Raw genomic sequence first — 57,403 nt, 5'->3', positions numbered from 1 at the left:
CCGCCCGCGCGCGCCCTACACCGCCGGCCTCCTCGCCTCCCTGCCCCGGCACGCGTCCCCGGGCAGCCGCCTGCCCGTCCTGCGCGGTACCCCACCGGCCCCGGGAACACTCCCTCCGGGCTGCGCGTTCGCCCCGCGCTGCCCGCTCGCGGCGGACGTCTGCCACCGGTCGGAACCGGAGCCGCGGCAGGCGGACGGGCGGCTGGTGGCCTGCCACCGCTGGACGGAACTCCCCCACCCGGCGACCGACCTGTTCCAGGAGACGGAGGAACGGCACTCCCGATGAGCGATGTTCTGCTGGACGTCCGCGGCCTCGTCGTCCGTTACGGCAAGGCAACCGCCGTCGACGGCGTCTCCTTCACCCTGGCCGCCGGCGAGGTCCTCGCCCTGAACGGCCCCTCCGGCTGCGGCAAGTCCTCCACGGCCCTGGCGGTGCTCCAGTTGCGCCGCCCGGACCGCGGCGAGGTCCGCTTCGAGGGCCGGCGACTGACGGGACTCACGGAACGCGAACTGCGCCGGGTCCGCCCTCGTCTGCAGCCCGTCTTCCAGGACCCGTACGGGTCCCTGAGCCCTCGCCACCGCGTCCGCGACGCTGTGGCGGAACCGCTGAAGGCACAGGGCCGCTGGGACCCCTCCGAGGGCCCCGCCCGCGTCGCCGAGCTCCTCGACCGGGTGGGTCTGGACCCGTCATACGGCGAACGGCACCCGCACGAACTGTCCGGAGGCCAGTGCCAACGGGCCGGAATCGCGCGGGCACTGGCCTCCGGCCCGCGCCTGCTGGTCCTTGACGAGCCTGTGTCGTCCCTCGATCCGTCGATCCGGGCCGGCGTGCTGAACCTGCTCGCCGACCTCCGGGACGACCTCGGCCTCGGATACCTGTTCATCTGCCACGACCGGGCGGTCGTGCGGCACTTCGCGGACCGCGTGATCGAGATGCGTGACGGGCGCGTCACCTCCGAGTGGAGTCCTCGACCACCTGACGCGGCCCTCCGGTGAGCTGCTCCGAGTCCGGACCGAACTCGCACCGCACATGAAAATCATTGTCGTATACTGTGGGTGTCTGCCCAGGTGCGGTCGAGACGTTTCCCCGACCCGCCGGCCGGCGCGTTCCGCGCCGGACACCACCTGACCCGACCGAGAGGAACGACCCATGGCCGTCCCCAAGCGCAAGATGTCGCGCAGCAACACCCGTCACCGCCGGGCCCAGTGGAAGGCGGCGACACCGAATCTGGTGCCGGTCACGGTGGATGGTGTGACCCATCGGGTTCCGCAGCACCTCGTGCCCGCCTACCGGCGCGGTCTGCTGCGTCCGGAGGACTGACGCCGATGTCCTCGCAGCGCCTGCCCGTCACCGTGCTGTCGGGCTTCCTCGGCGCCGGCAAGACGACGCTCCTCAACCACGTCCTCACCAACCGCGAGGGCCTGCGCGTGGCGGTGATCGTCAACGACATGAGCGAGGTCAACATCGACGCCGCCCTCGTGCGCGGGGGCGATGCGGCGCTCTCCCGGACCGAGGAGCGGCTGGTGGAGATGACCAACGGCTGCATCTGCTGCACCCTGCGGGACGACCTCCTGGAGGAGGTCGACCGCCTCGCCCGGGACGGCCGCTTCGACTACCTGCTCATCGAGTCGAGCGGTATCTCCGAGCCGATGCCCGTGGCCGCCACCTTCGCCTTCGCCCGCGACGACGGAGCCGTGCTGGGGGACGTGGCCCGGCTGGACACCATGGTCACCGTCGTGGACGCCGCCAACTTCCTCGCCGAGCTGGACACCGGCGACGATCTCGCCGAACGGGGCCTGGCTCCCTACGAGGACGACGAGCGCACCGTGAGCGACCTGCTGGTCGACCAGGTGGAGTTCGCCGACGTACTCGTGCTCAACAAGCTGGATCTGGTCGCCGACGACGACGCCGACCGGCTGCGCGGGGTGCTCGCGCGGTTGAACCCGACGGCCCGTCTGATTCCCGCGGAGCACGGCCGGGTCGGTGTCCGCGACATCCTGGAGACCGGACGCTTCGACCTGGAGCGTGCACAGCAGGCACCGGGCTGGGTCCGGGAGCTCAACGGCGACCACGTTCCGGAGACCGAGGAGTACGGCATCTCCTCCTTCGTCTTCCGTTCCCGTGCACCCTTCCATCCCGAACGTCTGTGGGCCTTCGTCACCGAGGAACTCGACAGCGGAGCGCACGGCCAAGTACTGCGTTCCAAGGGGTTCTTCACTCTCGCCGGCCGTGAGGGCGTGACCGGCCTGTGGTCGCAGGCCGGGGCCGTGGCCCGCTTCGAACCGTCCGGCACCCGGGACTCCGACGTGCTCCACGCACAGGAGCTGGTGTTCATCGGCGTCGGCCTGCGGGAGCCGAGCCTGCGCGCCGCCCTCGCCGCATGCCTGATGGCCGAGGACGAGCCGAGTCCGGCGAACGATCCCTTCCCCGTATGGGACACCGGGCAGGCCTGCGATCTCGAACACGACCACGGGAGTCCGACGGCGGTCGTCTGACCGGATCACGAGGGCGTCCGGACGCGACGGGAGGCACGCTCATGTACGGAACGGCCCGCAGCGAGTGGCGCACGACCCCGCGGCGAGCCGCGGTCCTCGAGGCCCTGCACGCCTGTGACGGTTTCGTTTCGGCGCAATCCCTGCATACCGCTCTGGTCACGGACGGCGTGGCGGTGGGGCTGTCCACCGTCTACCGCACGCTGCGGTTACTGGAGGCTGCCGGACACGTCGACGTCGTACGCGACAGTGACGGTGACGGTGAACGCTTTTACCGGCCAAGACCGGACGACGGCCACCGTCACTACCTCGTTTGCCGGGAGTGCGGGCTCAGCCTGGCGGTGGAATCCGAAGAGGTCGAACGGTGGGTGGCGAGGATCGCGCGCGACATCGGGTTCCACTCGGTGGATCACACCGTCGAACTCACAGGCATGTGCGACGGCTGCCGGCCCGGACCGGTCGACCGCCGACCACATCCCGCCGGCCGTGCCCGGGTCGTGTGACGGGCCAGGTACACGAGTGGCCCGGTGAGCCGTTCGGCCGCCGGTGCCCCCATCCCTCTCCGTGGGTCCCGGCCGGTTCTCACTCCTGCTCGGCGCGCCGGCCTCCGCGGCCATCGGGCGCGGCTCGGCCCGGCTGCCGCCACGCAGCCGCGGCTTGCCGGTAAGGAGAGCGGCCGCCACGGGACGAGCCCGTCGGCTCCGGAGCCGACATCAGCGAAGCGCTACAGCATCGAGGGCGCCTCATGAGGGGGCGGGTGGGGAGGACACCGCTCCACCCCTACCTGACGGCCCATCGGAAAGTCGGCAGAAGGTCAGCATGGGTTCGGCCGAAGCTGCCCTCAGATGCCCGTACCGGAGCAGCGATCTTGAGCATCTCGGTTCAAGACCGACGTTTCCGCAGGGTCAGCGCACCCTTCCTCGCGGCTTCAAGGGCGCGTTCGGCAGCTCCGGCGCGGGCAGTGGAGCCCCGTCGTATCCGTGCACCTCACCGAAACGGGTTCCCTTCATCCAGTCCTCGCGAGCCCGGACGATGTCGTCGTGCGTGCGGCCGATGAAGTTCCACCACATGACGATCTCCTCCTCGAACGGCGGCCCGCCCAGCAGCACCAGGCGCGCCGCCTCGGCCCCGCGGTTCGTGAGGGTGAGGGTGGTGCGGCCGGGGGCCGTGTAGCCCAGTTCGGCCGGCCGTACGGCGGTGTCCCCGACGAGGACGTCGCCGCTGTCGACGAGGACGCCGTGCTCGAAGTCCGGGTCGAGGCCGAGGGTCGTCCCGGCGCCCGGGGCCAGGGTCAGTTCGGCGCCCAGCAGGGGCGTGAAGGTGCGCACGGGGGACGTGTCACCGGCGAGTGAGCCGAGGAAGACGCGTGCCTCGCCTCCCTGCAGCGGGACCGGGTCGGGTACGTAGTGCTGGAAGTCCCGTTCGGTTTCGCGGTGTTCCCCGGGCAGCGCCACCCACAGCTGGACACCGTGCAGGATCGTGGTGTCGGGCGTCGAGACCTCCGAGTGGCTGATGCCGTGGCCGCCGGTCATGAGGTTCAGCTCACCGGGCCGGACGTAGGCGTGGCTGCCCAGGCTGTCCCGGTGCTCGATCTCTCCGCTGAACAGCCAGCTCACCGTCTGCAGACCGGTGTGCGGATGGGGGGCGACGTCCATGCCGCCGGTGCCGGTGACGTCGTCGGGTCCGTAGTGGTCGGCGAAGCACCAGGCGCCGATGAGCGTCCGGGCCCGCTGCGGCAGGGTGCGCCGCACCCTCATCGCGCGCGGGCCACCGAGTGGCACGTCACGCGCGGTGAGCACCTCGACGTCCGCCGGGCGCGCCGCCTCCGCCTCGCCGCCGCACCTCAGCTCCGCGGGCCGTGTCTCCGTGTTGCTCATTCCGGCTGCCTCCCCACCCATAAAGTTCCGATTTCAACATTCATGGTCGATGATAGGCCGCCGAACGGGAGAGCGCGCGACGAAGCGGCCCACGTCCGGTCGGTGGCTCACCGGTCCGTCACACGCCCAGCGTCACCGGCCGCCGCAGGAGATAGCCGGCCGCGGTCACCACCAGGGCTGCCATGAACGCGATGAACACCAGCCCCGCGCCTTCCAGGCCCATCGGCTCCGTCAGCAGGCCCACGCCGATGACCGGCACCGAGATCCCCGCGTACGCCACCACGAACAGCGACGAGATCACCGCAGCGCGCCGGTCCGCCGGGGACGCCCCGCCCACCGCGGACAGCGCTCCGCGGAACGCCAGGCCCTGGCCGAACCCCCCGACGATCGCGCTCAGCACCACCAGGGCCAGCAGGTTCCAGTGCAGGGCGCCGGCGAGCAGCGCCAGCCCGGCGAGAAGGCCGACGCACCCCAGCGGCAGCGAGCGCCGCACACCGGCCCGGCCGACGGCCAGCTGCCCGCCGGTCGAGGCGAAGAACGCCAGCGCCACGACGACTCCGCTCACCGCGTGGTCGGTCACGTCCAGGGACTGCGCGAGAAAGGCCGGGCTGATGGAGGTGAACAGGCCGAGCAGGGCGAAACCCACGAACGACGCGGTCGCCGCCGGCCCGAACACCGGCCGCACCCGCGGAGGCACCCCGGGCCGCTGCGGCCGTACGGTGCTCAGCGGCCGCCGCTCCCCCACCGTCTCCGGGAGCCACAGCACGACGGCGACCGAACAGGCGACCAGGGCCAGGTGCACGGCGAAGGGCAGGTACAGGGGCCGGGCGGCGTACTGCGCGAGCACTCCGGCGAGGAGCGGACCGCAGCCGAGACCGCCCATGTTGACGGCCGTGGCGACGAACGTGGCCCGGGACGTTCCGCCGGGCGGTGCCGACTCCAGGACGTACGCCGTGGCGGCCCCGGTGAACAGACCCGCCGACAGTCCCGACAGCAGCCGTCCGGCATACAGCCAGCCCGGTCCGGTGGCGGACAGGAAGCACACTCCGCTCGCGGCCGCGCAGCCCAGGCCCCACAGCAGCACCGGGCGCCTGCCCACGGCGTCCGAGGCGTTGCCCGCGAGGAGCAGCACGCCGATGACCGCGAAGGCGTACACGGCGTAGACGACGGTGACCGTCAGCTCGGAGAAGTGGAACTTCTCCTGGTACAGCGGGTAGAGCGGGGTCGGCAGTGTGGTGCCGGCCATGCAGACCGCGAACACCGCGCCGCCGAGCACGCTCACCCGCCACCCACGGAGATCACCGGCCATGCCGAGACGCTAACCCTTCCCCGGGCCGCGCTCCCCTCCGGCACGCCACCGGCGCACCCGGCATCCCGACCCGCAGGCTCGGCAAGGAGCCGGCGTCTTCGGCGCCGTGTCCGCCGTCGGTGCGGTGGCCGCCCCGCTGGTCCGCGGTGTTCGGGTGAACACGTCCTGGGCAGGTTGGCGCTGGTGCCTCCTCATCGGCGTGCCGTTCGCGCCGTCCGCCGTCGCGCTGCTGCAGCGCACTCCGGGCGGCGCCATCGGCCCGCGCGGGACACCGGCAAGGCGGCGGTCGGCGGCTGGGCCGGCCCGCGCCGGTCCGCCCCGGGCACGCGCCGGCCCGGGGCGACCGCCCACCGGACCGCCCGGCAGGCCCGGGCCCGGCTCGGTCACTGCCCGCCCAGGCCGGTCGTGGCCACCGACTTCACGATGTGCCGCTGGAAGAGGACGAACACCAGGACCAGGGGCAGCGCGGCCAGGACGGAGGACGCCATCGTCTGGGCGTAGTTGACGCCGTAGGCGTCCTTCACCGCGGTGATGCCGACCGGCAGGGTCATCAGGGCGGGATCGGACGTCGACACGAACGGCCACAGGAAGTTGTTCCACGCCCCGATGAACACGAAGATCGACACCGCGGCGAGCATCGGGCGGGACAGCGGCAGCATCACCGACCAGAAGACCCGGGCGTGGCCGGCGCCGTCGATGCGGGCCGCTTCCTCCAACTCGCGCGGGATGGTGTCGAAGTGCTTCTTCAGGATGAACACCATCACCGGCGCGACCGTCTGCGGCAGGATCACCGCCGCGTAGGTGTCCACGAGGTCCAGGGTGAGCATCTGCTGGAACCACGGCACGATCAGCATCTGCGGCGGAACCAGGATCGACGCCACGACGACGGTGAACAGCCACCGGCGTCCGCGGAAGAGCGTGCGGGAGAAGGCGTACCCGGCCAGCGCGGACACGGCCACGGTGATGACGGTGACGGCCGCGGCGATGACGAAGCTGTTCAGCATCCACAGCGGCAGGTCGCCGCGCTCGATCACGGTGCGGAACGCGTCCAGGGTGAAGCCGCCCCGCGGCAGGATCCAGTGCACCGGATCGCTGGCGTCCTGGTCAGACTTGAACGCGGTGAGCACCGCCCACGCCATCGGCAGCAGCCAGATCAGCGCCATCACCGCGAGGGCCGCCAGGGCCAGGGTGCGGGAGAGCCGGCCCGGGCCCAGGGTGAGGTTGGGCCCTCGCGGTGGGACCGGGCGCGTCCGGTGGGCCCGGCGGGCGGCGGGGAGCGGGGAGACGGTGCGGCGGGCGGGCCGTGCCCGGACGTGGGTGGAGGTCATGTCACTTCTCCCTGCGGCGAAGGGCGACGAACTGCACGGCGGAGGCGAGGACGACGAGGGCGAAGAACACATAGCTGATGGCGGAGGCGTAGCCGAGGCGGTAGCCGGTGAAGCCCATGTCGTAGAGGTATTCGACGACGGGGCGGGTGGAGCCGTTGGGCCCGCCCTTGGTGAGCAGGTACACCTGGTCGAAGACCTTCAGCGAGGCCAGTACCTGGAGCACCGTGATCACACCGGTGACGCGCCGCAGTTGGGGCAGCGTGACATGCCACAGCCGCCGCCAGGCGCCCGCCCCGTCCAGGGCCGCCGCCTCGTAGAGGTGGTCGGGCACGGCCTGCAGTGCCGCCAGGAACAGCAGGAAGTTGAAGCCGACGGTCCACCACAGGGTGGCGATCACGATCGCGTACAGGGCGATGGACTCGTCGCTCAGCCAGGCGTAGCCGTCCAGCCCGGCCGCCTGGAGCAGGTGGTTGTAGAGGCCGAGGTCGGGCTGGTACAGCCAGAGCCACAGCAGGCCGATCACCCCGACCGGAAGCAGGTACGGGGCGAAGAACGCGAGGCGCCAGACCCACTGGCCGGGCAGCCCGGTGTACACCAGCAGCGCCATGACGAGGGCGACCGCCACCAGGGGCACGGTGGACACGACGGTGAACCACACGGTGTGCCAGATCGTGCGCCACATCTCGGCGTCGCCGAGGGCCTCGGTGTAGTTGTCCAGCCCGATGAAGGACGGGTCGTGGGCGGAGAGGGAGGTGTCGGTGAGGCTCATCCAGACGCCCTGCGCCAGTGGCCAGAGCATGAAGAGGGCGAACAGGACGAGGAACGGCAGGGCGAAGAGCAGCCCCGGCGGGACGGCACGGCGCAGGGCCGCGCCGCGTCCGGTGGCGGCCGGGCCGGCGGGCGGCCGGCCGCGGGTAGCGAGGGGTGTGGTCATCTGCTGCCTCCTTTTCGCGGCGGCTCAGGCCGGACTGGGCTGGGACAGGGCGGTGTTGATCCGTCGGACCATGGCGCGGGCGGCCCGGTCGGGCGCCAGGCCGTCGAGCAGGGACTGCTGCAGCACCTGTGACATGGAGTTCTGGAAGTCGGACCCGGCTCCGGCGAACCAGACCGCCGGGTCGAGCACCACGTGGTCCGCGGCCCGGGCGTACCGGGTCTGCGGCTCCAGCCGCGCATAGGCCCGGGTACGGGTCACGGGCCGGTACGCCGGGATGTGGCCGGCCCTGGCCCACACCTGGCCGGCCTTGAGGATCGCGGCCACCGCCCGGTGGGTGCGCCTGCGGTGTGCCTCGTCGGGATCGGGGCGGCGCGGCAGCACGAAGGAGTGGGCGTCGGCGTAGACCGCCGGGGTGCCGAAGACGGTGGGGAAGGGCGCCGCCCCGGTCCTCGGGTCGGCCGCGCGGAAGGTGCCGAGCTCCCACTCGCCGGAGAGGATCATCCCGGTCTGCCGGTTGGTGAAGGCGGCGATGGCCGCGGGGTAGTCCAGGCGGCGGGGGTTGGTCCGTCCGTCGACCAGCTTCCGCATGAAGGCGATGACCTCGGTCATGGCGTCGAGGTCCGCCGTGACCGTGCCGCCGACGGGCAGGTCGAAGTCGTTCCCGGTCTGGCGGTAGAGCCCGTAGAACAACCGCCAGCCCTGTGCCGTGTCGTTGACGTAGCCGAAGGCGATCCCCTGCCGGCCGGAGGCGGCGGCCAGTTCCCGCCCGGCCTCGAGGAACCGCCCGGGTGAGGAGAAGGCGTCCTGGTCGAGGTCCCCGTCACCGGTGAGCAGCCCGGCCTTGCGGGCGGTGCCGGGGTGGAAGAACACGATGAACGGATGGGTGTCCAGCGGCACGGCGTAGGTACGGTCCCGGTACCGGGTGCGGCTCCACACCGCTTCGGCGAAGTCCTCCTCGCGGACGCCGAATTCGGCCAGCAGGCCGGTGTCCCAGGGGTCGAGCAGCCCCAGGGGGGCGTACCCCGCCAGGCGCGACATGTGGGAGACGGCGACGTCCGGTCCGCGCCCGCCGGCCGAGGCCATGGCGAGCTTGGTGTAGTACGGCGTGCCCCATTCCAGCACGGTCCGCTCGACGCGGGTGCCGGCCATGTCGGGCCGTGCGATGTCGAGGAGTTCGTCGAGGAGGGCACCGTCGGCACCGCTGAACAGGTCCCACATGCGCACGGTGCGCGGGTCCGGCGAGGCTGCCGCCGCACCGCAGCCGGCGAGGGCTCCGCCGCCGAGGAGTACGGCGGCCGAGCCCAGCGAGGCCCGGAGCAGCCCGCGCCGGGACGGTGCGGTGCGGGGGCCGTCCGGGCCGGCGGAGGCGGCCGGTGGGCAGGGCAGGTAGACCATGGCACTACCTTTCTCTACATCGATGTACATCGGCTGCGGACGCGGCGGACGGGATGCCGTCGGGGTCGGGGTCGCGGGCTCGGTCGTCCGCCGGGACCGGGCGGGGTGCCGTCAGCCGGCGGATTCGCAGGCCGCGGTGCGCTGCTGGACGCGGCGCAGTACGGCGGTGTCGAACTTCTCGCCGCGGTCGAAGCCGTAGAGGCCGTTGCGTTCCTGGAAGACGTCGGTGAGCTGCGTGTAGCAGTAGCCGAACATGTCCGGGTCGTCGAGCAGGACGTCGACCAGGCCGGTGAAGCGCGCCAGGAACTCCTCTGCGGTGCGCGGCCGTTCGCCGTATCCCCAGGACGTGCCGGTCTCGTCGCCCGCGGCGGTGGCGGCCACCGCCGCGTCCCACCAGATGCCGCCGAACTCGCTGCAGAAGTACGGCTGTCCGCGGTAGGGCACCGACCAGGTGCGGCCGTCGGGGCCGGTGTTGACGTAGGGGCGGTCCTCGGCGAGTCCCGCCATGGTCCTCGCGAATGCCTGCGGGTCCTGCTCGTAGCAGTGCGAGTCGTAGACGTCGGTCTCGGCGACGCGGTGGGAGTAGCCGGAGGCGTCGATGACGGGGCGGCTCGGGTCGGCCTGCTTGGTGGCGAGGAACATCGCCCGGGTGACGTCGTCGAGCCGGGTGATCCGGTCGTGCAGGTTCTGGTAGGTCTCGTTCAGCGGGCACCAGCCGATGATCGACGGGTGCGAATGGTCGCGTTCCAGGGCCTCCAGCCACTGGGCGACATAACCGGCGTCGGGGCGCTGGTTGTCGTCGCGGACGCCGGTCTCGCAGCCCCAGTCGCCGAACTCGCCCCATACGAGATAGCCGAGCCGGTCGGCGTGGTACAGGTAGCGCTCCTCGAACACCTTCTGGTGCAGCCGGGCGCCGTTGAAGCCGGCGCGCAGGCCGAGTTCGATGTCGCGCACGAGGTCGGCGTCGGTGGGGGCGGTCATCAGGCCGTCCGGGTAGTAGCCCTGGTCCAGCACCAGCCGCTGGAACACCGGCTCCCCGTTGAGCAGTACGCGCTTGCCGTGGACGGCGACCGACCGCAGGCCCGCGTACGACGTCGCCTCGTCCACGACCCGGCTCTCCGCGTCGAGGAGCTGGAGCCGCAGGTCGTACAGGTGCGGGTCGGCCGGTGACCAGGGGCGCACCCGGTCCTCCGGCACGGTCAGCACCAGTCTGGGACACAGGTCGAGGTCGGCGCGTGCGGAGGCGGTGACCACGTCGCCGTGCCCGTCCGAGAGCACCGCCCGCACGCGGTGCCCCGGCAGGTTGCCGGTGAGGGGGAGGTCGACGTGGAAGGTGGCCGAGCCCAGGTCGGGGGTGATGCGCGGGCGCTTGAGGCGGGCCGTGGCGGGCACCGGCTCCAGCCACACGGTCTGCCAGATGCCGGTGGTCCGGGTGTAGTGGCAGTGGGTGTTGGCGTACCAGGTGGCCTGCTTCCCGCGCGCCTGCGGGCCGTGCCGGGTGTCGCGGGCGCGGACCACGATCACGGCCTCGTCGCCGGGCGCGGCCACACCGCGCAGGTCCGCGGTGAAGGGGGTGAAGCCGCCGCGGTGGCGGGCCACCTCGGTGCCGTTGACCCAGACGGTGGCGTCGTGGTCCACCGCGCCGAAGTGGAGCAGGACGTCGGAGCCGGCCCATGCCTCCGGGACCGTCACCGTGCGCCGGTACCAGACGGCCTCCAGGAAGTCGGTGTCACCGATCCCGGACAGCGCGGACTCGGGACAGAAGGGCACGACGATCTCGTCCGCGAGGTCGCGCTCGCGCAGTCCGCGCTCCAGTCCGCTGTCCCCGCGGTCCGTCTCGAACTGCCAGCGGCCGTTGAGGTTCAGCCATGCCTCGCGGACGAACTGGGGCCGGGGGTACTCCGGACGCGGGACGTCCGGGGGCGTGGGCGTGCTCATGCTGCTCCTCATCAGTGCAGGTGCGCTGGATACGGGCTCATGCGACCATAGGATTACATCGATGTAAATGGCGGCGGCGGAAACTTCTCGGAGGAACCGCGTGCACCGCGGGCGGCCGGACCCCCCGGAGCTGCCGTTACGATCCCGACAGGCAGCGGGAGGGCGAGAAGGGAAGCATGGGCAGGCCCAGGATCAAGGACGTGGCGGAGTACGCAGGCGTATCGGCGAAGACGGTGTCGAACGTCCTCAACGACTACGAGCACGTCTCCGAGCAGACCCGGACAGCGGTGCGCGAGGCCATCGACGCCCTCGGCTACCGGGTCAACATCGCGGGACGCCAGCTGCGCCGCGGCCGTACGGGCGTGATCGCGCTGGCCGTGCCGGAGCTGGACATCGCCTACTTCGCCGAGCTCGCCAAGCACGTCATGGCGGAGACGGAACGCCGCGGCAGCACCACGCTCCTGCTGGAGACCGGCGGCCGGCGCGAGAGGGAACTGGCCGCCGTGCACGGCTTCGACGCCCAGTTCACCGACGGCGTCATCCTCTCGCCGCTGGCCCTGCAGCCCCGCGACCTGGCGGGCCGTGACACCCGGCTGCCGCTGGTGCTGCTCGGCGAGTGCAACCCGCCGGGCAGTGCCGACCACGTGGCGATCGACAACGTGACGGCGGCACGCGAGGCGACGGAGCACCTGCTGGCGCGGGGCCGCCGGCGCATCGCGGTGGTCGGCGGCGACCTGCGCGGGCCGCAGAACACCAGCAGGCTGCGCACCGTCGGCTACCAGGAGGCCCTGTCCGCGGCGGGGCTCCCGGTGCCCGAGGAGCTGGTCCTGCCGGTGCCCGCGTTCCGCTGGGCCGACGGGGCCGCCGCCGCGCGCACCCTGATGCGACTGCCACAGCGCCCGGACGCACTGCTCTGCCTCAACGACCACCTGGCCCTCGGCGCGGTGCGCGCGCTCCACGAGGACGGCTGGTCGGTCCCCGGGGACGTGGAGGTGGTCGGATTCGACGACATCGAGGCCACCCGGTTCAGCATCCCCACGATCACCACCGTCGCTCCCGACAAGCCCGGCATCGCGCGGCGCGCGGTGGAGCTTCTGCTCGACCGCATCGACGCCGGCGGGCCGGGCGGGCCGGCGGTCGACGAGACGGCGGGGCACCGGCTGATCGTGCGGGAGAGTTCGGGCGGGTGACGGCGTACGGGCCGCGTCGCGGCGGTGTCCGAGCGCCGGGACGGGGCCGTGACGGCGGTGGGTGACAACCTGCCGGACCGGCACTTTCCCGGCCTTGTCAGTGCCGCGGAACGGGATGTATAACGTTGTAAAACTCGAACCCAGCGGCTCGGCGCACGACGTCATGGTGACGGCACCGTCTCCGCACCGGCCCACCGGGGCGGGCCGCTCACGAAGGGATTGCCGTGCGGGTCAGCCTCAAGGACGTCGCCGCGCACGCGGGGGTCTCCATCAAGACCGTCTCCAACGTGGTGAACAACTACCAGCACGTCACCCCTGCCATGCGCGAGCGTGTCCAGCGGTCCATCGACGCGCTCGGCTACCGGCCCAACCTCGCCGCCAGGCACCTGAGGAAGGGGCGCACGGGCATCATCGCGCTCGCGCTGCCCGAGCTCGGGAACCCCTACTTCGCCGAGCTGGCCGCCTCCGTCATCGACGCCGCGTCCGGACACGACTACATCGTCCTGCTCGACCACACGGGTGGGTCGCGCGAGCAGGAACTGCTGGTGAGCCAGGGCTTCCGGGCCCGGGTCATCGACGGACTCATCCTCAGTCCCATCGAGCTGGAGACGGAGGACCTGCGCGACCGCGCGCAGGAGGTGCCGCTGGTCCTGCTCGGCGAGCGGGACTACGACCTGCCCTACGACCACATCGCGATCGACAACGTCGCCGCGGCCCGTGCGGCCGTCCGGCACCTGATCGGCCTGGGGCGCCGGGAGGTGGCGTTCATCGGAGCCCGGCGCGGGCGCAGCGAGCCCGCCCAGCTCCGGGTGCGCGGCTGGCGCGAGGAACTGACCGCGGCGGGGCTTCCGGCGGACGAGGGCCTCGTCGCGGCCACGGACGGCTGGGGCCACGCCGACGGAGCGCGCGCCATGAAGCACATCCTGGACAGCGGACGGCGGCCCGACGCGGTGTTCGCCTACAACGACCCCATGGCGATCGGGGCGATGAGGGTGCTGCACGAGCGGGGCCTCCGGGTGCCGGAGGACATCGCCGTGGTGGGCTTCGACGACGTGATCGAGGGCCGCTTCGGCGCGGTCACCCTCACGTCGGTGTCACCGGACAAGGCGGCCATCGGCCGGCTGGCGGTGGAATCGGTGCTCGCCCGGCTGAACGACCAGGCACCGGAGCCACGCCGCATCTGGGCGGACTACCAGCTCGTGGAGCGGGAGAGCACCCTGGGCCGCCCCGCCGGCGCCGGCCGGGGAACCGCCTGACGCGCGTTTCCCCGCCGCGGTGAGGCAGATCGGGCGCCGGCCCGTGTCCGACGGGCCGCTGTGAACGTCAAGTGCGGCGTTCACAGCGGCAGATGCAGATGCGGGGAGTCCACGCGCCTTCCCACCGAGAGCACAGCACGGCGGCCAAGTCGGTGAGGCCCGCGCGGTGACCCGTCCCGCGGCGGACGGTGCGGACGCCGGGGCGTCCGCACCGTCCGCCGTCCGGGCGGCTACGGCTTCTCCGCCTCGTACAGCGCGCTCACCTCCTCGGCCGAGAGCGCCCTGTCGTAGGCGTGGACCTCGTCCACCGCTCCGTCCCAGAAGTCGGTGTTACCGCCGTTCCACTGGGCGCGGCCCACCGAGAGGGGCCCGGAGGCGACGTAGTTCGGGCCGGCCTGGGCGGTCGCGGCCCGCCGGCCGTCGACGTAGAGCGTGATCTCACCCGTCGCGTCGTCGCGCACGCCGACGAGGTGGTACCAGCGTCCGGTCTCGGGCGTGGCCGCCAGCCGGGCGCGCTGCCCGTCGGGTGTGCTGAAGGCGAAGGCGCCCTGGCCGTACTGCAGGTAGAAGGGGCTCGCCTGCCGGCTGCCGTCCTGGCTGACCGCTGTGGCGTAGTTGCCCGGCAGCGAGTCCAGGGTGACCCACGCGGAGACCGTGTAGCTGCCGGTGGTGTCGAGCACCGGCCCGTCGGTCTGGGCGTACTGTCCCTGACCGTCGAACGCCAGCGCGCTGCCGCTGACTCCGCCGGTCCAGCCGGTGCCCTCGCTGAGGGTCAGCGGCCTGCCGTTCGGGCCGTCGTCCTTCGCGGTGGTGCCGGTGCCCTCGTCGAGGGCCCAGGATCCGCCGCCCTTCAACTGCTCCCGGTCCCCCGCGGCGGCTCCGGCCGCGATGACCCGGCGGTTGATCTCGCGCACCCGGACCGGGTCGACCTTGATCTCCCGGCGGTCGTAGGTGTACAGGCCGTTGAGTTCGTTCTCCAGGTCGGAGATCTGGGTGTACACCGAGCCGGAGAGCTCGGCACCGGCCTGGTCGAGGTAGAACCTCTCGGTGTTCTCCACGTACTTGCGGGTCAGCGCCTCCTTGTCGGCGACGCCGCTGTAGATCACGGTCGGCGTGCCCGGCCACATGTGGCCCGGGGTGCGCAGGGTGAAGCCGCCGTGCTCGCCGTCCATGGCCGCGCGGTGGTCGGGGAAGGGCGGGTCGTCGTTGTTGTAGTCGTGGTGGTCGACGATGTCGCCCTTGCCGGAGTCGCCCTTGGAGTTGCAGCAGTTGACACCGCTGTGCGCGTTGACGACCCGGGAGGGGTCGGCCGCCTTCACCGACTCGGCGATGCGGCCGCTCTCTTCGCGGTTCCACTCGCCCCAGCCCTCGTTGAAGACGATCCAGCCGATGACGGAGGGCGAGTTGTGGTGCTGGCGCATCATCTCGCGCCCCTGGTCGACGAAGGCCCTCTGCCCGGTCTCGTCGGTGATGTTCCCGGAGACGAAGTCCTGCCATACGAGCAGGCCGAGACGGTCGGCGTGGTAGAACCAGCGCGGCGACTCCACCTTGATGTGCTTGCGGACGGCGTTGAAGCCGAGCTTCTTGTGCGCCTCCAGGTCGAACGCCAACGCCTCGTCACTCGGCGGGGTGTAGAGGCCGTCGGGCCAGAAGCCCTGGTCGAGGGTGGCGAGGGAGAAGACCGGCTTTCCGTTGAGCACCAGCTTCCGGTAGCCGCCGACGTCCTCGATCCCGATCTCGCGCATGCCGAAGTAACTGCCGACCCTGTCGGTTGACCGGCCGTCCTTCAGCTCGACGTCGAGGTCGTAGAGGTAGGGGTCGTCCGGGCTCCACAGGTGCTGCCGGGCGACGGGCAGGCGGAGCGTGCTGTTGGCGGGTCCGCTGACCCGGCCGACGACCTTTCCGCGGGCGTCGCGGGCCACGGCCTCGACCCTGGCCTTCTTCGAGGCGTCGTCGGACTCGACGGTGACCGCGAGGGTGCTGCTGTCGATGTCGGGGGTGGTGACTACGTTGTCAATGGAGGCGTCGGCGACGGGTTCCATCCAGACGGTCTGCCAGATGCCGGACGTCTGGGTGTAGAAGATGCCGCCGGGATGGGTGGACTGCTTGCCCGTCGGCTGGTCGGCGCCGCCTGTGTCGGTGACCGCCACCACGATCTCCTGCGGTCCACGGCTCTTGAGGGCGTCGGTGATGTCGGCGCTGAAGGCGTTGTAGCCGCCGGTGTGTTCGGCGACCTTCTTGCCGTTGACCCAGACGCGGGCCTGGTAGTCCACGGCGCCGAAGTTGAGCTTCAGCCGGTTGTTCCCGCCGTTCCTGCCGACCTTCCAGTTCCCCGGCACGTCGACGAGCCTGCGGTAGAACATGTGGTCCTCGTGCCGTTCCAGCCCGGAGAGCTGCGACTCGACCGGGAACGGCACGGTGATCTTCTCGTTCAGGTCCTTGCCGAAGATTGGCCGCTCACCGGCCTCGGCCCCGCTGAACTGCCAGGGACCGTTGAGGTTCTTCCACTGGGCACGCACCTGCTGCGGGCGGGGGTACTCCGGCAGCGGGTCGTTCCTGTCGAGCTTGTCACCCCACGGGGTGGTGATGCGGTGGGTGGAGGTGTTCCCGGCGTAGCGGACGATGCGGGGCACGGCCTTGTCGCCGGCCTTGAGGCCGCCCTCGCCGTCGTAGGTGACCCGGACCTGCTGGTTCTTCTGGATCGGCTCCGAGAGGGTGACGAGGAGGGAGTGGGGGTCACCGGGGGCGGCCGCCACCGACTTGACGGGCATGGCGGTGGTGTCGGCCTCGACCTCGAGGTGGTCCGCCACCTGTGCGAGGTCGCTCACCCGGTCCTCGAACCCGGCGAGCAGCCTGCGTCCGTCCTCGGCGACGGTCAGCTCCACCGGGAAGACCTCGAAGCCGGCGGGCGGGGTGAAGGCGGAGGCCGGGACGAGCTGCTTGGGCATCGTCGGGGTCGACCAGCGCAGGAACATGTTCGAGCCGCCGAAATCCTGGAACATCTCCAGGCGGAAGTCGTGCCGCTCCCCGGCCTTCAGCGTGACCGGCGTACTCGTCTGCTCGCGGTCCCAGTCGGGCTCCCAGTGGTCGATGACCGGCTCGCCGTCGATGAAGAGGCGGAAGCCGTTGTCGCCGATGGCGTGGAAGGTGTAGTCGCCGTCCTCCGGTGCTTCGATCTGCCCGGTCCAGCGGGCGGTCGTGTGCTCCGTCCGCCCGGTCAGCTCCTCGAAGGTGCCGGTCAGTCCGGAGAAGTTGATCTGCGGCTCCAGCAGGGTGCCGCCGAGTTCGGCGAAGTCCCGGGCGCCCGGTGCCGACATGCTGAAGTACTCGCCCTTCAGGCCGTGCACCTGGACGTCGGCGGCCGTGCCGGCCGAGGGGGCGGACACGCCGGCCGTCGGCACCGCGGCCGTCGCTGCGGGTGCCAGGGCCCCCGTGGACAGGGCCAGGGCGGTCACGGTCAGCAGGGCCCACCATCTGGTTCCGGGGCGGGAGTGTTGTCTTGTCATCGAACCTTTCCTCGCGCAGACGGCATGGGGCCAGGACGGAGAGGCGCGGCCTTCGCCTCGTCCAGAATTCATTCCAACGTTGGAAATTCGGGGTGCAGCGGAATGACAACACGCCGCCCGACGACTGTCCAGGCTTCGCGCACAGCTGACACACCATCAGAAATCGTACTGCCGACCGGTGATGGATGTGCGCACGTGAGCGGCCTGACCCTTGACGACCCTATTGACATGTCCTCCGCAAATCACCATCCTGCGAGGACGGCTTTCATCGATGTAAACCGCGGTGTGGAGGTGACGGACCCTGATGACCAGGCTTCCGAACGGGCCGACGAGGCCTCCCCGGCGTGCGGCCGGCCTCCCCGCCCTCGTCGGCTTCCTGCTGGCCGTCGCCCTCGCCGCCGCGATGACCGTGACGTCCGCGGAACCCGCGCGGGCGGACCGGACCGCCCTCCGCGCCGCCGACCCGAGCGTGCTCCGGGTGGGCGGCACCTACGTCTCCGTCCAGTCGGCCGGAGGCGGCATCGTCGTACGGCAGGCGCCGTCGACGTCCGCGCTGGCCTCGGCCGCCCCGCGGCAGGTCTGGTCGGACACCCGCGACCGCGGTGAGGTGTGGGCGCCGGAGATCGTGAGGGACGGGGGCCGCTACTACATCTACTTCACCGCCGGCCGCGGAGCCGCCCACCGGATGTACGTGATCAGCTCCGCCCGCCCCGACGGCGGTTACTCCGCCGAGACCGAACTCGCCCTGCCCGGCGGAAAGTGGGCCATCGACGGAACGCTGTTCACCTTCAACGGACAGCGCTGGTTCGTCTGGTCCGGCTGGGCCGGGGACACCGACGTCGAGCAGAACCTCTACATCGCCCGGATGAGCAGCCCGACCACCCCGACCGGTGCGCGATACGTCATCTCGCAGCCCCGGGAGAGCTGGGAACGGGTGGTCGGCGACCCCTTCATCAACGAGGGCCCGCAACCGGTCAGGGACCCGAACGGGCAGCTGCACATCGTCTACTCCGCCAACGGCAGCTGGAGCGACCAGTACTGCCTGGCCGACCTGCGGCTGCGGGCCGGCGGGGACCCGACGTACGTATGGGACTGGTACAAGTCCAACGGCTGCCTGTTCGGTTCCCACCGCGCGACCATGATGGCCGGCTGGGACCCGACGCTCCACGTCGACGGCCCCGGGCACCACAGCTTCGTCCTGCTCCACGGCGACATCGCCACAAGTCCGCCCGCGGGGCCGCGGTTCCCGCTGATGTTCCACGCGGTGCCGAAGGGCACGCCGTACGCGTGGGAGAACCGCTACTGGTACACGGGCACCTTCTGCTGGTGGGGCGACACCACCTACAGCCGTGCCGATGTCCCGGGCCCGAACGCGGATACCGGCTGGAGCCTCAAGTTCTTCGAGTGACTCAGCCCCCGCCCTCCGCGAACGGTCCGTCCGGGGCCGCGAAGGCGTGGGCGGCGAAGCGCTCGCCCATGCGGCGGTGGGTGGCCGCGTCCGGGTGGAGGCGGTCGGGCAGCGGCAGTTCGGCGTGGTCCGCGTGGCCGTACAGGTCACGGCCGTCGAGGTAGTGCAGGTTCGGGTCGTCCGCGGCGCGCCGCGCCACCACGGCCTTCAGCTCGTCGCGGATGACGCCGAGCGTCAGCTTGCCCTCGGCCCGTTCCGCGGGATCGCCGGCCGCGGTGAACAGCAGACGCCCCTCACCGATGCGGCTGAAGTCGAAGGCGGTGGGGCCGGGTGTGTCCTCGTGCATGGGGCACAGGATCGGCGAGAGGACCAGCAGCGGTGCGGTGGGGTGGCCCTCGCGGATGGTGTCCAGGAAGCCGTGGACGGCGGGGGTGAAGGCGCGCAGCCTCATCAGGTCGGTGTTGACGACGTTGATGCCGATCTTGACACTGATCAGGTCGGCGGGCGCGTCGCGCATGGTGCGCGCGACGAACGGGTCGAGCAGGGCGCTGCCGGCCAGTCCCAGGTTGACCAGTTCCACGCCTCCGCGTGCCGCGGCGAGCGCGGGCCAGGTGGTGGTGGGGCTCGCGGCGTCGGAGCCGTGGCTGATGGAGCTGCCGTGGTGCAGCCAGGTCCGGCGGCCAGTGGCGGGTGCGGGCTCCACGGGTGCGTCGGTGCGCAGGGCGACGAGTTCGGTGGTCTCGTCGTGCGGCAGCCAGCTCTCGACGGTCTTGTCGCCCTCGGACAGGCCGGTGAAGCGGAGGGTGGCGACGGGGCCGGTGCCGTGCTCGACGGTCCCGGCGCTCATGTCGATGGTCACGGTGTTGCCGCCGGTCACGGTGGCCCGCCCGGCCGGACGTCCGTCGACGAGCAGCTCGTACCGGCCGTCCGGGCGGGGCGGGGCGCCCACGTAGATCCGCTTGGTGGGCAGGGTGTCCAGCTCGACGGCGGTCGCGCGGGTGCGGAAGACCAGCCGTACGCCGGAGGGCTGGGACTCGGCCATGGCGAGCTGTCCGTCGGTGTTCCGGGCGCGGGCCCAGGCGGGCAGGCGGTGTGGCAGGACCCCCTGCGGAGTGCGTTCCAGGTCGAGCGCGCCGCGCACGAGGGCGGCGGTGATGGGGGTGGTGATCCAGGTGTGCGGGGTGGAGGGCATGGTTGTGGTCCGTCGGTGTCGGGCGGGTGGGTGAGCGGCTGATCGGGGCGCGGGAGGGTGAGGCGGCCTCGCGGATCCCGGGGCCGCGCCGGGGTCGCGCCGTCAAGGAGTGGGCGGCCAGTTGCGCAGGAGGGTGTCCAGGGCGTCGAGGATGCGGGACCACGTCTCCTGCGTGTCGGGGGCGCTGTGGCTGAATCCGCCGCCCATCTCCAGACTGACGTAACCGTGGAAGACGCTGCCCAGCAGCCGGACCGCGTGGGTCTGGTCCGGCTCCGTCAGGTCGTAGCCGCGCAGCAGGGCACGGGTCATCTGCGCGTGCCGCACCCCCGCGCTGCCGGCGGCCGCCTCCGGGCCGAGCCGGAACTGGGCCGCGGCATAGCGGCCGGGATGCTCCCGGGCGTAGTCGCGGTACACGTTCGCCAGGGCGGTCAGGGCGTCCTTGCCCGCCCGTCCGGCCAGGGCGTCGGCGGCACGGTCGGCGAGCTCCTCCAGGGCGAGCAGCGCGATCCTCGTCCTGAGGTCCTGGGAGTTCTTCAGGTGGGAGTACAGGCTCGCCACCTTGACGTCGAAACGCCGGGCGAGCTCCGAGACGGTCACCTGGTCGAAACCGACCTCGTCGGCCAGTTCCGCCCCCGCCCTGGTCAGGCGTTCGGGGGTCAGACCCGCGCGCACCATAGCCATCCTCCCTGTCGACTGAATCGATTATGCATGTGCCTAAGACATTTAGGCAAACGCCTTGGGTCTGTCGAAACGCTGGACCCATTGTCAGTGGTGGGCGGCAGGATGCGGGGCATGACAACACCTGCAGCAGTGATCGTCGATGGCGCCGCCTACGCGCAGGCGGTCGAGGACGCCGTCCGTGCGGCCGCCGCCTACTACGGGGGAGGAACCTCGCCGCTGGACGACGACGCGTACGACCGGCTGGTCCGGGGGATCGCCGACTGGGAGGCGGAGCATCCCGGCCGGATACTGCCCGACTCCCCCACCGGGAAGGTCGCCGGCGGGGCGGCGGTGGGCGACGTCCCGCACACGGTGCCGATGCTCAGCCTCGACAACGTGTTCTCCGCCGAGGAGTTCACCGCCTGGACCGCCTCACTGGCGCGCCGGACCGGCCGTGACGCGACACGCTTCAGTGTGGGCCCCAAGCTGGACGGGCTGGCGATCGCCGCCCGCTACAGCGGCGGCCGGCTGCGCCAGTTGATCACCCGTGGGGACGGGACGGCCGGGGAGGACGTCTCGCACGCCATCGGCACCATCGAAGGGCTGCCCGAGAAGCTGGACGAGCCGGTCACCGTGGAGGTCCGCGGCGAAGTCCTCATGACCTCCGCCCAGTTCGAGCACGCCAACGAGGTACGCACGGGTCACGGCGGGCAGCCGTTCGCCAACCCGCGCAACGCGGCCGCGGGCACCCTGCGGGCCAGGGAGCGCGTCTACACGGTACCGATGACGTTCTTCGGCTACGGGCTCCTGCCGCTGCCCGGCACCGACTCCGCCCTGGCGGAACGGATGAACGGGATGGCGCACAGCGACCTGATGGCCCTGGCCGCGGAGCTGGGGGTGCACACCAGCGCCCGGACCGCGGTGCCGGACACCGTCGCCGAGACCCCCGACGAGGTCCTGGTCCGCGTGAAGGAGATCGCCGCGCTGCGCGCCGAACTGCCTTTCGGCATCGACGGGATCGTCGTCAAGGCCGACCTCGCCGCCGACCGGGAGGCCGCCGGGTCGGGCTCCCGCGCGCCCCGCTGGGCGATCGCCTACAAACTGCCGGCGGTGGAGAAGATCACCCGCCTGCTGGACGTGGAGTGGAACGTCGGGCGCACCGGCATCATCGCGCCGCGCGGCGTCCTCGAGCCGGTCGTCATCGACGGTTCCACCATCACCTACGCCACCCTGCACAACCCGGCCGACATCACCCGCCGCGACCTGCGTCTGGGCGACCACGTCATGGTGCACCGGGCGGGCGACGTCATCCCCCGGATCGAGGCCCCGGTCGCCCATCTGCGCACGGGCGAGGAGCGGCCGGTCGACTTCCCGGCGCAGTGTCCGCGCTGTGGTTCGGACATCGACACGGGCGAGGAACGCTGGCGGTGCGCCCAGGGCCGCAACTGCCACCTGGTCGCCTCCCTCGCCTACGCCGCGGGCCGCGACCAGCTCGACATCGAGGGCCTGGGCGCCACCCGTGTCGTCCAGCTCGTCGAGGCGGGCCTGGTCGCCGATCTCGCCGACCTGTTCACGCTCCGGCGCGACCAGTTGCTGGCCCTGGAGCGGATGGGGGAAACGAGCACCGACAATCTGCTGGCCGCGATCGCCGAGGCCAAGCGGCAGCCGCTCTCCCGGGTGCTGTGCGCGCTGGGTGTCCGGGGCACCGGACGGTCCATGTCACGGCGCATCGCCCGGTACTTCGCCACCATGGACCACATCCGCGCGGCCGATGCCGACGCCATGCAGCAGGTCGACGGCATCGGCGCGGAGAAGGCGCCGTCGATCGTGGCGGAGCTGGCCGAACTGGCCCCGCTCATCGACAGACTCGCGGCCGTCGGCGTCAACATGACCGAGCCCGGTGCCACTCCGCCACCGCCCGCCGACGCCGCTTCCGACGGCGACGACCGGACCGCCGTGCCGGCGGCGGGTGGTCCGCTGGACGGGATGACGGTGGTGGTGACCGGCGCGATGACCGGCAGCCTGGAGAAGCTCTCCCGCAACGAGATGAACGAACTCGTCGAACGGGCCGGCGGACGCTCCTCCTCCAGCGTCTCCAGGAAGACCACCCTCGTGGTCGCGGGCGAGGGCGCCGGCTCCAAGCGCGCCAAGGCGGAACAGCTCGGTGTCCGCCTCGCCACCCCGGACGAGTTCGCCGCCATGGTCGCCGGGCTCCTCGGCTGAGCCGGGCGCCGGCCCTCAGGGAGTGGCGCAGGCCTCGGCGACGGACAGGCTGTTCTCGTAGAGGTGGTGCCGGGTGATCCGGCCGTCCTCCACGGTGACACGCAGGGCGAACGGGCCCTGGAAGGACCGTCCCGTCGCCCGTACCGTCCCCGACAGATGCCCCATCAGGACGGCGTCCTTCCCGTCGACGAGGAAGGTGTCGACCGAGGCCCGCGCGTCCTCGGGCACGGTGTGCTCCATCAACTCCGTCAGCTGGGCCGCGCATTCGGCGGCGGTGGAGCGCGGGCGGATCCACGGAACGGCGGGATTCTCGGCGAGCAGCCAGTCGACCTCGTCGGCGAAGAGCGCGACGAGCCGTCCGATGTCCCCGGCCGCCCGGGCAGCGAGGAACTCCCCCACGACGCTCCGGGTGTGCTCGGCGTCGGAGGGCGCGGCGGTGGCGGAATGGATGGACATGACGCTCTCCTCAAGGCTGCGGCGGGCCCCGGCGCGGGGTCTGCCTGACGTGCCCGATACTGCCGGAGGAACCGGGAGCGGGTCGATTACCTCAGGCGTCATGCCCGGGCGGGGGCCGGACGCGGCCGTCCCCGGTGCGGCGGCCTTCCCGCCCGTCCGGCCCCTGCTCCGTGAAGGGCTTATGCCGTGCCCGCGCCGGCCGTCGCCGTGAAGGCGCTCGCGTGCTCCGTCGCCCACTCGGTGAAGGTGCGGGCCGGGCGGCCGGTGACCTTCTCGACGGTGTCGACGACCGTGCGACCGACCTCCGGCGTGTTCCCGTACGCCTCGAGCAGGAAGCCGATCACGTCCTCCGGGTGGCCCGCCGCCCGCCACTGCGCCACGGCCTCCTCCTCGGTCAGCTCGACCAGGGAGACGGCCCGCCCCCGGGCGGCGGCGATCGCGGCCACCTTGTCGCCGACGGTCAGCAGTTCGGGTCCGGTGAGCACGTACTCCCGGCCGCCGTGCCCCTCCTCGGTGAGCGCGACCGCGGCGACGGCGCCGATGTCGCCCTCGTGCACCATGGCACTGAGCCGGGAGACGAACGGCTCGCGCACCTCGTCCGACGCGACGATGCCGTCGGCCCACTCCAGGGCGTTGGCCATGAACTCGACCGGCATGAGTACGGTCCAGTCCACACCGTCTTCGGAGCGCACGGCGTCCTCCAGCGGGGACGGCCCGCCCCCGTGCAGCACGGTGACCCGCCGTACACCGGCCGCCCGGGCCGCCTCCATGATCCGCTGACCGGTCTCCAGCGGGGTGAAAGAGGCCCCGCCGAAGGTGATCAGATGAAGGCCGGTGACGCCCTCCAGCGCCGGAACCAGGCTGTCGGGCGCGGTCAGGTCGCCCCGCACCACCTCGGCCTCCCCCGGCAGGCCGGCCCCGGCCGGATCCCGGGTGAGGGCGCGTACCTCGTGGCCGCGGGCGAGCAGTCCGGCGACGACCTGGCGGCCGACGGTTCCGGTGGCGCCGGTGACAAGGATCTTCTGGGTCTGTGTCATGGGAGGACCGTAGGAGGACTTGCGGTCAGCTTCCGTCCGCGAGTCCCGGGTCCGGACGTCCGTGCGCCGAATCCCATGCGTCACGCAGGCATCGGCGACGGCGTTTCGGCCACCCGGCCGCGCACCCGGGTCCTCGGCCCACCAAGGGCCGACGCACGGTCCGGTGCCGGTCACCGCGTCCCCGCACGGAATGCGCTTCGTCCGAAACACCTGTGTTCGATATCGCGCCCGGTCTCGTTGATTCCCGTGCCGTCGCCTTCACCCACCCACTCCGCAGGGAGAAGTGCCGTTGACTCACACGACCGCCCGCGCCGTCCCGCCTCCGCCGCCCGCCGAGATGACGTACTCCGGCCACTACTCGGTCAACCCGCTCGGCCAGGTCGGCTTCGGGGCCCTGTGCTCCCGGCTTCCCTCCGTGCTGCGCCGGATCACGGCCATGGCCTGGCGCACCGACCGCGGAGCAGTGCTCCTGCTCCTCACCTGCCAGCTGGTCACCGGAGTGTCCGCCGCGGTGCTGCTGGCGGCGACCGCCCGGGCGATGGGCCCCCTCCTGGGCGCGGGAACGGTCGCGGACCGCCTGCACGAAGCCCTGCCCGCGCTCGCCGTCGTGGCGGTGGCGAGTGCCCTCACGCGTGCGTCGGTGGCCGTGGCCGAGTACGCCGAGCGGCGGATCACGCCACGGCTGACGACGGCGACCGACTCGGCACTGGTCGAGTCGGTCTGCCGGGTCGAGGCGGCGGCGTACGCCACGGACGGCTTCTCCGACCGTCAGGAGGCGGCGGAGATGGGCGTGACCCGCACGCACGTCATGGTCATGGACGCGCAGCGCTTCATGGCCGCCCTGATCAAGATGATCACGGCCGGGGGTGTCCTTTCCGTGCTCAACCCCCTGATGCTGCCCCTGCTCCTTCTGGCCGTGGCCCCGGCCGGTGCGGGAGCCGTCCTCACCGCGCGCGTCGACTACGAGATCCACTACGCGAACGTCGCGGACCGCAACGTCCGCGGGATGACGCGCTGGTGGGCGACCACGCCGAAGTACGGTGACGAGGTCCGCGCCAACGGCATGACGGACTACATCCTGTACTGGTACCGCGCCCTCTCGGAGCGGGTCGACCAGCGGTCCCTGGCCGCGGCTCCCCGCACGCTGCGCATCGCCCTGCTGTCGTCCCTCGCCGGTGGAGCGTTCCTGGCGGCCACCTGGGGGATGCTCGCCTGGCTCGCCGTCACCGGCCGGATCGAACCGGCGATCGCCGCCACGGCCGTCGTCGCTGTCCAGACGACCCTGGCGGCGCTGTCGCAGGTCGTCGTCAACGGCGCCGCGGTGTTCCACACCAGCCTGTACCTCAGCGACATGCAGGCGTTCTTCGACGACGCCGCCCGGCGGGCACCGAAGCGGGGCCCGGAGGCCGCGCGTGCCCCGGTGGAGGAGATCCGGCTGGAGGAGGCCACGTACACGTACCCCGGCAAGGACAGGCCCGCCGTCGACGGGGTGTCCCTGACCCTGCGGCGAGGGGAGATCCTCGCCGTGGTCGGCGTGAACGGGTCCGGCAAGAGCACCCTGACCCGCCTGATCACCGGCATCTACCTGGCGGACAAGGGCCGGATCACCTGGAACGGCACCGACATCGCGCACGCCGATCCGGCCACGGTGTGGAACTGCACCGGTCTCGTGCCGCAGATCTTCGCCCAGTGGCCCCTGCGGGCGCGGGAGAACGTGACGCTGGGACAGCCCAGAAGCACCGACGACCGGGAGGTCTGGGAGGCCGTGGACGCGGTCGGGATGCGCGAGGCCATCGACGACCTGCCCGCCGGCCTCGACACCCTCCTGGCCCGCGAGATCTTCGGCGGCGCCGAACTCTCCGGCGGCCAGTGGCAGCGTCTTGCCTGCTCCCGGGCGCTGTACCGGCGCCCGCCCCTGCTGATCCTGGACGAGCCCACCTCCCAGATGGACCCGCGTGGTGAGCACGGCATCTTCGAGAAGATCAAGGCGATCTCGGGCGACCGCATCACCATCGTCGTCACACACCGTCTGGAGAACACCAGGATCGCCGATCACATCGTCGTCATGGAGCGGGGCCGCATCACCGAACGCGGCACCTACGACGACCTCACCCACGCCGACGGCACCTTCGCCGATCTCCTGCGCCTGTCCCAGGACCGCTGAGACTCCGCGCGCGGCACGCGCGCCGCCCCGCCCGGGCCGGTCGTCCGCGCTCAGTCGACCGGCTCGCCCACGCCCAGCAGGTTTCCCTCGCTGTCGCGGAACCAGGCCCCGCGTTCGCCGCGGGCACCCTTGGTCGGGTAGTTGCCGTCGATCTCGGCGATGCCGTCGACGGTGCGGAACCCGGGGGTGTCGACCTCCTCGAACACCACTCCGCGCCGCTTGAGCTCCGTCACGACGCGTTGGAGGTCGTCGACCTCGAACGCCATCTGGGTGAAGGTGCCCGGAGACTCTCCCGTCGACTGGAACAGGACGAACTCCGCGCCCCCGGACCGGTACAGCAGGCCGCCCGGGCGTTCGTCGACGGGCTCCAGGCCGAGCCGCTCGGCGTAGAAGCGGCGCGCGCGGCCCAGGTCCCGGGTGGGGAGTCTGGTCGCCACGCGTGCCCCGGTCAGCAGCTTCTCGTCGTGTGCGTTCATCCCTCCACTGTGCCGCAACGCCCCGGGCCCGGCCGCGCGCGCCGGCTCCGGTGGGGCGGCGCGGGGTGAGTGGCGGGGACACCGGCGGTTACCCGGCCCGGGGGGCCGAGGAAGGGAGCGAGCCGTGCGATTCCGAAGCCGTGAGGAGGCCGGACAGGAGCTGGCCGTCAGGATGCTGGAGTGGGCGAGCAGCGGCGATCTCGCGAATGTGACCGTGCTGGCGCTGCCGCGCGGCGGCGTCCCGGTCGGGGTGGAGATCGCCCGTGCCATGGCCGTCCCGATGGACGTTCTCGTCGTCGGCAGGATCGGGGTGCCCGGGTCCCCCGAGGTGGGCATCGGAGCGGTCGCCGGGGACGACCCGCCGGTGTTCGACCGCACGGGACTGCACGCCCTGCACCTGTCCGAGGACAAACTCGGCTCCGAGGTGGCCCGGGCCCGCGTCGAGGTGCACCGGCGTGAGCACGTGTACCGCGGGGGCCGCGCCGCCGGGGACGTGCGCGGTCACAGTGTCGTGGTCGTGGACGACGGACTGGCTACGGGGATCACGGCCCGTGCCGCCCTGCGGCACGTGCGGCGCGGTGGTCCGCTGCGCCTGACACTGGCGGTGCCGGTGTGCTCCCCGCGGACCGCCGCGGCGCTGCGGGACGAGGCCGATGACGTCGTCGCCCTGCACCGGCCGGAGCGGCTCGGCTCCGTGGGTGAGTGGTACGACGACTTCCACGAGGTCTCCGACCAGGAGGTACTGGACGCCCTGCGGGTCCTGCACCCGGCCGGCTAGACCCCCGCGGGTGCGGGTCCTCGGCGATGTCCCCGACGGCGTCGGGCCGCGCCGCCGTATTGAACATGTCAGCGCTGGTCACCTAGCGTGCGGCGTATGACGCAGCGACGCGCGATCCTCAGCGGCTCGACGTTCGAGGAGCAGATCGGTTATGCCCGCGCCGTGGTGCACGGCGACGAGGTGCATGTGTCCGGCACGACCGGGTTCGACTACACCACCATGACCATCTCCGAGGACGTGGTGGAACAGGCCGAGCAGTGCCTGCGCAACATCGGGACCGCGCTGACCGAGGCGGGGTGCACCTTCGCCGATGTGGTGCGGGTGCGCTATCTGCTGCCCGACCGGGCCGACTTCGAGCCCTGCTGGCCGGTCCTGCGCCGCTTCTTCGGCGGCGTCCGGCCGGCCGCCACCATGCTGGTGTGCGGTCTCGCCGATCCCCGTATGAAGATCGAGATCGAGGTGTACGCGCAGCGATCGGCCCGGTGACGGCCGGCCCGGCAACCCCGGCGTTCAGCTCTGGGCGGGCATGAGCACCACGAAGTCCGCGTTGTACGGGTCGAGGCAGACGGCCATCCGGCCGACGCCCTCCGCGTCCACCGGCCCCATCTGCACGGTGCCGCCGTTGGCGGTGACCTCGGCCACCGCCGCGTCGCAGTCGGTGACGTTGAAGACCGGGTGCCAGTAGGGCCGCCCGCCGGCCAGGGCGAGACCCTCCTTGCCGACCTCCATGAGGCCGCCGTGCATGCGCTCCTCGGGCAGCCCGGCCGGGGTGATCATGGTGTACGTGCCCTCGCCGCCCGGCATCTCCATGTCGCTGAACTGCCAGCCGAGGACGCTGCCGTAGAACTCCTTCGCGGCCGCCGCGTCGCTGGTGTAGAGCTCCGTCCAGGACAGCGAGCCCGGCTGGTCCACCAGGTCGACGCCCTTGCTCTCCCCCGGCTGCCAGACGGCGAACTGACCGCCCAGCGGGTCGCTGTACTGCGCCATCCGGCCCCACTGGTCGAGGTCCATCGGCGCCACCCGCACCGTGCCGCCGGCGCGCTCCACCGCCTGGGTGACGGCGTCCGCGTCGGTGACGGTGTAGTAGATCATCCAGGCCGGACGCGCGCCCTCCTCGGTGAGCTTGCCGAGCCCGGCGACCATCTTGCCGTCCTTGCGGAACATCCCGCCTTCGACGTCCTCCCCGTCCCCCATGGCCTCGTAGTCCCAGCCGAGGACCGCGCCGTAGAAGGCCGCCGCGGCCCGGACGTCGGGGACCCCGAGGTCGAGCATGCAGGGGGAGCCGGGGGCGAAGTCAGTGGTGATCACCGCGGTGTCCTTTCGCAGATTCGCTTTGGCCTCAGCGTGCCACCGGGCACCGACACTCGCCCTCCGGCTTCGCCGTCCGGGCGTTTCGGGCGGCTACTCCCCCTGCGCCGTCCCGCGTGTGGTGAACGGCAGCACCAGCCCCGACGTCCAGGCCAGGTAGAACAAGCAATGACGCTCGCCCTCGGCGGCGCCGGCTCGGCGTTCACGGCGAACCTGCCCGGCGCGGGCCTGAACGGAGGACAGGCGGCCGCGCCACGCGAGATCGCCTCCGCCGGCGGCCCCACCGCCGTGAACAGCCTCCCGCCCGGCGCCCCGGGCTCCGCCGCGCACGGCGTCACCCTGGAGGCCCTGGGCAGCGGCTTCAGCACCGCCCACCTGGTGTGCGTCGTGGCGGCCGTCGCCGCCGCCCTGACCGCCTTCGGCATGACCGGCCGCGCGGTGCGCACACCGCCGGGGACGAGGAGAACGGCGCCCCGTCGTCCGCTTCGGACGACAGGACGCCGGGCCCGGTCACCGCGCGCTAACCGAGCGGTTCGACACGGATGTTGCGGTAGCGCACCGCGTTCCCGTGGTCCTGCAGCCGGATGGCCCCGGCCGCGGGACCCTCGGGCGCTCCGCCTCCCGTCGGACCGTCGATCGCGACGTCGTCGTGGATCTTCTTGCCGTTCCACACCACGGTGACCCGCGCGTCGGCCGTCTTGTCGCCCTCGGCGTCGTAGCGTGCGGCGCGGAAGACGATGTCGTACGACTGCCAGGTTTCGGGCGCCGTGGCGGCGTTCGCGTCGGGGGCCTTCTTCAGATAGATCGCTCCCGCCTCGTTGGTGTCGGGCGTGGTGTCGCCGTAGGAGTCCAGTATCTGGATCTCGTAGCGGTCCTGGAGGTAGACGCCGCTGTTGGCGCGGTCCTGGCCGGTCACGTCCGGGGGCAGCTTCGGCAGCCAGTACTCCACGTGCAGCTTGAAGTCGTCGAAGCTGTTCTTGGTGCGGATGTCGCCGCAGCAGACCTCCGCCGCCCCGCCGTCGACCGGCCACTCCACCGGGCGTCCGTCGGTGTGCTGCCACCGCTCGAGCCCGTCGCCGTCGAGCAGGCCGATCGGCCTGCCGTGCGGGTCGACGGTGAGGAGGTCGAGGTTGACGTGGCCGGTGTCGCCCTCGTCGTACCGGTAGGCGACGGTGTTGTGCCCGGCCCGCAGGCGCAGGGCCTCGGTCTGCGTCGACCAGGTGTCCCAGTCCCCGGTGCTGCGGAACTCGGTCTGCCTCACCTTCCGTCCGTTGACGTACACGGACAGGGACTTGGTGCCCCGGAAGGGGTCCGGGCCGTTGGAGTAGCGCAGCCCCAGGTCGTACGTTCCGCTCCGGTCCACCTCGACGTCGAAGGCCGTGGCGGCGCCCTGGGTGCCGTACCGGTCGACGAAGCCGCTGCCGGAGTAGCCCCTGTGGTCGGTGTCGATGCCGGCCGCCCCGGTCAGGGACGCCTCCTCGGCCTCGTACAGCGGGCCCTGTTCGGGCTGCTTGCCCGGCATGGCGTTGAGCGTGTACCAGGCCTCGGTGCTCCACAGGGTCTCGCCCGACGCCGAGCTGAACGGGCGCGGGGACCGCACGTGCACGACGCGTCCCGGCTTGAGTCCCTCGATGGCCAGGGTCACCTTCTTGCGGTCGTCCGACAGCTTCGCCGAGGTCACCTCCAGTGTCTCCTCAGCGATCTTGGGGCCGCCGTAGTCACGCGTCGGGGTGTAGCGCCACTGCTCGGCCTCGTAATGGCTGACAAGGTTGTCAGCGGTCTCCTGCGACAAGGGCTGGGTGTACTCCAGCTCGAAGCCGCCCTTCTTCACCCGCATGGCCTGGATGTCGAAGGTGTTGCCGCCGTTCGGCGTCAGCTTCTGGAGGCCGTACCGGAGCTTGCCCTCCTGGCCCCAGTTGCCGTCCGCTCCCAGACCGCCCGCGTAGATCGCGCCGTCGGGACCCATGGTGATCCGGTTGACGCCGGCTTCGAGGCCCTGGGTGAAGCGGAAGACGGCACCCTGGTACTGGCCCTTGACCTTCTCCAGGTAGGCGCGCTGGAGACCGCCGTAGGTGACGTCACCGAACAGCATCTGCCCCTTGAACCTGCCCTTGGTCAGGTGGAGCGGTGTGCTGGGCGAGTTGGCGATCTCGTTCTGCGGGAGCCAGAGCACCGGCTGGGTCACCGGCTCGGAGTCGAAGGGGCCCGCGGGGGTGGTGTAGTGGTTGAAGAAGCGGTCCTGCTTGATGTGGACCAGCTTCGACGAAGGGAGCCAGCCGCCCTGGTTGTCGGTGGCGAAGATGTCACCGCCGGGCCCCCAGCCGATGCCGTTCGGGGTGCGCAGTCCTCCTGCGACGTAACTGACCTTGCCGGTCTTCCGGTTCACCTTGACGGTGGTGCCGCGGCCGGGAGCCGGCTGCGGGTCCGTGGTCGCCCCGCCGTAGTTGATGGCGACGGACAGGTTCAGATAGAAGTAGCCGTCGCGGTACAGCAGTCCGAAGGCGAACTCGTGGAAGTTGCCGCCGTACGGCCAGGTGGCGATGGTCTTGGACTTGTCCATGACGCCGTCGCCGTCACTGTCGCCGAGCTCCGTCAGCTCGTGCTTCTGGGAGACGAAGACGGTGCCGTCGACGACCTTGAGACCCATCGGCTCCTTGAGGCCCTCGGCGATCCTCTTGGCCTTCACCTTGCCGGGGCCCGTGGTGCCGGTGGCGTTCTCGATGACGTGGACCTCGCCGGCGGTGTTGTCGGTGCCGCCCCAGGTGCTCACCACCAGCCGGCCGTCGGGCAGCCAGTCCATGCCGGTGACCTGCGGTTCGAAGCCCTCGGGGCGCAGGTCGGTGAGGGTGTGGTCGGGGCGCACCGCGTTCAGCGGGAGGCCGTCGCCCGGCGAGTCGGCGATGCCCTCGCACTCCTTGCGGCCCGGGGCGGTCACCCGGACCACCCCGGCGTCGGTGCTCAGTGCCGTGTTCGGCACGGTCGCGAAGCCGTCGGCTCCCGGCGGCTGCCAGGCGAGGGTGAGCTGTTCCCCGCCGCCGCGCTCGAAGTGGTCGATGCGCAAGGAGTGCATGCCCTCGGTGAGCTGGACGGTGCCGTCCTTGGGCTCGGCGCCGTGCAGCCCGTCGTGGTCGATGACCGGCCGGCCGTCGATCAGCAGCCGCGAACCGTCGTCGCTCGTCAGCCGGAAGGTGTACGAACCGTCGGCCGGCACATGGATGTTGCCGGTGACCTGGGTGACGAAGTTGTCGCCGAACCCGCCGAAGTCGTCGGGTGACTTCCAGTCGACGACCGGCATCAACCTGTCGACGTTCGGAGTCTGTCCGGGTTTGAGGGTGCAGATCTTCTCGAGCGGGACCTGGACGTCGAAGACCCGCAGGGTGACACCGGGTTCCTGAGGCGGCACATCGGCCCGCGGTGCGGAGCCCGGCCGGGCAGACGCCGTGGGCGACACCCACAGCCCTCCCGCGACGAACGTGCCGACGACAAGTCCTGTCAGACATCTTCGGGCACGCCGGTACAGCCGTGCGTCCATGCTTCCTCCTGCTGAGTCGACCGGAGGGCCGGATAACTCCGGTGCCGAATGGGCGAACCGTCAACGGTTGCGGCCGACACGCTAGGAGACTTCTGCTCAACTCGTCCATACTTTGTCATCGATGAGTTCAAAGTCTGCCGCGTGGGCAGCCTTCTCCCGATGACACGGGTGTGGCGCCGGCCGCCGCGCCCCTACTGGGCGGGAGGGAGCCGGTAGACGGAGACGTGCGAGCGTGAATCCGCGGTGAACGGGGCGCCGTTCCAGTCCGCGTGCCTGGATTCCAGCTGAAAGCCCGCCAGTTGGGCCATGAGATCGAGTTCGGCCGGCCAGATGTAGCGGTGAGGGCTGCGGAACAACCGGGCCCGCTCGCTGTCGTCGAACCGGAAGTGGTGCGAGACGACGTGCTGGCGCAGGACGTCGTACGTGTCCAGGCCGATGTGGCCCGGGGCGGACTCCCAGACCGTGGCCTTCTGTCCCGGCGGGAGCTTGCGCAGCTCGGGAACCCAGAGCTCGACCACGAACCGCCCGCCGGGCCCCAGGTGGCGGGCGGCATTGCGGAAGCACTCGACCTGCCTGGCCTGGGTGAGCAGGTTGGAGATCGTGTTGTACACGAGGTAGACGAGGCTGTACTCGCCGGGGGCGGTCGAGGTCGCCATGTCCCCGATGACCACCGGGATCACCGACTCGTCGGCCTTGGTGCGCAGTTGCTCCACCATCGGCCGGGACAGCTCGATGCCGGTGACGGACACGGAGCGGCCTGCGAGCGGAACGGCCACCCGGCCCGTGCCGATGGCGAACTCGAGGGCCGCCCCCTCCCCCGCGAGCCGGGCCAGCAGGTCCACGGCCGGTCCCAGTACCTCGGGCGCGAACATGCCGGTCCCGGGCGTGTCATAACGCCGGGCGGCGTCCGCGGTCCAGATCTCCTCCTGCTCCATTGCGCCAACGCTTCCGGCCGGCGCGGGTGTTGTCCAGCGGATTACGTCAGGGCTTGCGGGCGAGGCCGCCGTGCTCGGCGATGGTCTCCGGCGTGGGCGAGGTGGTGCCGGGACGCCACAGCTGCACCGAGACGACGCCGGGTTCGACGAGTTCCAGCCCGTCGAAGAACCCCGTGATCTCGTCGACGGTCCGCAGGTTGTAGGGGACGGCGCCGCTCTCGTTGTAGGCGTCCTGGGCCTGCTCGAAGACGGGGTCGACGCCGCGCGAGCCGTCGTTGATGGAGAGGTAGCTGCCGGACGGCAGTGCGGCCATCAGCCGGGTGACGATGGAGCGTGCCTGGTCGTAGTCCGCGATGTGGCCGAGGATGTTGCTGAGGATCAGGGCGGTGGGACGCTGGAAGTCCAGCGTCTGCCCCGCGGCCTCCAGGATGCGGTCCGGGTCCAGGACATTCGCGTCGACGTACGCCGTCGCCCCTTCCGGGGTGGAGTAGAGCAGCGCGCGGGCGTGGGCCAGGACCATGGGGTCGTTGTCGACGTAGACGATCCGGGATTCGGGGGCGATCCGCTGGGCGACCTGGTGGGTGTTGTCTGCCGTGGGCAGGCCGGTGCCGATGTCCAGGAACTGCCGGATGCCCTGCTCGGCGGCGAGATAGGTGATGTTGCGCTGCAGAAAGGCCCTGCTGCTGCGGGCGATGGTGACGATGCCGGGGAAGACGGCGGTGTAGGCGTCACCGGCCTCTTCGTCGACGGGGTAGTTGTCCTTCCCGCCCAGCCAGTAGTTCCATATGCGGGCCGAGTGCGGCACCGAGGTGTCGATCTTCTGAAGCGCTGATCCGGGCGCCGCGGCAGGGTCGGTCATGAGTACCGTCCGTAGTCGTTCGAGGGCTGTCTTGGCCAACGCATAATCTACGTTCCCACAGCTCGTCGGCGCAGGCTTGTTCGGCATCGGCTCGGGGCGACTTCCCACGCGGAACAGCGAGGTGACAGGGGCCGTCCGGCCGAGCGGGGGCGGATCAGGGGGCCGCGTCGACGGGCCGGGTCCGCCCCCGCGGGGGGACCCGGCCGGCTCCCGACTCCCGGCTCAGGCGAGTTCCACCAGCAGGTCACCGCCCTCGACCTGCTGGATGCGGTTGATCGCCAGCCTGGTGACCGTGCCCGCCTTCGGGGCCGTGATCGCGGCCTCCATCTTCATCGCCTCGATGGTGGCCACCGTGGCGCCGGCCTCCACCTCGTCGCCTTCGGTCACCGCGAGGGTCACCACACCGGCGAAGGGCGCGGCGACGTGGCCGGGGTTGGCGCGGTCGGCCTTCTCGGTGACCGGGAGGTCGGAGGCCGCCGCCCGGTCACGGACCTGGATGGGCCGCAACTGGCCGTTGAGCGTGGACATCACGGTCCGCATGCCGCGCTCGTCGGCGTCACCCACCGCCTGGAGTTCGATGAGCAGCCGCACACCGGGATCGAGGTCGACGCTGTACTCCTTGCCGGGGCGCAGCCCGTAGAAGAAGTCCTTGCTGTCCAGGACGCTGGTGTCGCCGAAGGACTGGCGGTGCGTCTCGAACTCCCGCGTGGGACCGGGGAAGAGAAGCCGGTTGAGGGTCGGCCGGCGGTCCTTCGCCAGGCCGGCGCGGTCGTCGGCGGTCAGTTCCTGGACGGGCTTGGGCTCGGCGCGGCCCCGCAGGGCCTTGCTGCGGAAGGGTTCCGGCCAGCCTCCGGGCGGGGTGCCGAGCTCGCCGCGCAGGAAGCCGATGACGGAGTCGGGGATGTCGAAGCGGCCCGGCTCCTCCTCGAAGTCCCGCGGGGAGACGCCCGCGCCGACCAGGTGCAGGGCCAGGTCGCCGACCACCTTCGACGAGGGGGTGACCTTGACCAGGCGGCCCAGCATCCGGTCGGCTGCGGCGTACATCGCCTCGATGTCCTCGAAGCGGTCGCCGAGGCCGAGCGCGATGGCCTGGGTGCGCAGGTTGGAGAGCTGGCCGCCGGGGATCTCGTGGTGGTAGACGCGGCCGGTCGGCGAGGCCAGGCCGGCCTCGAAGGGGGCGTAGACCTTGCGGACGCTCTCCCAGTAGGGCTCCAGGTCACCGACCGCCTGGAGGTCCAGGCCCGTGGGCCGCTCCGAGTGGTCGGTCGCCGCGACGAGCGCCGACAGGGACGGCTGCGAGGTGGTGCCCGCCATGGAGGCCACGGCCCCGTCGACCGCGTCCGCGCCCGCCTGGATCGCCGCGAGGTAGGTGGCCAGCTGACCACCGGCGGTGTCGTGCGTGTGCAGGTGCACCGGCAGGTCGAACTCCCGGCGCAGGGCCGACACGAGTGTCGCCGCCGCCGGGGCCCGCAGCAGGCCGGCCATGTCCTTGACGGCCAGGACGTGGGCGCCCGCGTCGACGATCCGCTCGGCCAGACGCAGGTAGTAGTCCAGGGTGTAGAGGCGCTCGGACGGGTCGGACAGGTCGGAGGTGTAGCACAGGGCCACCTCGGCGACGGCCGTGCCGGTCTCGCGCACGGCGTCGATGGCGGGCCGCATCTGGGAGACGTCGTTCAGCGCGTCGAAGATGCGGAAGATGTCGATGCCGGTGGCCGCGGCCTCCTGGACGAAGGCGTCGGTCACCTCGGTCGGGTACGGGGTGTAGCCCACGGTGTTGCGGCCGCGCAGCAGCATCTGCAGGCAGAGGTTCGGTACGGCCTCGCGCAGGGCGGCCAGGCGCTCCCACGGGTCCTCGGCGAGGAAGCGCAGGGCGACGTCGTAGGTGGCGCCGCCCCAGCACTCCAGCGACAGCAGTTCGGGCAGGGTGCGCGCCACCACGGGCGCGACGGCGAGCAGGTCCTTGGTGCGGACCCGGGTGGCGAGCAGCGACTGGTGGGCGTCGCGGAAGGTGGTGTCGGTGACACCGATGGTCGGCGAGGCGCGCAGCCAGCGGGCGAAGCCCTCGGGGCCGAGTTCGGCGAGCCGCTGCCGGGAGCCGGCCGGCGGCTCCCCGGCGGGCAGTGACGGCAGCTTGGTCATCGGGTCGATCAGCTCGGGCCGCTCGCCGTGCGGCCTGTTCACCGTGACGTCGGCGAGGTAGGTGAGCAGCTTGGTGCCCCGGTCGGCGGAGTGGCGCGCGGTGAGCAGCTCCGGACGCCGCTCGATGAACGACGTGGTGATCTGTCCGGCCTGGAAGTCCGGGTCGTCGAGGACCGCCTGCAGGAAGGGGATGTTGGTGGCGACGCCGCGGATGCGGAACTCGGCCACGGCACGCCGGGCCCGGCCGACCGCGGCGCCGAAGTCCCGGCCCCGGCAGGTCAGTTTCACCAGCATCGAGTCGAAGTGCGCGCTGATCTCCGTACCGGCGTGCGTGGTGCCGCCGTCCAGGCGGATGCCGGAGCCGCCGGGCGAGCGGTAGGCGCTGATCCGGCCCGTGTCGGGGCGGAATCCGTTGGCCGGGTCCTCGGTGGTGATGCGGCACTGCAGCGCGGCGCCCCGCAGGGTGACGCTCTCCTGGGAGAGGCCGAGGTCGGCGAGTGTCTCGCCGGCGGCGATGCGCAGCTGCGCCTGGACGAGGTCGACGTCGGTGACCTCCTCGGTCACCGTGTGCTCGACCTGGATGCGCGGGTTCATCTCGATGAAGACGTGGTTGCCGTCCCGGTCGAGGAGGAACTCCACGGTGCCGGCGTTGCGGTAGCCGATCTGCCGGGCGAACCGCACGGCGTCGGCGCAGATGCGGTCGCGCAGCCCGGGGTCGAGGTTGGGCGCGGGCGCGAGTTCGATCACCTTCTGGTGGCGCCGCTGCACCGAGCAGTCCCGTTCGAACAGGTGGATGACGTTGCCCTGGCCGTCGGCGAGGATCTGCACCTCGATGTGGCGGGGCTCGACGACGGCCTTCTCGAGGAACACCGTGGGGTCGCCGAACGCGGACGCCGCCTCCCTGGAGGCCGCCTCGATGGCCTCCCGCAGCTGGGCGGGGTCCTCCACGCGGCGCATGCCGCGTCCGCCGCCGCCCGCGACCGCCTTGACGAACACGGGGAAGCCGATGCCGTCGGCGGCGCGGACGAGTTCGTCGACGTCGGTGGAGGGCGCCGAGGAGCCCAGGACCGGTACGCCGGCCTCACGGGCGGCGGCCACGGCGCGCGCCTTGTTGCCGGTCAGTTCCAGGATCCGGGCGCTCGGCCCGACGAACGTGATGCCGGCCTCTTCGCAGGCTTTGGCCAGCTCCGGATTCTCGGACAGGAACCCGTAGCCCGGGTAGACGGCGTCGGCGTCCGCCCGTCGCGCGGCGCGCACGATCTCCTCCACGGAGAGATAGGCCCGCACGGGGTGACCCGGTTCGCCGATCTCGTACGCCTCGTCCGCCTTCAGGCGGTGCAGCGAGTTGCGGTCCTCGTGGGGGAAGACGGCGACGGTTCGGGCGCCCAGTTCGTAGCCCGCGCGGAACGCCCGAATCGCGATCTCACCGCGATTGGCGACCAGCACCTTGCGGAACATTCTCGATCCCTTCAGCCTGCCGTTGAAGAAGACCATCGTGTCGGTGGCAGGTCGGGTACGCCATGTGAGCCGGGCCACTCACACCGTGCCGCCGGGGCGTGTGAGGGGCCACGGAGGAACGTTTTCCCTCCGTGGCCCCTCACGGGTGCCGGTGGCCCGCACCCGGGCGGCGCGCTACTCCGTGATCTTGAGCAGCTTGTTCGGGGTGCCGGAACCGGGGTTGCTGATCTTGTCGGCGGTGGCTCCGCCGGTCAGCGCCGACGCCACGGCCGCCGGGTCGGCGTCCGGGTGCCCGGCCAGATACACGGCGGCCGCGCCGGCCACGTGGGGGGAGGCCATCGAGGTGCCGGATATCGTCTTGGTCCCCTCGTCGCTGTCGTTCCAGGCCGAGGCGATGTCGGAACCGGGCGCGTAGAGGTCCACGGCCGCGCCGGAGTTGGAGAAGTCGGACTGGGCGTCGTCCTTGGTGCTGGAGGCGACGGTGAGGGCCTCGGGGACGCGGGCGGGTGAGCCCTGTCCGGCGTCGGCGGACTCGTTGCCCGCCGCGACGGCGAAGGTGACGCCGGAGGCGATGGCCTTCTGGACCGCCGCGTCGAGAGCCGGGTCGGCGCCGCCGCCCAGGCTCATGTTGGCCACGGAGGGCCCCTTGTGGTTCGCGGTGACCCAGTCGATGCCGGCGATGACCTGCTCGGTGGTTCCGGAGCCGTTGTCGTCCAGGACTCTCACGGCCACGACATCGGCCTTCTTGGCGACTCCGTGCGCGGCGCCGGCGACGGTGGCGGCGACGTGCGTGCCGTGGCCGTTGCCGTCGTCGGCGGTGTTGTCGTTGTCCACGGCGTCGTAGCCGTGGCTCGCCCGGCCCTCGAAGTCCTTGTGCGTGATCCGTACGCCGGTGTCGATGACGTAGGCGGTGACACCCTCGCCCGCGTTGTCGGGGTAGGTGTACTTGCTGTCGCCCGCGGTGTCCGCCTGGTCGACCCGGTCCAGGCCCCAGGAGGGAGGGTTGTCCTGTGTGGCCGTGGTGCGGAACGTGCGGTTGGCCACGACGGCACCGACCGCCGGGTCGGCCGCGAGGCGCTTGGCCTCGGTCTCGCTCAGGCCGTCCGCCGCGAAGCCGTCGAGGGCCGCCCCGTAGGACCGGCTGAGCCGGCCGCCGTACTCCTGGGCCAGGTCCTTCTTGTCGGCGGCCGTCGTCCTCTCGTCGAGCACGACGATGTAGCTGCCCGCCACGGCTCCTTCGGCGTTCAGGCCGAGGACGGTGCCCTGGGCGGGTTCGGCGGCCTGGGCGGATGACGCCCCGAGCAGGGCTGCCGTGGTCGCGGCCGTCACCGCACAGGCGGCGGCGGTGACCTTCAGCGCGACGGTGCGCATCTGATGCGTCATGAAGAGGGATCTCCTCGTCAGGTGTGGGGGGTTGACCTCCGGCGCGGTGTCACGCGGAGGCTGACGAGAAGACTGACTACTTGTCGCGGTCAGATCAATGGGGTGCCGCGGCGGCCGGAGCGCGGTGGCGGCGGATCTCCACAACGTCCGCCCATGTCGGAGCCAACCGCCGGGCAAAAGTCGAGCTGAACGCGTTGTTTGAAACGCTCAACAAGCGACTGGGCGAGATCTGTGACCATCCCCTCACCCAACCCTCACCGCCCGGACGTTTCACGCCGGCCGCGTCCTGCCGGCCCGGTACGGTCAGGCCTGGCCGGTCTCGAAGCGGGAGATGCGGCCGTCCTCGTCGACGGTGAAGCTCCAGCGGGTGCGCATCTCGCCCCAGGTGTCGTTGCGGTAGCGGGCGAGGATGCGACGGCCGCCGCCGGACTCGTTGTCGACCTCCAGATGACCGTGGGTGGAGAAGATCTCCCGGTCGGTCCACTCCGCTAGGTCGCGCTCGGAACCGTCGTCCGCCATGGTGGCGCCGGGCGCGAGGAGGGCCATGAAGGCCTCGCGGTCGTGGTTGTTGACGGCCGTGACGAAGGCGCGTACGGCCGGGTCGCTGAGGCGAGTTGTCTGAATGGTCATGTCCGACAGCGTCGTACCGGCCGCCGGGCCCCGCCACCCGCGTCACCCGAACGGCGACGGTGGCGGGCCGGGTCCCGCGCGGGGGTGCGACGGTGGTCGGGCCAAGCCACTGCTCCCGGGGAGAAGACGTGACCTGCTACGACCGACGAGACCTGGGTCTGCTGCTGCTCCGGCTGGGAACGGGCGGGGTGCTCGCGGCACACGGGACGCAGAAGCTGTTCGGCTGGTTCGGCGGTGGCGGCATCGAGGGCACCGGCCAGTTCATGGAGTCCATCGGATACACGCCCGGCAGGACCAGCGCCACGGTGGCGGGCCTCGCGGAGGCCGGCGGCGGCACGCTGCTGGCACTCGGTCTCGCCACCCCGGCGGCGGGCGCCGCGGCGGCCGGCGCGATGGCGGGCGCGTCCGCGGTGCACGCGCCCAACGGCTTCTTCAACCAGGAGGGCGGCTTCGAGTACGCCGCGTCCCTGGGGCTGACCGCCGCCGGTCTCGCCGTCGCCGGGCCCGGCCGGCTCTCCCTGGACCACGCCCTCGGCCACACGGTCAACCGGAACTGGATGATCCCGGCGGCGTTCGCGGTGATGGCGGCGGCCACGGTCGTGACGGTGGGGACGCGCAACCGACGGCTGCGGAGGGCCAAGGAGGGTGAGCAGGAGGCGTTGTTCGAGGAATAGGCGGCGCCCGACCCGGGCGGGGGGCCGTGCCGGGCGCTGGACGCCGGTCAGTGGCAGTGCCACGACCACCGGAACCCGCCTGGCAGTATCAGTGTCAGTGGCCCGTGCCACGCTCTTCCCATGAGTGATCACCCTTCCTCTCCCCCGCCCCAGGTGCCGGACGCCGGTCTGTGGGAGTCCATCGACGGCCTGTGCGGCTGGCTGGACGCGAATCGCCCCGTCGACGGCCCGGACGGCCTGCTGCTGCGCATCCTGAAACTGTCCGAAGAGGTCGGGGAGGTCGCCCAGGCAGTGATCGGCGCCACCGGCCAGAACCCGCGCAAGGGCACCACCCACACGTGGGACGACGTCCGGTCCGAGCTGTGCGACGTCGCCGTCACGGCCCTGTTGGCGCTGCGCACGCTCACTCCCGACGCCCGCGAGGTGTTCACCCGACACCTGGACGGGGTCACCCGCCGCTCACTCGACGCGTAACGCCTGCCCGGCGCGGCACACGCGCGCGGCGGCCGCCGTACGAGGCCCCGCCACGCCCGGGGACCCTGCCGTGGACGGGGCCGTACGACCGCGGTCCCCCGGGGACGACGCGGCCGCCACGGCCGTTCCGGCGGAGCTCTCACGACCGCGTGACCGGAAGGGGGCCGCACCGCTGCCCCGACCCGCCAGGCGCCCGTGGCCGCGCGCTCCCTGGGGCCCCACCGACGCCACCGCGCCGGTGTGACACTCGTCTCCGTACGACCCGGCCCCGGCGGGGTCTCGTGGTCCTGCGGCCCCCTGGCGAGAGGGGCAGCCGCTTCTCGGACCTCGACGACAGATCGGTGGCCCCGATCCGCACCCGCCCGGAGTCCGGCCGGTCCAGACCCGCCGCGCGGTGCAGCAGGGTGCTCTTGCCGGATCCGGACGGTCCCATCACGGCGGTCGCCGTGCCGCGCATGAACACGGCGCTCACGTCGTCCAGCGCCACGACCGGCTGGTCTCCGCCGTGCGTCCTGTCTACGCGCTCGATGCTGACGGCGACGTCGGCCGGGGTCCCCCGGTGAGGTGCACGCCTGACGCGGTCCCGGTGGCGGCTTACGCCAGGGACCGTTTCCGTGCAGCATGGGACCATGATCGAACCCGTGTCCGACGCGTCGGAACCCAAGCCCTGGTACGCCCTTCCCGCCGCCGAGGCGCTACGACACCTCGAGGTGGAGGCGGCCGCGGGCCTCTCCCCGGCGGATGCGGCCCGGCGCCGGGAGCGGTACGGCGCCAACCGGCTCGCCGAACCGCCTCGTGAGCCACGGTGGCGTGCCTTCCTGCGTCAGTTCCAGGACCTGCTGATCGTGATCCTCCTGGCCGCCGCCGTGGTCAGCCTGGTGGTGACCCGCGAGTGGGAGACCCCGGTCGTCATCGCCCTGGTCGTGCTGCTCAACGCGACCATCGGCTTCGTACAGGAGTCACGCGCGGAGGCCTCGCTGGATGCGCTGAGGAAGATGCTCGTCACGACGGCGGCCGTACGGCGGGACGGCCGCCTGGTGCGTCTGGACGCGGCCGAACTCGTGCCCGGGGACGTCGTGGTGCTGGAGGCCGGCGACAGGGTGCCGGCGGACGGGCGGCTGCTGTCGGCCACGGCGCTGGAGATCCAGGAGTCCTCGCTCACCGGTGAGGCACAGTCCGTGCCGAAGTCGGCGCAGGCCCGCATCGCCCCGCGGGCGGCGCTCGGCGACCGCGCGACGGCCGTGTTCATGAACACCACGGTCACGCGGGGCCGCGGGGAGGCCCTGGTCACCGCGACCGGGATGCACACCGAGACCGGGCGGATCGCCCACATGCTGCACGAGGCGGAGCCGGAACCGACCCCGCTGCAACGCCAGATCGCGGCACTCGGGCGCACCCTCGCCCTGATCGCCGGCGCCGTCATCGTGGTCGTCTTCGTCCTGGGTCTCGTCCGCGGCCAGGACTTCGGCGACCTGTTCATCAGCGCGGTGTCGCTCGCGGTGGCCGCCATCCCCGAAGGACTGCCGGCCGTCGTCGCCTTCACCCTCGCCATGGGCACCGGCCGGATGGCCGCGCGCGGCGCCGTCGTCAAGCGGCTCGCGTCGGTGGAGACGCTCGGCAGCACGTCGCAGATCTGCACCGACAAGACGGGCACGCTGACGCTCAACGAGATGACCGCACGCGAACTGCGCTTCGCCGGACGCCGGTTCACCGTCTCGGGCGAGGGCTACTCGACGGACGGGCGGATCCGCACGACCGACGGGCGGCCGCTGCCCGGCACGGTCGACGAGGCGCTGATCGCGATGGCGCTGTGCACCGACGCGGAGCTGCGCGACGGGGACGTCGTCGGTGACCCCACCGAGGGTGCGCTGCTGGTGCTCGCGGAGAAGGGCGGTGTCGACGTCTCCGCGCTGCGTTCGGAGCGGCCCCGGGTGCGGGAGGTCCCGTTCGACTCCGACCACAAGTTCATGGCGACGTTCCACCACTGGACGGACGACGCGGGTCGCGACGTCGTGCGCTGCTTCGTCAAGGGCGCGCCGGACGTGCTCGCCCGGCGGGCCGACCGGTACGTCGGCGACGACGGCGTCGTCCCGTTCGACGGGCCGGAGCGCGAACGGTACGACCGTGCCAACGCGGCGCTGGCCGAGCAGGGCATGCGGGTGCTCGCCGTGGGCGTGCGGGATTTCGCGCCCGGGGAGCCGGCAGCGGCCGGGGACCTCAAGGACGTGGTCGGCGGGCTCGTGCTGATGGCGCTGGTGGGCATCGTCGATCCGCCGCGGCCGGAGGCGAAGCAGGCGATCACGGAGTGCCGGGAGGCGGGCATCCGGGTCCGCATGATCACCGGGGACCACGCGGTGACGGCCGCGGCCATCGCCAAGGAACTGGGCATCCCCGGCGGTGCCGTCACCGGTGACGACCTGGACCGCATCCCGGACGACGGCGAGCTCGCCCGCCGCCTCGACGACACCGGCGTCGTCGCCCGCGTCTCGCCCGCGCACAAGATCCGTATCGTGCGGGCGCTGCAGGCGCGGGACGACGTGGTCGCGATGACCGGCGACGGCGTGAACGACGCCCCGGCGCTGCGCAAGGCCGACATCGGCGTCGCCATGGGGCGCAGCGGCACGGAGGTGACCAAGGAAGCCGCGACGATGGTCCTGACCGACGACAACTTCGCCACCATCGTCAGCGCCGTCCGCGAGGGCCGCGGCATCTACGACAACATCGTGAAGTTCACCCGGTTCCAGCTCTCCACGGCGCTCGGCTTCGTGCTCGTCTTCCTGATCGCCTCGCTGACCGGGGTCGCGGGAGGGGCGCCGTTCACGGCGCTGCAGATCCTCTTCGTCAACCTGGTGATGGACGGGCCCCCGGCGATGTCGCTGGGCGTCGACCCCGTCAGCCAGGACGCGATGAGCCGGTCACCGCGCCCGGCGCGCGAGCGCATCCTGACCCGGGAACGGCTCCAGCGGATCCTGCTGTCGAGCGCCGTCATGGCGGCCGGGACCCTGGCCGTGCTGATGCTGGCCCCGGGGCCCGAGCCGGAGCTGGGGGTGGCGACCACCGCCGGCACGATGGGGTTCGTGACGTTCGTGTTCTTCCAGGCGTTCAACCTGCTCAACGTCCGCCACCCGACCCGCAGTGTGCTGAGCCGCGAGACCCTCTCCAACACCTCTGCCTTCGTCGCCACCGGCGCGGTGATCCTGCTGCTGGCCCTGGTGGTCGAGATGGACGCGGTGCACGACTTCCTCACCACGACGGACCTGACCGCCGGTCAGTGGCTGGTGTGCGCGGCGGTCGGCTCGGCCGTCCTCGTGGCGGGCGAGCTCCTCAAGGCCGTGCTGCGGGCCCGGGCGTCCAGGACCTGACGCACCACTCTCCGCGCGCACGGCTCGGGGGCCACCGGTCCCCGGGCGGGAAGCGGCCGGGCAGGGGTGCCACCGTGGTCCCGACGGCCGCGCCCGCGCGTACGGAGTCGGCGTCGCCGGCCGACGGCCGCGGTCCGCTGTGATCGAGTGGTGGGCGTCCGGACGCGCGCGTACGGTCGAACGGTGGACTCCCGAAAGGGCGACCCGGCATGACCAGTGGTAGTGCGCGATCGGCCTCAGCCCCGCAGAACACCGCCCGTGGCAGCGGCGGCGGGCACACGATGGCCCTGCTGGTCATCGCTTCCTGTCAGCTGATGGTGGTGCTCGACATCACCATCGTGAACATCGCGTTGCCGCACATCCAGCGCTCCCTGGACTTCTCCACCACCAGCCTGTCGTGGGTGGTGAACGCCTACACCCTCACCTTCGGCGGTCTGCTGCTGCTCGGCGGCCGGGCGGGCGACATCCTCGGCAGACGGCGCGTCTTCGTCTTCGGCGTGCTGCTCTTCGTACTGGCCTCCCTCCTCGGCGGGTTCGCCCAGAACTCCGGCCAACTCCTCGCCGCCCGCGCGCTCCAGGGCGTGGGAGGTGCGATCGCCTCGCCGACATCCCTGGCGCTGATCAGTACGACCTTCCGCGAAGGGCCGGAACGCAACCGGGCGTTCGGTGTCTTCGCCGCGGTGTCGGCGGGCGGCGGCGCGATCGGGCTGCTCGCCGGCGGCATCCTCGTCGAGTGGCTGAACTGGCGGTGGGTGCTCTTCGTCAATGTCCCGATCGGGCTGCTCATCGCCCTGGCGACACCGCGCTTCATCAAGGAGTCCGAGCGCCATCCGGGGCGCTTCGACTTCACCGGCGCCCTGACCTCCACCGCGGGCATGGTGCTGCTGGTCTACGGGTTCATCCGGGCCGCGCAGGACGGCTGGCGGGACGCCCTCACGCTGGCCTCGTTCGGCGCCGCGGTCGTCGTCCTGGCGGGGTTCGTCCTGGTCGAGAGGAGGTCCCGGCAGCCGATCACTCCGCTGCGCATGTTCGCGGACCGCAACCGCGCGGGCACCTACGGCATCATGCTGTGCCTGGCGGCGGCGATGTTCGGCATGTTCTTCTTCCTGACGCTCTTCGTGCAGAACGTGCTGGACTTCAGCCCGCTGCAGGCCGGACTCGCCTTCCTGCCGGTCAGCGCGGTCATCGCGATCGGTGCGGGGCTGGCCTCGCGGTTCCTGCCCGTGTACGGTCCCAAGCCCTTCATGGTGGTGGGCGGCATCCTCGCGGCGGCGGGCCTGGCCTGGCTGACCCTGACCGACGTGCACTCCACCTACGCGGGCAGTGTCCTCGGCCCGATGCTGGTCTTCAGCCTCGGCATGGGCATGGAGTTCGTGTCGCTGACGCTCATGGCACTGTCCGACGTTCCCGTCCCGGAGACCGGGGCCGCCTCGGGCCTGCTCAACGCCACCCAGCAGGTCGGTGGCTCGCTCGGCTTGTCCATCCTGGTCACGGTGTTCGGGACGGCCAGCAGCAACGAGGCGGAGAAGCAGATACCGCGCTTCCTGCAGCAGGCGACCCCTGCCGAACGTCTGCGCTTCCGGCGCACCGGGGAGCTGCCGGCGCCATGGGCCGACGAGGTCCTCACCTCCGGTGTCTCGGCGGCCTTCGTCATGGCGGCGGTGTTCGCCGTGCTCGCCGCGCTGATCGCCGTCGTCGCCATCCAGGTCCGCCCGTCCGACCTGCAACGGCTCCAGGGCAGCAGCACGGAGCCGGGCCCGGGATGAGAGAGTAGTCCGATGATCTTCATCACCGCCAAGTTCCGGGTCCGTCCCGAATACGCCGACCAGTGGCCGCGGATCGCCGCGGACTTCACCGCCGCCACCCGCGAGGAGCCGGGCTGCCTGTGGTTCGACTGGTCCCGCAGCGTGGCGGACCCGACGGAGTACGTCCTGGTCGAGGCCTTCCGCGACGACGCGGCGGGAGCGGCCCACGTGCAGTCCGAGCACTTCAGGACCGCGAGGCGCACCCTCCCGCCGCATCTGGCCGAGACCCCTCGGATCGTGAACATGTCGGTCCCGCAGGACGACTGGTCGGAACTGGGCGAGATGAGCGTGTCCGGGGAGGAGTGACCGCCTCAGCGCCCGCGCCGGTGCACCGTCAGGTCCGCGACCACGGGCCGGTGGTCCGACGCCTCCGTCGCCACCGCGCGGGCGCCGGTCACCCCGATGTCGGGCGAGACGGTGACCAGGTCGATGCGCTTGGCCGGGTCGACCGCCGGGAACGTGCCGCCACCGCCGGGAGCGGCGTCCCGCAGAGCGCCCCACAGCGGCGCCAACTCGGGCGCGGACGCCTCGGCGTTGAAGTCGCCGACCAGGATCTTCGGTCCCCGGTCGGCGGCCAGCACGGCGAGCATGTCCGCCACCTGGGCCGCGCGGACCGACGGGTCGGCCCGGTAGTCCAGGTGCGTGGAGTAGACGTGCACGTGGGCACCCCGCACGTCGACCACCACCTCGGCGAATCCGGGCCCCGGGGCCGGCACCGGGTCGGGCGTCTGGGTGGAGAGCCGGGTGATCTCGTGGTTCTCGGCGTGGAGCACCGGGTAGCGGCTCAGCACGGCGACGCCGAACTGCCGGCGTTCGCCGTCCGGGGTGGCCGGTTCCAGGTCGTAGACCGGCGCGAAGAACACCCGCATGCGCAGCTTCGCGGCCAGCGCGCGGGCCTCGTCCACGAAATCGCTCCGGGCGCCCCAGTGCACGTCGACCTCCTGGAGACCGATCACGTCGGCGCGCAGACCGCGCAGTGCGGCGGCGGTGCGGTCGAGGCCGAAGACCTGGTCCTGGCCGGCCCCGGCGTGGATGTTGTACGTCGCCACCCGCAGCGGGAGGGCCGGTGCGCGGGAGCCGGGAGCGTCGGTGTCCGCGGCTGCCGCCGGCGCCGCCGCGGCCAGCAGGACGGCGGCGAGCACGGCGGCGACGCGGCCGGTGCGGCCAGGGCGTCGGAATCTGGGCGTCATGCCTTCTCCAGGTCACGTAGGGATGGGACCGGTTCCGCACGGGAGAGCTGAGCGACCGCCGGACGGTCACCGCTGAATGGAAGCACAGCACCGGTCGGACACGCCGTCAGATTCCTTGTACGCGTACCGCCCTGGCCGGTGCGCGCCGGCGCGACCCGCCCCGGGCCTCAGGGACCGGTCGGCCTGGTGGCCGCCTGGCGGGAGACCCATGTCATCACCGACGCCGAGCGCGCCGCACCGGAGCCGGCCGGCGACTACCAGCCCGGCCGGTTCGGCTGAGACGCCCCCGCGAGCGGCCGGCCGTGTCGCGGGCGGTCGGCGCAGCGCGCCCCCGCGGTGTGGAATGGCACGGTGAACACGAAGCAACAGGGCGCCGAGCGCCCCGAACGCGCCCGCCCCACGCCCCACAGTCTGACCGGTGTCGGTCTCGCCGTCCTCGACCCCGCCGGCCGCGTCCTGCTCGGCCTCGGACACGACGGCAGGTGGGAACTGCCGGGCGGCAAGGTGGACCCCGGGGAGGACTTCGAGACGGCGGCCGCGCGCGAACTGGCGGAGGAGACGGGGCTCTCGGTGCCCGTGACGGCCGTTCGGGTGCTGGCGGTCGTCGTGGACGGCCTCCGGGGCCTGACCCGGGTCACGGCCGCGGCGGTCGCCGAGGGAGCGGCGGGCACACCTGTGGTGACCGAGCCGGACAAGATCGTGCGGTGGGAGTGGTTCGCGCGCGGGTCGGTGCCCTCCGCGCTGTTCGGTCCGTCCGCCTCGGTGCTCGACTGCCTGTGGCCCGAGGCCGGTCCCCGGGGGGCGGCCGGCGTGCGCCACTACAGGGTCTTGGGCGACGTCGCGAAGATCACACCCCCCTAAATACGCATCTCGAATACCAATTATCTAGGATGCTGGTGCGCGCGATCACCGAACACTCAGCCAAGGAGCCAGCGGATGCTCTCCCCCCAGTCGATCCCCGTCGTCCGAGCCACACTCCCGGCCGTCGGGGCCTCCCTCAGCTCCATCACCGAGCTGTTCTACCGCCGCATGTTCGAGGAGCGCCCGGAACTGCTGCGTGACCTCTTCAACCGCGGCAACCAGGCCAGCGGGGCACAGCGGCAAGCCCTCGCCGGCGCCGTCGCCGCGTTCGCCACCACACTGGTGGAACGGCCCGGTGAGCGCCCCGACGCCGTCCTCGGGCGCATCGCCCACAAGCACGCCTCGCTGGGCATCACGCCCGATCAGTACACCCTCGTGGGGCGGCACTTGATGGGCGCCGTCGGCGAGGTCCTGGGCGACGCGGTGACCCCGGAGGTGGCAGCCGCCTGGGACGAGGTGTACTGGCTCATGGCCAACGCCCTCATCGCCATGGAGGCACGGCTGTACGCCGAGGCAGGGGTCGAGAACGGCGCCGTCTGGCGCGACATGGAGATCGCCGAGCGCGTCGAGGAGTCCCTGGACACCGCCTCGCTCGAACTGCGCCGGCCCGACGGGCTGCCCACCGAGCCGTTCACCCCCGGCCAGTACGTCAGCGTCCAGGTCGAACTGCCCGACGGGGCCAGGCAGATACGCCAGTACAGCCTCTCCACGGCGCCCGCCCGCAAGACCTGGCGCATCACCGTCAAGCGGGAGCGTTCCGCCGACGGCCGGATCCCCGAGGGCGAGGTGTCCTCCTGGCTGCACGCCCATGCCCGCCCGGGCGACATCGTGAGGGTGTCCCGCCCCTTCGGCGACCTGGTGCTCCCCGAGGGCGACGGTCCCCTGCTCCTCGCCTCCGCCGGAATCGGCATCACGCCCATGCTGTCGATGCTGGACCACCTGGCCAACACCTCCGCCCGGCGGCACGTCACCGTCGTCCACGCCGACCGCTCCCCCGCCCACCACGCACACCGTCTGGAGCTGGACGACCTCGTCAGCCGGCTCCCGAACGGCACGCTGCACCTGTGGTACGAGCGACCGGAGGAACTGGAGGCGGCCCATGTCAACGAGGGCCTGACCGACGTCGCCCGGCTGTCCCTGCCCGAGGGCGTCACCGCCTTCCTGTGCGGACCGCTCCCCTTCATGCGGGCCGTCCGCGGTGACCTGCTCGGTCAGGGACTCGGTCCCAAGGACATCCACTACGAGGTGTTCGGCCCGGACCTCTGGCTGAGCAAGTAGCACCGTGCGGAAGGCGGGCGCTCCCGGGGGCGCCCGCCTTCCGCACGGCTGACACGACACGGTCGATCCCGTGTGACCGGCATGCCGTCGGTCCCGGTGCACTACGATGCGAGCGTTGCCGCCCCGCCACCGGTGACCCGCCCGACTGCCTTGTCATCAAAGGAAGTTGAGCCGATCACGGACGGCTGCGGACGCCCCTCAGTCCCCCACACTCAGAAAAGACGCGGATGCGGATCAAAGACGTGAGCATGGTGCTCGCCGGCGCCACCCTGATCGTCACGCTGGCAGCCCCTCCGGCCCTCGCCGACGGCACCTCCCTGCCCGCCCCGGACATCGCCGCCGTGAGCGCCGTCCACAAGACGGCCCTGACGCAAGGGGCTCCGGGAGCCCTCACCCGGATCGACGAGGGCCGCACCAGCCATCACGTCGCCACCGGCGAGGCCGACACCGCCGCCCACACGCAGATGGACACCGGGCGACGGTTCCGCGTGGGCAGCGTCAGCAAGACCTTCACCGCGGTGGTGCTGCTGCAGCTCGTCGCCGAGGGACGCGTCGACCTCGACGCCCCGGCCAACCGCTACCTGCCCGAGCCACTGCCGGACGACCGCATCACCGTCCGTCATCTGCTCAGCCACCGCAGCGGGCTGTACGACTACACCAACGACATGTTCTACAACACCGTCCCGGGCTTCGAGGCGGTCCGCGACAAGGTCTTCGGCTACCAGGAACTGATCGACCTCTCCACGGCACGGCCCCTGAACAACGCGCCGGGCGCCGCCTACAGCTACTCCAACACCAACTTCGTCGCGCTGGGCCTGCTCATCGAGCACGTCACCGGCACCCCTGTCGCCAGCCACTACCAGGAGCGCATCGTCGCGCCCCTGCGGCTGAGGAACACCTCCTACGTCCACCCGCGGACGTCCCTCTCCGGTTCGTACGCCCGTGGTTACCTCCGTCAGGACGACACCACCCTGCCGCTGGTCGACTCCACCGAGCAGACCGTCTCCTGGGCCCAGTCCGCGGGAGCGGTCATCTCCAACGGCAAGGACCTCAACCGCTTCTTCTCCGCGCTGCTGTCCGGGAAGCTCCTGCCCGCCGAACAGCTCGAGGACATGACCACCATGGTCCCGGTGACCGCGGACGGGAAGCAGTCCTACGGGCTGGGCCTGCGGGGCCGGAAGCTCTCCTGCGGCACCACCGTCTACGGCCACACCGGCACCGTGCAGGGCTACTACACCTACGCCTTCACCACCGGCGACGGCGCCCGCAGCATGACCTCCCTGGCCAACACCTCCAACAACGGAACGGTCAACGCCACCCTCGGCGGCACCCTGGACGCCTCGTTCTGCGGCTCCGGCGCGGCCGCCGCCCGGCGCACCGCCGTCACCGGGTCCTTCACCGAGGACATCGCCCCGCAGGTCACCCGCGACTGACCCGCCGGACGCCTCCAGCCGCCCCGGCCGGCCACCCGTCCGGCCGGGGCGCTACCGGATGCGCTCCCAGCCCCGTTGCGGGGCGCGGCTGCCGAGCTGGGTGTCGCGGCTGCGGTAGACGATGTAGGGGCGGGTCAGGTAGCCGAGGGGCGCCGTGAGCATGTGGACGAGCCGGGTGAAGGGCCAGGCGGCGAAGAGCAGCAGGGCGCTCACGGCGTGGAGCTGGAAGAGCACCGGGACGCCCGTCATCAGGTCCGCGTCGGGTTGCAGGTAGAAGATCGAGCGGAACCAGGGGGAGATGGTCTCGCGGTAGTTGTAGCCCCCGCCGACGAGGTTCGCCGCCACGGTCGCTGCGAGCCCCAGCCCGATCGTCACCGTCAGGGACAGGTACATGGCCTTGTCGTTGCGGGTGGTGGCCGAGAAGACCGGGCCGACGGTGCGCCGCCGGTAGATCAGGATGGCCAGGCCCCCGAGGGTGCAGACGCCGGCGATCGTCCCGAGGACGACGGCGACGACATGGTAGGTGTGCTCGCTGATGCCCGCGGCGTCGGTCCAGCTCTCCGGCACGAGCAGTCCGCCGATGTGGCCCAGCAGCACGACGAGGATGCCGAAGTGGAACAGCGGGCTGCCGATGCGCAGCAGACGGCGTTCGTAGAGCTGGGAGGACCGGGTGGTCCAGCCGAACTTGTCGTAGCGGTAGCGCCAGACGTGGCCGAGGACGAAGACCGCGAGGCTGATGTAGGGCAGCACGACCCACAGCAGGATGCCGCCGGTGCCGGACTCCACCGCCAGGGGGAGGGCTTGCGCGGATGCGGTCATCGGGGGCCTCCAGCGGACGGGGCGGGCATGTACTGGGGCGGCGCGTAGGGGTCGAGGCCCACCTGTTCCTCGGGCGGGCCCGCGGCGGCGAGCCGGGCGACCGCGTCACGTTCGTCGCCGGCGAGCGCGGGCAGTGTGGCGGAGACGGAGCTCAGCAGGTCCGCCCAGGGGGCACGGTCGTCGAGCAGGGCGAGGCGCAGCAGTTCCAGTCCGGCCCGGTGCTCGGTGAGCAGGCGCAGGCCGGTCGCCGGGTCGGTGGCGGCGAACTCCAGGACGACGGCGAGGTGGTCGGGCAGTTCGTCGTCGCTGAGCCGCCAGCCGGCCTTGGCGTAGGTCTGCTTGAGCCGGAGCAGCGCGATGCCCCGTTTGCGGGTGTCGCCGTGGGCGTAGTACGTGAGGAACGGGCAGCAGCGTTTGCGGTGGTCGAAGGTGGCCACGTAGGCGGCGGCCAGGGCTTCGGTGCCGGCGCGTTCGGCGTGCTCGACGAAGCGGAGCAGGGGATCGCGCACCTCGGCGGGCAGTGCGGGGGCCGCCCGCCGGGCCAGGGACAGACGGCCGGCCTGGTCCTCGTCGGGGTAGGCCAGGAGCAGGGACTGCATCTGCCAGGCGTACGAGTGCCACGGCTGGATCCGGTGCGCGGGCCTGAGCGTGAACTTGTTCCTCATGGCTTAGGTCCGACCTCTCCGCCGCTGTCCGGGCTGGCGGGACGGTCCCCGTCACCGGGCGGGAAGAGGCCGGGTGGGCTGCCCTTGCCGTCCCAGTTGAGGAGGTTGACGCGGGTCCCCTTGTCGTCCGGGGTGGCCGGGGTGTCGGAGAGCTGGCGGTCGCGCAGGGCGCGGTAGTTCTCCACCGCGATCGGCGCGGCGCCGCCGGACGCCTCACCGAAGGGGCCGGAGCCGCCCATCCCGGGGCCGCCCTCGTAGTCGAGGCTGCACTCGGTGGCCAGTTCCTCCAGCTGGTGGGCCTGCTCGGCGTGCGCCGTCGGGATGACGTACCGCTCGTCGTACTTGGCCAGGGCGAGCAGCCGGTACATGTCGTACATCTGCTCCTCGCCCATGCCGACGGCCTCGGGGATGGAGGCGTCGGGCTCGCGGCCCAGGTTGATGTCGCGCATGTAGGCGCGCATGGCTGCCAGGCGGCGCAGTACCGCGTCCACGGGTGCGGGGTCGCCGGCGGTGAACAGCTGGGCGAGGTAGTCGACGGGGATGCGCAGGGCGTCCACGGCGGCGAAGAGGTTGCGGTGGTCCTCGGCGTCCTGTCCGGTGTCGCGGACGGCGTCGACGACCGGGGACAGCGGCGGGATGTACCAGACCATGGGCATGGTGCGGTACTCCGGGTGCAGCGGCAGGGCCACCTTGTACGTGTTGATCAGGGCGTGGATCGGGGAGCGCTGGGCGGCCTCGATCCAGTCCCGCGGGATGTCCGCCCTCTCCGCCGCGGCGACCACCTCGGGGTCGTTCGGGTCGAGGAAGACCTGCCGCTGGGCCTCGTACAGGCCGGTGTCGTCGGGAGTGGAGGCGGCCTCCAGCACCCTGTCGGCGTCGTAGAGGACGAGGCCGATGTAGCGCAGCCGGCCGACGCAGGTCTCGGAGCAGACGGTGGGCAGGCCGACCTCGATGCGCGGGAAGCAGAAGGTGCACTTCTCGGCCTTGCCGGTGCGGTGGTTGAAGTACACCTTCTTGTAGGGGCAGCCGGTGACGCACATCCGCCAGCCCCGGCAGCGGTCCTGGTCGACCAGGACGATGCCGTCCTCCTCGCGCTTGTAGATCGCGCCGGAGGGACAGGACGCCGCGCAGGACGGGTTGAGGCAGTGCTCGCAGATGCGCGGCAGGTAGAACATGAAGGTCTGCTCGAACTCGAACTTGATCTTCTCCGAGACCTCGTTCAGCAGCACGTCCTTCTCACCGTGCTCCGCCGATCCGCCGAGGTCGTCGTCCCAGTTGGCCGACCAGGAGATCTTCATGTCCTTGCCGGAGATGAGCGACTTCGGGCGGGCGACGGGGGTGTGGTCCTGCAGCGGGGCGTTGGTCAGGGTCTCGTAGTCGTACGTCCAGGGCTCGTAGTAGTCGTCCAGGGACGGCAGGACGGGGTTGGCGAAGATGGTGATCAGCTTCTTGAAGCGGCCGCCCGCCTTGAGCGCGAGCCGGCCCTTCTTGTTCAGCTCCCAGCCGCCCCGCCACCGCTCCTGGTCCTCGTAGCGGCGCGGATAGCCCTGGCCGGGCCGGGTCTCGACATTGTTGAACCACACGTACTCGACACCGGTGCGGTTCGTCCACGCCTGCTTGCAGGTGACCGAGCACGTGTGGCAGCCGATGCACTTGTCGAGGTTCATCACCATCGCCATCTGGGCCATCACGCGTCCGATGGGAGCTTCGCCGCGGGGCATCTCAGTACTCCACTTCCTGGTTCGTACGGCGGCGGATGACGGTGACCTCGTCGCGCTGGTTGCCGGTCGGGCCGAGATAGTTGAAGGCGTAACTCAACTGGGCGTAGCCGCCGATGAGGTGGCTGGGTTTGATCAGCAGCCGGGTCAGGGAGTTGTGGATGCCGCCGCGCCGGCCGGTGGTCTCGGTGCGGGGCACGTCGATGAGCCGGTCCTGGGCGTGGTACATGTACACGGTTCCCTCGGGCATGCGGTGCGAGACGACCGCGCGGGCGGCGACGACGCCGTTGCGGTTCACGGCCTCGATCCAGTCGTTGTCCCTCACTCCCACCTTCGCCGCGTCCTGGGTACTCATCCAAATGGTCGGACCGCCCCGGGACAGGGACAGCATGAAGAGGTTGTCCTGGTACTCGGAGTGGATGGACCACTTGTTGTGGGGAGTCAGGTAGCGCACTGTCACGCCGAGTTCGCCCGTCTCGCCGAGGCGGGGCTCGTCGAAGAGCGCGTGCATGTTCAACGGTGGCCGGTACACGGGCAGTTGTTCGCCGAGAGCGGTCATCCAGTCGTGGTCGAGGTAGAAGTGCTGGCGGCCGGTGAGGGTGTGCCAGGGCTTGGAACGCTCGACGTTGACGGTGAAGGGCGAGTAGCGCCGCCCGCCGGTCTCGGAGCCGGACCACTCGGGTGAGGTGATGACGGGGACCGGGGCGGCCTGGGTGTCGGCGAAGGTGATCTGTTTGCCCTCGTGCTCGGCGGCCAGATCGGCGAGCCGGGTGCCGGTGCGGGCCTCCAGGGTGTGGAACCCCTGGGTGGCGAGGTGGCCGTTGGTGGTGCCGGACAGGGCGAGGATCGCCTCGCAGGCGTGGGAGTCCCGGGCGATCGAGGGGCGGCCGTCCGCGGCTCCGCCGCGCACGGTGCCGTTCTTGTGCCGCAGGTATTCCAGTTCGCGGTCGACCTTGAAGGTGATGCCCTTGGTGGTGGCGCCCAGGGAGTCCAGCAGGGGGCCGAGGGCCCCCATCTTGTCGGCGACGGCGCCGTAGTCGCGCTCGACGGTGATCAGTTTCGGCATCGTGCGGCCCGGAACCGGCTCGCACTCCCCCGCCTTCCAGTCCCGCACCCGCCCGTGCGGGGTGGCCAGCGCGTCGGGGGTGTCGTGCAGCAGCGGCGCGGCCACCAGGTCCTTGCGCACGCCGAGGTGGTCGGCGGCCTGGCGGCTGAACTCCTTGGCGAGGGTGTGGAAGATGTCGAAATCGGTGCGGGTCTGCCAGGGCGGTGCGATCGCCGGGTTGAAGGAGTGCACGAAGGGGTGCATGTCCGTGCTGGACAGGTCGTACTTCTCGTACCAGGTCGCGGCCGGCAGCACGATGTCGGAGAAGACGGTGGTGCTGGTCATGCGGAAGTCGAGGGTGAGCAGCAGGTCGAGCTTGCCCTCCGGCGCCTCGTCGCGCCACACCACGTCGCTGGGGCGGGCGCCCGGGGGAGCCTCGGTGGCGCGCACCGAGGAGTCGGTGCCCAGCAGGTGCTTGAGGAAGTACTCGTTGCCCTTGGCCGACGAGCCCAGCAGGTTGGCCCGCCACACGGTGAGCACCCGGGGGAAGTTCTCCGGCGCGTCCGGGTCCTCGCCGGCGAACCGGAGCCGCCCGGCCTTGAGTTCGTCCACGACGTGGTCGGCCGGTGACCTGCCCTCGCGTTCGGCCTCGTCCGCGAGGTCCAGCGGGTTGCGGTCGAAGGTGGGATAGGAGGGCATCCATCCCATCCGGGCCGAGGCGGCGATGACGTCCGCCGTGCTCTTCCCGGCGAACGGTCCGTCGGCGCCCGCCGCGGCGAGGGTGTCGGCGGAGAACGGGTCGTAGCGGAACTGGTCGCTGTGCAGGTACCAGTAGGCGGTCTGGATCATCTGGCGGGCGGGACGGTTCCAGTCGGAGGCCGTGGCGATCGCCGAGTAGCCGGTGATCGGACGGACCTTCTCCTGACCGACGTAGTGCGCCCAGCCGCCGCCGTTGACGCCCTGGCAGCCGGTCAGGGTGGTCAGGGTGAGGAACGAGCGGTAGATGGTGTCGGAGTGGAACCAGTGGTTCGTTCCCGCCCCCATGATGATCATGGAGCGGCCCCGGGAGTCCTCCGCGTTGGCGGCGAACTCCCTGGCGATCCGCGCCGCCCGGTCCGCGTCCACGCCGGTGATCGCGGCCTGCCAGGCGGGGGTGTACGGCTCGTCCGGGTCGTCGTAGCCGGCGGGCCAGTTCCCGGGCAGTCCCTCGCGGGCCACGCCGTACTGGGCGAGCAGCAGGTCGTAGACGGTGGTCACCAGCCGTCCGGCCACCCGGCGCACCGGGACTCCGCGGCGCAGCCGTGCGGCGCCGCCGTCCGGGGTGTCGAAGCGGGGCAGGCCGACGACGGCGGCCGGCTCGTCGCCGCCCTCGGCGGACAGCAGGGGGCGCACCTCACCGAGGTCGAGGTTCCACTTGCCGGCGCCCGCTTCGCCGAAGCGGTCGCCGAGGGTGCCGCCCGGAACCACGGGCAGGCCCGTGGCGCCGTCCAGCAGCACCGTCCTGAAGTCGGCGTTCTCGGCCCGGGCGTGCTCGCCGCCGAGGTCGGAGGCGGTGAGGAACTTCCCCGGCGTGTACGTGCCCGGCTCGTCCTCGTTCTCGTCGAGCGCGACCAGGAAGGGAAGGTCGGTGAACCGCCGGACGTAGTCGGCGAAGTAGGGGGTCTCGCGGTCGACGAAGAACTCCTTGAGGACCACGTGCCCCATGGCCATCGCCAGCGCGCCGTCCGTGCCGGGCTGCGCGGCCAGCCACTCGTCGGCGAACTTCACGTTGTCCGCGTAGTCCGGGGAGACCGCCACCACCTTCTGTCCGCGGTAGCGGGCCTCGGCCATCCAGTGGGCGTCCGGGGTGCGGGTCACCGGCAGGTTGGAGCCCCACATGATGAGGTACCCCGCGTCCCACCAGTCCCCGGACTCCGGTACGTCGGTCTGGTCGCCGAACACCTGGGGCGAGGCGACGGGCAGGTCGGCGTACCAGTCGTAGAAGGAGAGCATCACCCCGCCGAGCAGGGAGTAGAAACGGGCCCCGGCGGCGTGGGAGACCATCGACATGGCCGGGATCGGGGAGAACCCGGCCAGCCGGTCCGGGCCGTGGTGCTTGATGGTGTGCACATGCGCGGCGGCGGCCATCTCCGCCGCCTCGGCCCAGGTCGCCCGGACCAGACCGCCCTTGCCGCGCGCCCGCTTGTAGCGGCGGGAGCGCTCGGGGTCGGAGACG

General features: G+C 71.7%; 46 protein-coding genes and 1 pseudogene (2 of these 47 running past the window's edge). 22 read left to right on the top strand and 25 right to left on the bottom strand.

Annotated features, from left to right (window positions below):
* The 5 genes from F1615_RS14685 to F1615_RS14665 all read left to right on the top strand — a co-directional run.
* On the top strand, positions 1-286 hold the final stretch of the coding sequence (locus F1615_RS14685) for an ABC transporter ATP-binding protein (protein ID WP_149549411.1). 689 nt of this gene lie to the left of the window's left edge; 286 of the gene's 975 nt are visible here — the last part of the coding sequence; the start codon falls outside the window, past its left edge; the stop codon is at positions 284-286.
* Complete coding sequence (locus F1615_RS14680; protein ID WP_149549410.1) at positions 283-996, top strand: ATP-binding cassette domain-containing protein; 714 nt, start codon at positions 283-285, stop codon at positions 994-996. Before F1615_RS14685 ends, F1615_RS14680 begins: the two co-directional genes overlap by 4 nt.
* Positions 997-1,150: 154 nt before the next feature.
* Complete coding sequence (gene rpmF / locus F1615_RS14675) at positions 1,151-1,321, top strand: 50S ribosomal protein L32 (RefSeq protein ID WP_073935406.1); 171 nt, start codon at positions 1,151-1,153, stop codon at positions 1,319-1,321.
* A gap of 5 nt (positions 1,322-1,326) precedes the next feature.
* Complete coding sequence (locus F1615_RS14670) at positions 1,327-2,496, top strand: GTP-binding protein (RefSeq protein WP_149549409.1); 1,170 nt, start codon at positions 1,327-1,329, stop codon at positions 2,494-2,496.
* 41 nt (positions 2,497-2,537) lie between these two features.
* A complete protein-coding gene (locus F1615_RS14665; protein ID WP_149549408.1) occupies positions 2,538-2,996 on the top strand; it encodes a Fur family transcriptional regulator in 459 nt (152 codons plus the stop codon).
* Positions 2,997-3,398: 402 nt separating this feature from the next.
* Here the strand turns inward: F1615_RS14665 and F1615_RS14660 are convergent, their stop codons facing one another.
* Positions 3,399-4,370, bottom strand: a complete 972-nt coding sequence (locus tag F1615_RS14660; RefSeq protein ID WP_149549407.1) for a pirin family protein — start codon at positions 4,368-4,370, stop codon at positions 3,399-3,401.
* Between the two features lie 118 nt (positions 4,371-4,488).
* Entirely contained in the window at positions 4,489-5,679 is a 1,191-nt protein-coding gene (locus tag F1615_RS14655; protein WP_149549406.1) for an MFS transporter, read from the bottom strand.
* Positions 5,680-5,732: 53 nt separating this feature from the next.
* Here F1615_RS14655 and F1615_RS36285 point away from each other — a divergent pair.
* A pseudogene (locus F1615_RS36285) lies at positions 5,733-5,920 on the top strand (MFS transporter); the annotation flags it as partial.
* A gap of 142 nt (positions 5,921-6,062) precedes the next feature.
* On the opposite strand, the gene F1615_RS14645 reads toward F1615_RS36285, so the two are convergent.
* The 4 genes from F1615_RS14645 to F1615_RS14630 all read right to left on the bottom strand — a co-directional run bounded on the left by F1615_RS14645 (position 6,063) and on the right by F1615_RS14630 (position 11,274).
* On the bottom strand, positions 6,063-7,007 hold the full coding sequence (locus tag F1615_RS14645) for a carbohydrate ABC transporter permease (protein ID WP_149549405.1): 945 nt from the start codon (positions 7,005-7,007) through the stop codon (positions 6,063-6,065).
* Between the two features lies 1 nt (position 7,008).
* Complete coding sequence (locus F1615_RS14640; RefSeq protein WP_149549404.1) at positions 7,009-7,941, bottom strand: carbohydrate ABC transporter permease; 933 nt, start codon at positions 7,939-7,941, stop codon at positions 7,009-7,011.
* A gap of 24 nt (positions 7,942-7,965) precedes the next feature.
* Positions 7,966-9,336: an extracellular solute-binding protein gene (locus F1615_RS14635; protein WP_149549403.1), complete on the bottom strand. Its 1,371-nt coding sequence runs from the start codon at positions 9,334-9,336 to the stop codon at positions 7,966-7,968.
* 111 nt (positions 9,337-9,447) lie between these two features.
* Entirely contained in the window at positions 9,448-11,274 is a 1,827-nt protein-coding gene (locus tag F1615_RS14630) for a glycoside hydrolase family 2 protein (RefSeq protein ID WP_149549402.1), read from the bottom strand.
* Between the two features lie 176 nt (positions 11,275-11,450).
* Here F1615_RS14630 and F1615_RS14625 point away from each other — a divergent pair, with 176 nt between their 5' ends.
* Together F1615_RS14625 and F1615_RS14620 are read left to right on the top strand one after the other, a co-directional pair.
* The gene (locus F1615_RS14625) at positions 11,451-12,464 is read left to right on the top strand and encodes a LacI family DNA-binding transcriptional regulator (RefSeq protein ID WP_149549401.1); all 1,014 of its coding nucleotides are present in this window, start codon (positions 11,451-11,453) and stop codon (positions 12,462-12,464) included.
* Positions 12,465-12,688: 224 nt separating this feature from the next.
* Positions 12,689-13,720 carry a LacI family DNA-binding transcriptional regulator gene (locus F1615_RS14620; RefSeq protein ID WP_149549400.1) on the top strand — a complete coding sequence of 344 codons (1,032 nt, stop codon included), beginning with the start codon at positions 12,689-12,691 and terminating at the stop codon, positions 13,718-13,720.
* Between the two features lie 230 nt (positions 13,721-13,950).
* Here F1615_RS14620 and F1615_RS14615 read toward each other — a convergent pair whose 3' ends face one another.
* Entirely contained in the window at positions 13,951-17,226 is a 3,276-nt protein-coding gene (locus F1615_RS14615; protein ID WP_149549399.1) for a LamG-like jellyroll fold domain-containing protein, read from the bottom strand.
* Between the two features lie 403 nt (positions 17,227-17,629).
* Between F1615_RS14615 and F1615_RS14610 the strand changes: the two genes are divergently transcribed.
* Entirely contained in the window at positions 17,630-18,634 is a 1,005-nt protein-coding gene (locus F1615_RS14610) for a glycoside hydrolase family 43 protein (protein ID WP_149549567.1), read from the top strand.
* 1 nt (position 18,635) lies between these two features.
* On the opposite strand, the gene F1615_RS14605 is transcribed toward F1615_RS14610, so the two are convergent.
* On the bottom strand, positions 18,636-19,826 hold the full coding sequence (locus F1615_RS14605) for a GDSL-type esterase/lipase family protein (RefSeq protein ID WP_149549398.1): 1,191 nt from the start codon (positions 19,824-19,826) through the stop codon (positions 18,636-18,638).
* 102 nt (positions 19,827-19,928) lie between these two features.
* Positions 19,929-20,501 carry a TetR/AcrR family transcriptional regulator gene (locus tag F1615_RS14600; RefSeq protein ID WP_149549397.1) on the bottom strand — a complete coding sequence of 191 codons (573 nt, stop codon included), beginning with the start codon at positions 20,499-20,501 and terminating at the stop codon, positions 19,929-19,931.
* Between the two features lie 117 nt (positions 20,502-20,618).
* Between F1615_RS14600 and ligA the strand changes: the two genes are divergently transcribed.
* A complete protein-coding gene (gene ligA / locus F1615_RS14595; RefSeq protein ID WP_167533750.1) occupies positions 20,619-22,709 on the top strand; it encodes an NAD-dependent DNA ligase LigA in 2,091 nt (696 codons plus the stop codon).
* Between the two features lie 15 nt (positions 22,710-22,724).
* On the opposite strand, the gene F1615_RS14590 is transcribed toward ligA, so the two are convergent.
* Both F1615_RS14590 and F1615_RS14585 read right to left on the bottom strand, forming a co-directional pair.
* Complete coding sequence (locus tag F1615_RS14590) at positions 22,725-23,165, bottom strand: nuclear transport factor 2 family protein (RefSeq protein WP_149549395.1); 441 nt, start codon at positions 23,163-23,165, stop codon at positions 22,725-22,727.
* A gap of 179 nt (positions 23,166-23,344) precedes the next feature.
* A complete protein-coding gene (locus tag F1615_RS14585) occupies positions 23,345-24,202 on the bottom strand; it encodes an SDR family oxidoreductase (RefSeq protein WP_149549394.1) in 858 nt (285 codons plus the stop codon).
* 337 nt (positions 24,203-24,539) lie between these two features.
* On the opposite strand from F1615_RS14585, the gene F1615_RS14580 reads away from it, so the two are divergent.
* Positions 24,540-26,366, top strand: coding sequence for an ATP-binding cassette domain-containing protein (locus tag F1615_RS14580; protein ID WP_149549566.1), 1,827 nt, complete (start codon positions 24,540-24,542; stop codon positions 26,364-26,366).
* A 50-nt stretch (positions 26,367-26,416) separates the two neighbouring features.
* Here F1615_RS14580 and F1615_RS14575 read toward each other — a convergent pair whose 3' ends face one another.
* A complete protein-coding gene (locus F1615_RS14575) occupies positions 26,417-26,842 on the bottom strand; it encodes a VOC family protein (protein ID WP_149549393.1) in 426 nt (141 codons plus the stop codon).
* A gap of 124 nt (positions 26,843-26,966) precedes the next feature.
* Between F1615_RS14575 and F1615_RS14570 the strand changes: the two genes are divergently transcribed.
* Positions 26,967-27,620, top strand: coding sequence for a phosphoribosyltransferase (locus F1615_RS14570; RefSeq protein ID WP_149549392.1), 654 nt, complete (start codon positions 26,967-26,969; stop codon positions 27,618-27,620).
* A gap of 96 nt (positions 27,621-27,716) precedes the next feature.
* Positions 27,717-28,106 carry a RidA family protein gene (locus tag F1615_RS14565; protein ID WP_149549391.1) on the top strand — a complete coding sequence of 130 codons (390 nt, stop codon included), beginning with the start codon at positions 27,717-27,719 and terminating at the stop codon, positions 28,104-28,106.
* 24 nt (positions 28,107-28,130) lie between these two features.
* Here the strand turns inward: F1615_RS14565 and F1615_RS14560 are convergent, their stop codons facing one another.
* The 7 genes from F1615_RS14560 to F1615_RS14530 all read right to left on the bottom strand — a co-directional run bounded on the left by F1615_RS14560 (position 28,131) and on the right by F1615_RS14530 (position 39,864).
* On the bottom strand, positions 28,131-28,928 hold the full coding sequence (locus F1615_RS14560) for a VOC family protein (RefSeq protein WP_149549390.1): 798 nt from the start codon (positions 28,926-28,928) through the stop codon (positions 28,131-28,133).
* 520 nt (positions 28,929-29,448) lie between these two features.
* Positions 29,449-32,460 carry a family 16 glycoside hydrolase gene (locus F1615_RS14555; RefSeq protein ID WP_149549389.1) on the bottom strand — a complete coding sequence of 1,004 codons (3,012 nt, stop codon included), beginning with the start codon at positions 32,458-32,460 and terminating at the stop codon, positions 29,449-29,451.
* 191 nt (positions 32,461-32,651) lie between these two features.
* Complete coding sequence (locus F1615_RS14550) at positions 32,652-33,395, bottom strand: class I SAM-dependent methyltransferase (RefSeq protein ID WP_149549388.1); 744 nt, start codon at positions 33,393-33,395, stop codon at positions 32,652-32,654.
* Between the two features lie 46 nt (positions 33,396-33,441).
* Positions 33,442-34,254, bottom strand: coding sequence for an SAM-dependent methyltransferase (locus F1615_RS14545; RefSeq protein ID WP_149549387.1), 813 nt, complete (start codon positions 34,252-34,254; stop codon positions 33,442-33,444).
* A 222-nt stretch (positions 34,255-34,476) separates the two neighbouring features.
* The gene (locus F1615_RS14540; protein ID WP_149549386.1) at positions 34,477-37,851 is read right to left on the bottom strand and encodes a pyruvate carboxylase; all 3,375 of its coding nucleotides are present in this window, start codon (positions 37,849-37,851) and stop codon (positions 34,477-34,479) included.
* A 174-nt stretch (positions 37,852-38,025) separates the two neighbouring features.
* Positions 38,026-39,234 (bottom strand): S8 family peptidase, encoded by a 1,209-nt coding sequence (locus F1615_RS14535; protein WP_149549385.1) that lies wholly within the window; start codon positions 39,232-39,234, stop codon positions 38,026-38,028.
* 303 nt (positions 39,235-39,537) lie between these two features.
* The gene (locus tag F1615_RS14530) at positions 39,538-39,864 is read right to left on the bottom strand and encodes a nuclear transport factor 2 family protein (protein ID WP_149549384.1); all 327 of its coding nucleotides are present in this window, start codon (positions 39,862-39,864) and stop codon (positions 39,538-39,540) included.
* Positions 39,865-39,992: 128 nt separating this feature from the next.
* On the opposite strand from F1615_RS14530, the gene F1615_RS14525 reads away from it, so the two are divergent.
* Both F1615_RS14525 and F1615_RS14520 read left to right on the top strand, forming a co-directional pair.
* A complete protein-coding gene (locus tag F1615_RS14525) occupies positions 39,993-40,538 on the top strand; it encodes a DoxX family protein (RefSeq protein WP_149549383.1) in 546 nt (181 codons plus the stop codon).
* 120 nt (positions 40,539-40,658) lie between these two features.
* Positions 40,659-41,012, top strand: a complete 354-nt coding sequence (locus F1615_RS14520; protein ID WP_149549382.1) for a MazG-like family protein — start codon at positions 40,659-40,661, stop codon at positions 41,010-41,012.
* A 139-nt stretch (positions 41,013-41,151) separates the two neighbouring features.
* Here the strand turns inward: F1615_RS14520 and F1615_RS37105 are convergent, their stop codons facing one another.
* Positions 41,152-41,643, bottom strand: coding sequence for an ATP-binding cassette domain-containing protein (locus F1615_RS37105; RefSeq protein WP_425385639.1), 492 nt, complete (start codon positions 41,641-41,643; stop codon positions 41,152-41,154).
* Between F1615_RS37105 and F1615_RS14510 the strand changes: the two genes are divergently transcribed.
* The 3 genes from F1615_RS14510 (at position 41,642) to F1615_RS14500 (ending at position 46,485) form a co-directional block, all read left to right on the top strand.
* Positions 41,642-44,374 (top strand): cation-translocating P-type ATPase, encoded by a 2,733-nt coding sequence (locus F1615_RS14510; protein WP_149549381.1) that lies wholly within the window; start codon positions 41,642-41,644, stop codon positions 44,372-44,374. The genes F1615_RS37105 and F1615_RS14510 overlap by 2 nt on opposite strands.
* 209 nt (positions 44,375-44,583) lie before the next feature.
* The gene (locus F1615_RS14505) at positions 44,584-46,140 is read left to right on the top strand and encodes an MFS transporter (RefSeq protein WP_149549380.1); all 1,557 of its coding nucleotides are present in this window, start codon (positions 44,584-44,586) and stop codon (positions 46,138-46,140) included.
* A gap of 12 nt (positions 46,141-46,152) precedes the next feature.
* Positions 46,153-46,485 (top strand): putative quinol monooxygenase, encoded by a 333-nt coding sequence (locus tag F1615_RS14500; RefSeq protein WP_149549379.1) that lies wholly within the window; start codon positions 46,153-46,155, stop codon positions 46,483-46,485.
* 5 nt (positions 46,486-46,490) lie between these two features.
* Here F1615_RS14500 and F1615_RS14495 read toward each other — a convergent pair whose 3' ends face one another.
* Positions 46,491-47,369 (bottom strand): endonuclease/exonuclease/phosphatase family protein, encoded by an 879-nt coding sequence (locus tag F1615_RS14495; RefSeq protein WP_149549378.1) that lies wholly within the window; start codon positions 47,367-47,369, stop codon positions 46,491-46,493.
* Between the two features lie 138 nt (positions 47,370-47,507).
* Between F1615_RS14495 and F1615_RS35625 the strand changes: the two genes are divergently transcribed.
* From F1615_RS35625 to F1615_RS14480, 4 genes are all read left to right on the top strand, one after another.
* Positions 47,508-47,648, top strand: coding sequence for a hypothetical protein (locus tag F1615_RS35625; RefSeq protein WP_167533749.1), 141 nt, complete (start codon positions 47,508-47,510; stop codon positions 47,646-47,648).
* Between the two features lie 72 nt (positions 47,649-47,720).
* A complete protein-coding gene (locus F1615_RS14490) occupies positions 47,721-48,230 on the top strand; it encodes a nucleotide triphosphate diphosphatase NUDT15 (protein WP_149549377.1) in 510 nt (169 codons plus the stop codon).
* A 75-nt stretch (positions 48,231-48,305) separates the two neighbouring features.
* Positions 48,306-49,508 (top strand): globin domain-containing protein, encoded by a 1,203-nt coding sequence (locus F1615_RS14485; protein ID WP_149549376.1) that lies wholly within the window; start codon positions 48,306-48,308, stop codon positions 49,506-49,508.
* Positions 49,509-49,735: 227 nt separating this feature from the next.
* A complete protein-coding gene (locus F1615_RS14480; protein WP_149549375.1) occupies positions 49,736-50,941 on the top strand; it encodes a serine hydrolase domain-containing protein in 1,206 nt (401 codons plus the stop codon).
* A 51-nt stretch (positions 50,942-50,992) separates the two neighbouring features.
* On the opposite strand, the gene narI is transcribed toward F1615_RS14480, so the two are convergent.
* The 4 genes in view from narI to F1615_RS14460 are tightly spaced (at most 1 nt apart) and all read right to left on the bottom strand, a layout consistent with a single transcriptional unit that may run on beyond the window.
* The gene (gene narI, locus F1615_RS14475; RefSeq protein ID WP_149549374.1) at positions 50,993-51,760 is read right to left on the bottom strand and encodes a respiratory nitrate reductase subunit gamma; all 768 of its coding nucleotides are present in this window, start codon (positions 51,758-51,760) and stop codon (positions 50,993-50,995) included.
* Positions 51,757-52,425 (bottom strand): nitrate reductase molybdenum cofactor assembly chaperone, encoded by a 669-nt coding sequence (gene narJ, locus F1615_RS14470; RefSeq protein ID WP_149549373.1) that lies wholly within the window; start codon positions 52,423-52,425, stop codon positions 51,757-51,759. The genes narI and narJ overlap by 4 nt, the downstream gene beginning before the upstream one ends.
* The gene (gene narH / locus F1615_RS14465; protein WP_149549372.1) at positions 52,422-54,146 is read right to left on the bottom strand and encodes a nitrate reductase subunit beta; all 1,725 of its coding nucleotides are present in this window, start codon (positions 54,144-54,146) and stop codon (positions 52,422-52,424) included. The genes narJ and narH overlap by 4 nt, the downstream gene beginning before the upstream one ends.
* Position 54,147: 1 nt before the next feature.
* A protein-coding gene (locus F1615_RS14460; protein WP_149549565.1) for a nitrate reductase subunit alpha crosses the window boundary here: on the bottom strand, positions 54,148-57,403 show its 3' portion. It continues 428 nt past the right edge of the window; the window shows 3,256 of its 3,684 coding nt (coding positions 429-3,684); the start codon falls outside the window, past its right edge; the stop codon is at positions 54,148-54,150.

Source organism: Streptomyces marokkonensis (assembly GCF_008312835.1).
GTDB lineage: Bacteria > Actinomycetota > Actinomycetes > Streptomycetales > Streptomycetaceae > Streptomyces > Streptomyces marokkonensis_A.
Note: the sequence above shows the minus strand (reverse complement) of the source record. Positions and strands in the feature narration are given on the sequence as shown.

Coding starts and splice junctions, on each gene's coding strand:
- F1615_RS14680 (WP_149549410.1), top strand. CDS start 283: ATGAGCGATGTTCTGCTGGACGTCCGCGGCCTCGTCGTCCGTTACGGC.
- rpmF (WP_073935406.1), top strand. CDS start 1,151: ATGGCCGTCCCCAAGCGCAAGATGTCGCGCAGCAACACCCGTCACCGC.
- F1615_RS14670 (WP_149549409.1), top strand. CDS start 1,327: ATGTCCTCGCAGCGCCTGCCCGTCACCGTGCTGTCGGGCTTCCTCGGC.
- F1615_RS14665 (WP_149549408.1), top strand. CDS start 2,538: ATGTACGGAACGGCCCGCAGCGAGTGGCGCACGACCCCGCGGCGAGCC.
- F1615_RS14660 (WP_149549407.1), bottom strand. CDS start 4,370: ATGAGCAACACGGAGACACGGCCCGCGGAGCTGAGGTGCGGCGGCGAG.
- F1615_RS14655 (WP_149549406.1), bottom strand. CDS start 5,679: ATGGCCGGTGATCTCCGTGGGTGGCGGGTGAGCGTGCTCGGCGGCGCG.
- F1615_RS14645 (WP_149549405.1), bottom strand. CDS start 7,007: ATGACCTCCACCCACGTCCGGGCACGGCCCGCCCGCCGCACCGTCTCC.
- F1615_RS14640 (WP_149549404.1), bottom strand. CDS start 7,941: ATGACCACACCCCTCGCTACCCGCGGCCGGCCGCCCGCCGGCCCGGCC.
- F1615_RS14635 (WP_149549403.1), bottom strand. CDS start 9,336: ATGGTCTACCTGCCCTGCCCACCGGCCGCCTCCGCCGGCCCGGACGGC.
- F1615_RS14630 (WP_149549402.1), bottom strand. CDS start 11,274: ATGAGCACGCCCACGCCCCCGGACGTCCCGCGTCCGGAGTACCCCCGG.
- F1615_RS14625 (WP_149549401.1), top strand. CDS start 11,451: ATGGGCAGGCCCAGGATCAAGGACGTGGCGGAGTACGCAGGCGTATCG.
- F1615_RS14615 (WP_149549399.1), bottom strand. CDS start 17,226: ATGACAAGACAACACTCCCGCCCCGGAACCAGATGGTGGGCCCTGCTG.
- F1615_RS14610 (WP_149549567.1), top strand. CDS start 17,630: ATGACCGTGACGTCCGCGGAACCCGCGCGGGCGGACCGGACCGCCCTC.
- F1615_RS14605 (WP_149549398.1), bottom strand. CDS start 19,826: ATGCCCTCCACCCCGCACACCTGGATCACCACCCCCATCACCGCCGCC.
- F1615_RS14600 (WP_149549397.1), bottom strand. CDS start 20,501: ATGGTGCGCGCGGGTCTGACCCCCGAACGCCTGACCAGGGCGGGGGCG.
- ligA (WP_167533750.1), top strand. CDS start 20,619: ATGACAACACCTGCAGCAGTGATCGTCGATGGCGCCGCCTACGCGCAG.
- F1615_RS14590 (WP_149549395.1), bottom strand. CDS start 23,165: ATGTCCATCCATTCCGCCACCGCCGCGCCCTCCGACGCCGAGCACACC.
- F1615_RS14585 (WP_149549394.1), bottom strand. CDS start 24,202: ATGACACAGACCCAGAAGATCCTTGTCACCGGCGCCACCGGAACCGTC.
- F1615_RS14580 (WP_149549566.1), top strand. CDS start 24,540: ATGACGTACTCCGGCCACTACTCGGTCAACCCGCTCGGCCAGGTCGGC.
- F1615_RS14575 (WP_149549393.1), bottom strand. CDS start 26,842: ATGAACGCACACGACGAGAAGCTGCTGACCGGGGCACGCGTGGCGACC.
- F1615_RS14565 (WP_149549391.1), top strand. CDS start 27,717: ATGACGCAGCGACGCGCGATCCTCAGCGGCTCGACGTTCGAGGAGCAG.
- F1615_RS14555 (WP_149549389.1), bottom strand. CDS start 32,460: ATGGACGCACGGCTGTACCGGCGTGCCCGAAGATGTCTGACAGGACTT.
- F1615_RS14550 (WP_149549388.1), bottom strand. CDS start 33,395: ATGGAGCAGGAGGAGATCTGGACCGCGGACGCCGCCCGGCGTTATGAC.
- F1615_RS14545 (WP_149549387.1), bottom strand. CDS start 34,254: ATGACCGACCCTGCCGCGGCGCCCGGATCAGCGCTTCAGAAGATCGAC.
- F1615_RS14540 (WP_149549386.1), bottom strand. CDS start 37,851: ATGTTCCGCAAGGTGCTGGTCGCCAATCGCGGTGAGATCGCGATTCGG.
- F1615_RS14535 (WP_149549385.1), bottom strand. CDS start 39,234: ATGACGCATCAGATGCGCACCGTCGCGCTGAAGGTCACCGCCGCCGCC.
- F1615_RS14530 (WP_149549384.1), bottom strand. CDS start 39,864: ATGACCATTCAGACAACTCGCCTCAGCGACCCGGCCGTACGCGCCTTC.
- F1615_RS14520 (WP_149549382.1), top strand. CDS start 40,659: ATGAGTGATCACCCTTCCTCTCCCCCGCCCCAGGTGCCGGACGCCGGT.
- F1615_RS14510 (WP_149549381.1), top strand. CDS start 41,642: ATGATCGAACCCGTGTCCGACGCGTCGGAACCCAAGCCCTGGTACGCC.
- F1615_RS37105 (WP_425385639.1), bottom strand. CDS start 41,643: ATGGTCCCATGCTGCACGGAAACGGTCCCTGGCGTAAGCCGCCACCGG.
- F1615_RS14505 (WP_149549380.1), top strand. CDS start 44,584: ATGACCAGTGGTAGTGCGCGATCGGCCTCAGCCCCGCAGAACACCGCC.
- F1615_RS14500 (WP_149549379.1), top strand. CDS start 46,153: ATGATCTTCATCACCGCCAAGTTCCGGGTCCGTCCCGAATACGCCGAC.
- F1615_RS14495 (WP_149549378.1), bottom strand. CDS start 47,369: ATGACGCCCAGATTCCGACGCCCTGGCCGCACCGGCCGCGTCGCCGCC.
- F1615_RS14485 (WP_149549376.1), top strand. CDS start 48,306: ATGCTCTCCCCCCAGTCGATCCCCGTCGTCCGAGCCACACTCCCGGCC.
- F1615_RS14480 (WP_149549375.1), top strand. CDS start 49,736: ATGCGGATCAAAGACGTGAGCATGGTGCTCGCCGGCGCCACCCTGATC.
- narI (WP_149549374.1), bottom strand. CDS start 51,760: ATGACCGCATCCGCGCAAGCCCTCCCCCTGGCGGTGGAGTCCGGCACC.
- narJ (WP_149549373.1), bottom strand. CDS start 52,425: ATGAGGAACAAGTTCACGCTCAGGCCCGCGCACCGGATCCAGCCGTGG.
- narH (WP_149549372.1), bottom strand. CDS start 54,146: ATGCCCCGCGGCGAAGCTCCCATCGGACGCGTGATGGCCCAGATGGCG.